Origin of the sequence: Actinoplanes sp. NBRC 103695 (assembly GCF_030269485.1) — a bacterium.
Taxonomy (GTDB): domain Bacteria; phylum Actinomycetota; class Actinomycetes; order Mycobacteriales; family Micromonosporaceae; genus Actinoplanes.
This window is the reverse complement of record NZ_BSTL01000009.1, coordinates 1-56533: the sequence shown is the minus strand read 5'-3', so window position 1 is coordinate 56533 and position 56533 is coordinate 1. Positions and strand designations below refer to the sequence as shown.

The 56533-nt window shown below is 70.8% G+C and carries 51 protein-coding genes and 5 tRNA genes (1 of these 56 cut by a window edge); 25 read left to right on the top strand and 31 right to left on the bottom strand.

All coding sequences use genetic code 11. From position 1 onward, the window contains the following. From QSK31_RS17215 to QSK31_RS17180, 8 genes are all read right to left on the bottom strand, one after another. On the bottom strand, positions 1-600 hold the 5' portion of the coding sequence (locus QSK31_RS17215) for a fused MFS/spermidine synthase (RefSeq protein ID WP_285685039.1). Its footprint begins 918 nt before the window's first position; only the first 600 of its 1518 coding nucleotides appear in the window; it begins with the start codon at positions 598-600; its stop codon lies off the left edge, out of view. Positions 601-627: 27 nt separating this feature from the next. Beyond that, positions 628-1641, bottom strand: coding sequence for a coiled-coil domain-containing protein (locus QSK31_RS17210; RefSeq protein WP_285685038.1), 1014 nt, complete (start codon positions 1639-1641; stop codon positions 628-630). Between the two features lie 66 nt (positions 1642-1707). Further along, a complete protein-coding gene (locus tag QSK31_RS17205; RefSeq protein WP_285685037.1) occupies positions 1708-2469 on the bottom strand; it encodes an SDR family NAD(P)-dependent oxidoreductase in 762 nt (253 codons plus the stop codon). Continuing rightward, entirely contained in the window at positions 2469-3275 is an 807-nt protein-coding gene (locus QSK31_RS17200; protein ID WP_285685035.1) for an inositol monophosphatase family protein, read from the bottom strand. The genes QSK31_RS17205 and QSK31_RS17200 overlap by 1 nt, the downstream gene beginning before the upstream one ends. Next, on the bottom strand, positions 3268-3714 hold the full coding sequence (locus QSK31_RS17195) for a response regulator (protein ID WP_502872973.1): 447 nt from the start codon (positions 3712-3714) through the stop codon (positions 3268-3270). Before QSK31_RS17195 ends, QSK31_RS17200 begins: the two co-directional genes overlap by 8 nt. Before the next feature lie 97 nt (positions 3715-3811). Further along, on the bottom strand, positions 3812-5407 hold the full coding sequence (locus QSK31_RS17190; RefSeq protein WP_285685031.1) for a sensor histidine kinase: 1596 nt from the start codon (positions 5405-5407) through the stop codon (positions 3812-3814). Then, a complete protein-coding gene (locus QSK31_RS17185) occupies positions 5404-6612 on the bottom strand; it encodes a PP2C family protein-serine/threonine phosphatase (protein ID WP_285685029.1) in 1209 nt (402 codons plus the stop codon). Before QSK31_RS17185 ends, QSK31_RS17190 begins: the two co-directional genes overlap by 4 nt. Positions 6613-6688: 76 nt before the next feature. Then, positions 6689-7036, bottom strand: coding sequence for a hypothetical protein (locus QSK31_RS17180; protein WP_285685027.1), 348 nt, complete (start codon positions 7034-7036; stop codon positions 6689-6691). A gap of 75 nt (positions 7037-7111) precedes the next feature. Here QSK31_RS17180 and QSK31_RS17175 point away from each other — a divergent pair, with 75 nt between their 5' ends. Then, positions 7112-9481 carry a M28 family peptidase gene (locus QSK31_RS17175; RefSeq protein ID WP_352244446.1) on the top strand — a complete coding sequence of 790 codons (2370 nt, stop codon included), beginning with the start codon at positions 7112-7114 and terminating at the stop codon, positions 9479-9481. Here the strand turns inward: QSK31_RS17175 and QSK31_RS17170 are convergent. Both QSK31_RS17170 and QSK31_RS17165 read right to left on the bottom strand, forming a co-directional pair. Continuing rightward, on the bottom strand, positions 9478-9768 hold the full coding sequence (locus QSK31_RS17170) for a Smr/MutS family protein (protein ID WP_285685023.1): 291 nt from the start codon (positions 9766-9768) through the stop codon (positions 9478-9480). The two genes, QSK31_RS17175 and QSK31_RS17170, sit on opposite strands and share 4 nt — an antisense overlap. Positions 9769-9777: 9 nt before the next feature. Continuing rightward, positions 9778-10152, bottom strand: a complete 375-nt coding sequence (locus QSK31_RS17165) for a tetratricopeptide repeat protein (protein ID WP_285685021.1) — start codon at positions 10150-10152, stop codon at positions 9778-9780. A gap of 131 nt (positions 10153-10283) precedes the next feature. On the opposite strand from QSK31_RS17165, the gene QSK31_RS17160 reads away from it, so the two are divergent. Further along, complete coding sequence (locus QSK31_RS17160; RefSeq protein WP_285685019.1) at positions 10284-12461, top strand: hypothetical protein; 2178 nt, start codon at positions 10284-10286, stop codon at positions 12459-12461. Here the strand turns inward: QSK31_RS17160 and QSK31_RS17155 are convergent. Next, positions 12445-14097 (bottom strand): RCC1 domain-containing protein, encoded by a 1653-nt coding sequence (locus QSK31_RS17155; protein ID WP_285685017.1) that lies wholly within the window; start codon positions 14095-14097, stop codon positions 12445-12447. The two genes, QSK31_RS17160 and QSK31_RS17155, sit on opposite strands and share 17 nt — an antisense overlap. A 230-nt stretch (positions 14098-14327) precedes the next feature. Here QSK31_RS17155 and QSK31_RS17150 point away from each other — a divergent pair, with 230 nt between their 5' ends. After that, on the top strand, positions 14328-15065 hold the full coding sequence (locus QSK31_RS17150) for a response regulator transcription factor (protein ID WP_285685015.1): 738 nt from the start codon (positions 14328-14330) through the stop codon (positions 15063-15065). Position 15066: 1 nt separating this feature from the next. Then, positions 15067-16647, top strand: a complete 1581-nt coding sequence (locus tag QSK31_RS17145) for a HAMP domain-containing sensor histidine kinase (RefSeq protein ID WP_285685012.1) — start codon at positions 15067-15069, stop codon at positions 16645-16647. Here QSK31_RS17145 and QSK31_RS17140 read toward each other — a convergent pair. The 3 genes from QSK31_RS17140 to QSK31_RS17130 all read right to left on the bottom strand — a co-directional run bounded on the left by QSK31_RS17140 (position 16594) and on the right by QSK31_RS17130 (position 21107). Further along, a complete protein-coding gene (locus QSK31_RS17140; RefSeq protein WP_285685010.1) occupies positions 16594-16998 on the bottom strand; it encodes a hypothetical protein in 405 nt (134 codons plus the stop codon). The genes QSK31_RS17145 and QSK31_RS17140 overlap by 54 nt on opposite strands. Before the next feature lie 141 nt (positions 16999-17139). Next, positions 17140-19908 carry a putative bifunctional diguanylate cyclase/phosphodiesterase gene (locus tag QSK31_RS17135; RefSeq protein ID WP_285685008.1) on the bottom strand — a complete coding sequence of 923 codons (2769 nt, stop codon included), beginning with the start codon at positions 19906-19908 and terminating at the stop codon, positions 17140-17142. 23 nt (positions 19909-19931) lie between these two features. Further along, positions 19932-21107: an FIST signal transduction protein gene (locus tag QSK31_RS17130; RefSeq protein WP_285685006.1), complete on the bottom strand. Its 1176-nt coding sequence runs from the start codon at positions 21105-21107 to the stop codon at positions 19932-19934. Between the two features lie 323 nt (positions 21108-21430). Between QSK31_RS17130 and QSK31_RS17125 the strand changes: the two genes are divergently transcribed. The 4 genes from QSK31_RS17125 to QSK31_RS17110 all read left to right on the top strand — a co-directional run bounded on the left by QSK31_RS17125 (position 21431) and on the right by QSK31_RS17110 (position 26874). Further along, the gene (locus QSK31_RS17125) at positions 21431-22495 is read left to right on the top strand and encodes a 3-deoxy-7-phosphoheptulonate synthase (RefSeq protein WP_285685004.1); all 1065 of its coding nucleotides are present in this window, start codon (positions 21431-21433) and stop codon (positions 22493-22495) included. Positions 22496-22767: 272 nt separating this feature from the next. Then, on the top strand, positions 22768-24999 hold the full coding sequence (locus tag QSK31_RS17120; RefSeq protein WP_285685002.1) for an ArnT family glycosyltransferase: 2232 nt from the start codon (positions 22768-22770) through the stop codon (positions 24997-24999). A gap of 145 nt (positions 25000-25144) precedes the next feature. Next, a complete protein-coding gene (locus tag QSK31_RS17115; RefSeq protein ID WP_285685001.1) occupies positions 25145-26362 on the top strand; it encodes a bifunctional glycosyltransferase family 2/GtrA family protein in 1218 nt (405 codons plus the stop codon). A gap of 203 nt (positions 26363-26565) precedes the next feature. Next, the gene (locus QSK31_RS17110) at positions 26566-26874 is read left to right on the top strand and encodes a DUF3040 domain-containing protein (protein WP_285684999.1); all 309 of its coding nucleotides are present in this window, start codon (positions 26566-26568) and stop codon (positions 26872-26874) included. A gap of 70 nt (positions 26875-26944) precedes the next feature. Here QSK31_RS17110 and QSK31_RS17105 read toward each other — a convergent pair whose 3' ends face one another. The 4 genes from QSK31_RS17105 to QSK31_RS17090 all read right to left on the bottom strand — a co-directional run bounded on the left by QSK31_RS17105 (position 26945) and on the right by QSK31_RS17090 (position 31293). After that, a complete protein-coding gene (locus QSK31_RS17105) occupies positions 26945-28045 on the bottom strand; it encodes a winged helix DNA-binding domain-containing protein (RefSeq protein WP_285684997.1) in 1101 nt (366 codons plus the stop codon). Between the two features lie 294 nt (positions 28046-28339). Then, entirely contained in the window at positions 28340-28951 is a 612-nt protein-coding gene (locus QSK31_RS17100) for a GNAT family N-acetyltransferase (RefSeq protein WP_285684996.1), read from the bottom strand. A 69-nt stretch (positions 28952-29020) separates the two neighbouring features. Further along, entirely contained in the window at positions 29021-29836 is an 816-nt protein-coding gene (locus QSK31_RS17095; protein WP_285684995.1) for an IclR family transcriptional regulator domain-containing protein, read from the bottom strand. Between the two features lie 26 nt (positions 29837-29862). Continuing rightward, on the bottom strand, positions 29863-31293 hold the full coding sequence (locus QSK31_RS17090) for an amidohydrolase family protein (RefSeq protein ID WP_285684994.1): 1431 nt from the start codon (positions 31291-31293) through the stop codon (positions 29863-29865). Positions 31294-31499: 206 nt separating this feature from the next. Between QSK31_RS17090 and QSK31_RS17085 the strand changes: the two genes are divergently transcribed. The 5 genes from QSK31_RS17085 (at position 31500) to QSK31_RS17065 (ending at position 35656) form a co-directional block, all read left to right on the top strand. Beyond that, the gene (locus tag QSK31_RS17085; protein WP_285684993.1) at positions 31500-32624 is read left to right on the top strand and encodes a CaiB/BaiF CoA transferase family protein; all 1125 of its coding nucleotides are present in this window, start codon (positions 31500-31502) and stop codon (positions 32622-32624) included. Further along, positions 32606-33397, top strand: coding sequence for a citryl-CoA lyase (locus QSK31_RS17080; protein WP_285684992.1), 792 nt, complete (start codon positions 32606-32608; stop codon positions 33395-33397). Before QSK31_RS17085 ends, QSK31_RS17080 begins: the two co-directional genes overlap by 19 nt. Positions 33398-33495: 98 nt before the next feature. Continuing rightward, the gene (locus QSK31_RS17075) at positions 33496-34359 is read left to right on the top strand and encodes a DODA-type extradiol aromatic ring-opening family dioxygenase (protein ID WP_285684991.1); all 864 of its coding nucleotides are present in this window, start codon (positions 33496-33498) and stop codon (positions 34357-34359) included. Then, a complete protein-coding gene (locus tag QSK31_RS17070; protein ID WP_285684990.1) occupies positions 34356-34715 on the top strand; it encodes a hypothetical protein in 360 nt (119 codons plus the stop codon). The genes QSK31_RS17075 and QSK31_RS17070 overlap by 4 nt, the downstream gene beginning before the upstream one ends. After that, positions 34712-35656: a quinone oxidoreductase family protein gene (locus QSK31_RS17065; protein WP_285684989.1), complete on the top strand. Its 945-nt coding sequence runs from the start codon at positions 34712-34714 to the stop codon at positions 35654-35656. Before QSK31_RS17070 ends, QSK31_RS17065 begins: the two co-directional genes overlap by 4 nt. A gap of 85 nt (positions 35657-35741) precedes the next feature. Here QSK31_RS17065 and QSK31_RS17060 read toward each other — a convergent pair whose 3' ends face one another. Further along, a complete protein-coding gene (locus QSK31_RS17060) occupies positions 35742-36113 on the bottom strand; it encodes a YybH family protein (protein WP_285684988.1) in 372 nt (123 codons plus the stop codon). A gap of 70 nt (positions 36114-36183) precedes the next feature. On the opposite strand from QSK31_RS17060, the gene QSK31_RS17055 reads away from it, so the two are divergent. The 3 genes from QSK31_RS17055 to QSK31_RS17045 all read left to right on the top strand — a co-directional run bounded on the left by QSK31_RS17055 (position 36184) and on the right by QSK31_RS17045 (position 38834). Continuing rightward, positions 36184-37059 (top strand): LysR family transcriptional regulator, encoded by an 876-nt coding sequence (locus QSK31_RS17055; protein ID WP_285684987.1) that lies wholly within the window; start codon positions 36184-36186, stop codon positions 37057-37059. A gap of 108 nt (positions 37060-37167) precedes the next feature. Then, entirely contained in the window at positions 37168-38289 is a 1122-nt protein-coding gene (locus QSK31_RS17050) for an NAD(P)/FAD-dependent oxidoreductase (protein ID WP_285684986.1), read from the top strand. After that, positions 38286-38834 (top strand): OsmC family protein, encoded by a 549-nt coding sequence (locus QSK31_RS17045; protein ID WP_285684985.1) that lies wholly within the window; start codon positions 38286-38288, stop codon positions 38832-38834. The genes QSK31_RS17050 and QSK31_RS17045 overlap by 4 nt, the downstream gene beginning before the upstream one ends. On the opposite strand, the gene QSK31_RS17040 is transcribed toward QSK31_RS17045, so the two are convergent. The 8 genes from QSK31_RS17040 to QSK31_RS17005 form a co-directional block, all read right to left on the bottom strand. Further along, positions 38821-40329: an alpha/beta hydrolase gene (locus QSK31_RS17040; protein WP_285684984.1), complete on the bottom strand. Its 1509-nt coding sequence runs from the start codon at positions 40327-40329 to the stop codon at positions 38821-38823. The two genes, QSK31_RS17045 and QSK31_RS17040, sit on opposite strands and share 14 nt — an antisense overlap. A gap of 23 nt (positions 40330-40352) precedes the next feature. Continuing rightward, positions 40353-40904, bottom strand: a complete 552-nt coding sequence (locus tag QSK31_RS17035; protein WP_285684983.1) for a UCP032817 domain-containing protein — start codon at positions 40902-40904, stop codon at positions 40353-40355. A gap of 3 nt (positions 40905-40907) precedes the next feature. After that, positions 40908-41573 (bottom strand): NUDIX domain-containing protein, encoded by a 666-nt coding sequence (locus QSK31_RS17030; RefSeq protein WP_285684982.1) that lies wholly within the window; start codon positions 41571-41573, stop codon positions 40908-40910. 1037 nt (positions 41574-42610) lie between these two features. Next, complete coding sequence (locus tag QSK31_RS17025) at positions 42611-44161, bottom strand: tripartite tricarboxylate transporter permease (protein WP_285684981.1); 1551 nt, start codon at positions 44159-44161, stop codon at positions 42611-42613. Continuing rightward, entirely contained in the window at positions 44158-44643 is a 486-nt protein-coding gene (locus QSK31_RS17020; protein ID WP_285684980.1) for a tripartite tricarboxylate transporter TctB family protein, read from the bottom strand. The genes QSK31_RS17025 and QSK31_RS17020 overlap by 4 nt, the downstream gene beginning before the upstream one ends. Continuing rightward, positions 44640-45653: a Bug family tripartite tricarboxylate transporter substrate binding protein gene (locus QSK31_RS17015; RefSeq protein WP_285684979.1), complete on the bottom strand. Its 1014-nt coding sequence runs from the start codon at positions 45651-45653 to the stop codon at positions 44640-44642. Before QSK31_RS17015 ends, QSK31_RS17020 begins: the two co-directional genes overlap by 4 nt. Positions 45654-45898: 245 nt before the next feature. Beyond that, positions 45899-46771 (bottom strand): response regulator, encoded by an 873-nt coding sequence (locus QSK31_RS17010; RefSeq protein ID WP_285684978.1) that lies wholly within the window; start codon positions 46769-46771, stop codon positions 45899-45901. After that, positions 46768-48327, bottom strand: coding sequence for a sensor histidine kinase (locus QSK31_RS17005; RefSeq protein WP_285684977.1), 1560 nt, complete (start codon positions 48325-48327; stop codon positions 46768-46770). The genes QSK31_RS17010 and QSK31_RS17005 overlap by 4 nt, the downstream gene beginning before the upstream one ends. Positions 48328-48404: 77 nt before the next feature. Here QSK31_RS17005 and QSK31_RS17000 point away from each other — a divergent pair, with 77 nt between their 5' ends. Continuing rightward, the gene (locus tag QSK31_RS17000; protein WP_285684976.1) at positions 48405-49364 is read left to right on the top strand and encodes a Bug family tripartite tricarboxylate transporter substrate binding protein; all 960 of its coding nucleotides are present in this window, start codon (positions 48405-48407) and stop codon (positions 49362-49364) included. Here QSK31_RS17000 and QSK31_RS16995 read toward each other — a convergent pair. Further along, positions 49323-49571, bottom strand: coding sequence for a hypothetical protein (locus QSK31_RS16995; protein WP_285684975.1), 249 nt, complete (start codon positions 49569-49571; stop codon positions 49323-49325). The genes QSK31_RS17000 and QSK31_RS16995 overlap by 42 nt on opposite strands. Before the next feature lie 308 nt (positions 49572-49879). Then, on the bottom strand, positions 49880-50677 hold the full coding sequence (locus tag QSK31_RS16990; protein WP_285684974.1) for an SAM-dependent methyltransferase: 798 nt from the start codon (positions 50675-50677) through the stop codon (positions 49880-49882). Between the two features lie 171 nt (positions 50678-50848). On the opposite strand from QSK31_RS16990, the gene QSK31_RS16985 reads away from it, so the two are divergent. The 5 genes from QSK31_RS16985 to QSK31_RS16965 all read left to right on the top strand — a co-directional run bounded on the left by QSK31_RS16985 (position 50849) and on the right by QSK31_RS16965 (position 51997). Further along, the gene (locus QSK31_RS16985) at positions 50849-51535 is read left to right on the top strand and encodes a hypothetical protein (RefSeq protein ID WP_285684973.1); all 687 of its coding nucleotides are present in this window, start codon (positions 50849-50851) and stop codon (positions 51533-51535) included. A gap of 156 nt (positions 51536-51691) precedes the next feature. Next, positions 51692-51764: transfer RNA gene (locus QSK31_RS16980), tRNA-Trp, on the top strand. Positions 51765-51773: 9 nt separating this feature from the next. Further along, a tRNA-Lys gene (locus QSK31_RS16975) sits at positions 51774-51846 on the top strand. Position 51847: 1 nt separating this feature from the next. After that, positions 51848-51922 (top strand) — tRNA-Met (locus QSK31_RS16970). Between the two features lie 2 nt (positions 51923-51924). Further along, positions 51925-51997: transfer RNA gene (locus QSK31_RS16965), tRNA-Val, on the top strand. Positions 51998-52120: 123 nt separating this feature from the next. Here the strand turns inward: QSK31_RS16965 and QSK31_RS16960 are convergent. After that, positions 52121-52504 carry a VOC family protein gene (locus QSK31_RS16960; RefSeq protein ID WP_285684972.1) on the bottom strand — a complete coding sequence of 128 codons (384 nt, stop codon included), beginning with the start codon at positions 52502-52504 and terminating at the stop codon, positions 52121-52123. An 80-nt stretch (positions 52505-52584) separates the two neighbouring features. Here QSK31_RS16960 and QSK31_RS16955 point away from each other — a divergent pair, with 80 nt between their 5' ends. From QSK31_RS16955 to QSK31_RS16945, 3 genes are all read left to right on the top strand, one after another. Further along, entirely contained in the window at positions 52585-54069 is a 1485-nt protein-coding gene (locus tag QSK31_RS16955; RefSeq protein ID WP_285684971.1) for a dienelactone hydrolase family protein, read from the top strand. Between the two features lie 54 nt (positions 54070-54123). Next, positions 54124-54975 (top strand): SCO6745 family protein, encoded by an 852-nt coding sequence (locus tag QSK31_RS16950; protein ID WP_285684970.1) that lies wholly within the window; start codon positions 54124-54126, stop codon positions 54973-54975. Positions 54976-55275: 300 nt separating this feature from the next. Next, a tRNA-Arg gene (locus QSK31_RS16945) sits at positions 55276-55351 on the top strand. Between the two features lie 362 nt (positions 55352-55713). Here QSK31_RS16945 and QSK31_RS16940 read toward each other — a convergent pair. Next, positions 55714-55944, bottom strand: a complete 231-nt coding sequence (locus QSK31_RS16940; protein ID WP_285684969.1) for a helix-turn-helix transcriptional regulator — start codon at positions 55942-55944, stop codon at positions 55714-55716. Positions 55945-56533: the final 589 nt, after the last annotated feature.

The window sequence follows — 56533 nt, the reverse complement described above, 5'->3', positions numbered from 1 at the left end:
CAGCCACCAGCCGAGCCCGAATCCGGCCACCGCGAGCAGCACCGCCAGGGTCAGGATGATCCAGCTGCTCGGCATCGCGGCGACGAAGATGAAGCCGGTCCCGAGCGTCGCGGTGATCGCCCCGAGCGTCCCGAAACTGGACAGCCGCCCGACCACCTCACCGGTCCGGCGCAGGTCGCCGAGCTGAAGCTTGACCACCAGCGGACTGATCGAGGACAGCAGAAAGGCGGGCAGAAAAACCGCAAGGGCGGCAAGCAGGAGTACGGCCGGAGCAGCGCCGCCGCGCAGCACCTCGCCACCCCACCGGACCAGCGGCAGGGTGATCGCCGTGCCGATCGCGCCGAGGATCAGTGCCGGGGCGAGCAGCACCCGCGGGTCGTACCGGTCGGCGAGCCGGCCGCCCAGCCAGGTCCCGTACGCGATCGCCGCCAGCGAGATGCCGATGACCGAACTGCTCACCTGCAGGGTGACGCCGACGTACGGCCCGACCAGCCGCAGCGCCACGATCTCCAGCACCAGCACCGCGCCACTGGCGAAGAACACCAGGGCCGTGGCCAATGCGTTGGGCAGGGGACGCGGGTGCTCCGGCGGCGTTTCCATCGGGCGAAGGGTACCGACCGAACCTGGTCAGAGCATGGACAGGTGCACGTGGTTGGTGTGCGTGGCGCTGGGCCCGCCGGAACCGCTGTACGCACGCCAGCCGGTGCTCGGCATCCAGATCTCGCGGAACCAGATCACGTACATGACGCCCAGCCGGTCGGCGTTCTTCACGAAGTAGCCGGCCAGGCTGTTGCCGTACGCCTTGTCGCCGCCACTGGCGTTGACGTTCTGGAAGCCGCTCGCGTTGGCGGAGAAGTCACAGGCCCGGCCCTTGGGATGCTCACCGGACGCCCGCTCGCTGAAGCAGGACGTGTAGCGCTTGAATCCGGCCGACTTGGCCTGCTGGTACGCGTTCAGCAGCCGCGGCGTGATGCAGCCGCCGGTGGTCGGGTCGTCGACGGTGCAGCGTTCCCTGGGCCAGGAGCCGTCCGAGTTGCGCGGGGCGGGCTTGGCGAGCGGCGAGTTGGCGCTGACGAATCCGCCGGCGACACTGCCACCGCCGACGCTGGCCAGCGCGATCTCGGCCTCCTTCTTCTTCTTGGCGAGGATCAGGACCTGCTTGCGCTGTTCCTTGATCTCCAGGTCGACGGCGGCTTTCGCCTTGGTGTAGGTGGCGATCGCCTCGCGGTAGCGGGTCATCGCCCGCCCGTCGAGCTGGGCCATCACGTCGAGTCGCTGCACCCGTTCCAGGAAGGAGTCCGGTGAGCTGGCGTTGAGCAGCAGCGTCATCGTGTTGAAGCGGCCGAGCCGGTAGGAGCGGGCGGCCACGGCACCGACCTGCTTCTCCAGCTGCTTGCTCTCCACCTGCGCCTGCAGCAGCGTGTTCTGCAGCCGTTTCTGACGTTTCTGCGAGGCCGCCAGGCGCTGCGTCGCCTCGACGTGTCCCTTGGCGGCCGACTCCAGCGCGGCGCGCAGCGTCTTGCTGCCGCCCTCCGGATCGGGCGCCGCACTCGCCGGGCTCGGGGCGGTCAGCACCGCGCCCAGCACGACAACCAGCAGGGCCACGACAGCGGCCAGCCGCCGGAGGAGATTCGCCGCCACGCTCTACCTCCCAAGGTCATGAAGCGACGCGACTCTACCCGGGCGGGCGGTATGCATGCACCTCGATCAGGTTGCGGAATATCCACCATCGACGAAGAGTGTCTGCCCGGTGACCGAAGCGCTCGCGTCACTCGCCAGATAAACGACACAACCGGCAAAATCCTCCGGTACGCCGTTACGACCAGTCATCGCCCGCGCGGCGTGCACGCGGACTTTGGACGGATCGGCGAACACTTCCTCGGTCAGCGGGGTGTGCACCACGCCGGGCGCGATCGCGTTGCAGCACACGCCCCGCCGCGACCAGGCCTCCGCCTGCGATCGGGTCAACGCGACCAGGCCCGCCTTGGACACGCCGTAGGCGCCGCTGTTCCCGTAGGCCCGGAACGCCTGCTGCGACGCGACGTTGATGATCCGCCCCCAGCCGCGCTCGGCCATCCGCCGCCCGAAGGCCTGGCCCAGCAGGAACGGCGCGGTCAGGTTGGCGGCCAGCGTGACGTCCCAGTCGTCCTCGGTCAGGTCGTCCAGCGGTGGCCGCCGGTTGACCGCCGCGGAGTTGACCAGGATGTCCGGCTCGCCGACCTCCTCGATCACCCGGCCGACCGCCGCCCGGGAGGACAGGTCGGCCGACACCGAGAAGGCGTCCACGCCGTAACCGCGCAGCTCGTCGACTGTCGAAGCCAGCCCGGAAGCGCCGCGCGCGACCACCGCGACCCGGGCGCCGGCGCGACCGAGCGCGACCGCCATGACGCGCCCGATGCCCGACGTCCCACCGGTGACCACGGCCAGTCTGCCGCCGAGCCCGAAGATCTCGTTCAGGTACTCCGACATCAGAAGACGTGGCCCGGGAACAGCGTCTCGCGTGCCGTGTGCCAGATGTCGTCGTTGGGGGCGACCAGCAGGCCGAGGTCCGAGTCGGCCGGGTGGTACGCGCTGCCGTCCAGGTGCAGGGCCGTGCCGCCGGCCTCGCGCAGGATCAGCGCGCCGGGCACGTGGTCCCACGGCAGAACCCGCCAGAACAGGGCGAACTGCTGCTCATCGGTCGCCACCGCGGGATATTCGTAACCCGCGCAGTGATGGCCGGCGGTCACCCGTCCGAAATGGTGCGCGTTCGCGTCGGCCAGCGCGCGCAGCTCGGCGGTCAGGTACTTGCGGGCCACCACGCCGGTCATCGCCGCGACACCGGGATCGTCGGTGCGGGTCTTCACCCGGACGCCGTCGATCGTGGCGCCGCTGCCCGCCTCGGCCATCGTCATCCGGTCGGCGACCACGTCGAGGATCCAGGACGCGGCCGGTTCACCGTCGTTGAGCAGCGCGACCATCACCGCGAACGGCGTCTTGCCGGCGGCGAAGTTGTTCGTGCCGTCGATCGGGTCGACGATCCAGACGGCGCCGGAGTTGTGCACCCGGCGCAGCACGCCGGGGTCGTCCGCCACCGCTTCCTCGCCGACCACGACGGACCCGGGCAGCAGGGCGGTGAGCCCGGCGGTCAGCGCCCGCTCGGCCTCCTGGTCGGCGATCGTGACCACGTCGCCGGGGGTCTTGACCTGCACATCCTCGGAGCTCAAGTGCTGGAAACGAGGCAGCACCACCGTCGCCGCGACCTCCTTGATGAGGTCGCTCACCTGATCAAGCACGCGGGGGCAGCTTCACGACGCTGACGAAGAACTCGTCGATCTGCCGGATCACCGAGATGAACCGCTCGAAGTCCACCGGCTTGGTGACGTAGGCGTTCGCGTGCAGCTGGTAGCTGCGCAGGATGTCCTCGTCGGCGGCCGAGGTGGTCAGCACGACGACCGGGATCCGGCCCAGGTCCTCGTCCTTCTTGATCTCGGCGAGGACCTCGCGCCCGTCGCGTCTCGGCAGGTTGAGGTCGAGCAGGATCAGGTCGGGCCGCACCGCGTCGGCGTACTGACCCTCGCGGCGCAGGTAGGCCAGCGCCTCGGCGCCGTCGGACACGACGGTCAGCCTGTTCTGAACCTTGTGTTCCTCGAACGCCTCCTGCGTCATGAGCACGTCGCCCGGATCGTCCTCGACGAGCAGCACCTCGATAGGGGTGCCGTCCTTCCGATTCATCGCACCGGTCATTCCGAGCCCACCTTTCGCATGCCCTTCTGGCCCTCGCCCGCGACGCCGTTGGCACGCGCCGGCTGGTGCCGCTCGGTGCAGTCGGTCATGCGGTGACCTCTTTCCGTGGTTCCTCTGCTGCAACGAGCACGGCGGGCACGGGAAGCGTGAAGTTGATCGAGGTGCCCTCGTCCACGTCCAGGTCCAGCCAGATCCGGCCGCCATGGTATTCGACGATCTTCTTGACGATCGCCAGTCCGATACCGGTGCCCTCGTACGCGTCCCGGGCATGCAACCGCTGGAAGATCACGAAGACCTTGTCGGCGAACTCCCGCTCGATGCCGATCCCGTTGTCGCGCACGGTGATCCGCCACTCGTCGCCGTCCCGCCCGGCCGACACCTCGATGCGCGGCGGCACGTCCGGCCGGCGGAACTTCAGCGAGTTGCCGATCAGGTTGACGAACAGCGTGGTGAGCAGCGGTTCCTCGCCCTCCACCACCGGCAGGTCCGTCCAGACGATCTCCGCGTCGTCACCGGCCGCGGTCTCCAGCTGTGATTTCACGTCGGCCAGCACCCTGTCCAGGTCGACGTCGGTGAAGCCGGAGGTGAGCCGGCCGATCCGGGAGAACGCGAGCAGGTCGTTGATCAGGCGCTGCATCCGCTGGGCGCCGTCGACGGCGAACCCGATGTACTGGTCGGCGCGCTCGTCCATCTGCCCGGCGTAGCGGCGCTGCAGCAGCTGGCAGAAGCTGGCCACCTTGCGTAGCGGCTCCTGCAGGTCGTGCGACGCCACGTAGGCGAACTGCTCGAGGTCACGGTTGGACCGGACCAACTCCTCGGCCTGCACCTTCAGCTGATCGTTGACCCACTCGATCTGGGAGCGCGCCTCGCGGACCTCGGCCAGCTCGGCCGCGATCTGTTTGCGCATCCCGTCGACGTCCTCGGCGAGCACCCTGAGCTCGGGTGAACCGGCGCTGTAGATGTGTTTGTCGTAGTCGCCCGCCGCCACCTCGCGAACCTGCTCGGCCAGCTCGACGACCGGCCGGGTGACCAGCCGGTCGAGCAGCAGCAGCAACGACGCACCGGCCAGGATGATGATGGCCGCCACCGCGATCTCCACCGCGACCAGCCTGCTGCCGGTCTGCCGGGCGGCGTCGGCGACGACGTTGCGCAGGATCAGGATGTCGGCCTGCAGCGTGCCGATGGAAGCCCGCAGGTCGTCGAAGAGCCGGGTGCCGGCCTGGTCGATCAGCACCTGTGAGGCCGCCACGCCCCGCGTCTGCACGGCGCTGATGACCGGGTCGGCGACCCCGGCCCGCCACGCGTCGGCCCGCTGGACCACCTCGGCGAGCGCGGCGCGGACGTCGTCGTCGTCCTCCTGCGGGCGCAACTGCCCGCGAATCGTCGCGATCAGCTGGTTGGCGTTCTTCACACCCTCGTTGTAGGGGTCGAGGTTCTCCGGTCTGCCGCTGATCGCGTAGCCGCGGACCGCGGTCTCCTGGTCGACGTACGCGGTGACCAGGTTCTCGCCGGCGACCCGCATCGGGCCGGTGCGGTTGAGCAGATCGTCCACGTACGTGTTGCTCTGGTTGGCGATCACCGCCGCGTAGATGCCGAGTGCCGAGAGGATCACACCGACCGTGAGGCACAGGGCGAGGACCCGGCGCCGCAACGCCCAGGTGCTGAGCCGGAAGAGGTTCACCGGCCACCGCCCCGGGAGATCAGCAGCATGGCCACGTCGTCGGCGAGCGGGCCGCCGTTGGCCTGCTCGGCGCGCCCGACCAGCCACGCGGGCAGGGCGGCCAGCGGCACGTCGCGCGCGGCCGGTTCGTCGAGCAGGGCGCAGAGCCCCTCGATGTCGAGACGTTCGTTGCCCACTCCGCTGTGCCCCTCGATGAGTCCGTCCGTGTAGAGCAGCAGCGACCAGTCCTCGCCCGCGAACGTGACCTCGGAGGCCGGCGTCGGCCTGGGGCGTACGCCCAGCACGATCCCGGTCCGGGCGGTCACCGGCGCCACTTTGCCGCCCACCAGTTGCACCGGGGGCGGATGGCCGGCCAGGCGTACCGTCGCGCGGTTGTTCGAAAGGTCGAGCACCACCGCCGCGACCGTCGCGAACACCTCGCGCGCCCGCCGTTCGGTCATCAGCACCTGCTCCAGCGCCTTGAGCACCTCGTCGTCGGCCACGCCGGCGAGCACCAGGGCCCGCCACGCGACCCGGAGCTCCACCCCGAGCGCCGCCTCGTCCACGCTGTGCCCGCAGACGTCGCCGACGATCAGGTGCAGCTTGTCCTCGCCGACCTGGATGACGTCGAAGAAGTCGCCGCCGAGCAGGCCCATCGCCCGGCCGGAGCGGTAGAACGTGTGCACCGCGACCTTGGTGGTGTCCATCAGCGGCTGAGGCAGCAGACCGCGTTCCAGCCGGGCCGACTCGGACTGCCGCAGCTCCACCTCGCGCAGCCGCCGGGCGTTCTCGTCGGACCGTTTCCGCTCGACCGCGTAGCGCAGCGCCCGGGTCAGCAGCACCCCGTCGACCTGACCCTTGACCAGGTAGTCCTGCGCGCCCTCGGCGACCGCGGCGACGCCCAGGTGCTCGTCGGAGCGGCCGGTCAGCACGCACACGGCGGCGCTGCCCGCGAACGTCAGGAAGCGGCGCAGCCCGTCGATGCCCTCGGCGTCCGGCAGGCCCAGGTCGAGCAGCACGCAGTGGATGCCGCGGGTCATGCCGCGCGCCTCGCGCAGGCTGCGCGCCACGACCAGTTCGAACGGGGCGCCGGCCTCGTCTAGCAGCTCACGCACCAGGAACGCGTCACCCTCGTCGTCCTCGACGAGCAGGATGCGCAGGCGTTCGGGGCTGAGCGCGGCGGGAACGGCCGTGTTGGTACGCGGCGCGACCGACCGTTCCGTCATGCCGATACCCCACTCGACTCGGCCGGGCGTGACATGCAGATCGTGTACCAACCCGAACGACCGCACAACAGTGGCGTCATCCGATCCCGCCCTCACCTGCGGCGGCCGCCGCCCGGCGGACGTGGTGGGCGATCACCTGACCGAGGATGCCGTGCAGCTGGCCGCAGTCGACGCAGTGCAGGTTCTCGTCGAGCCGGCGTCCGCCGCAGCCGATGCATTCGCCGCGGTCGTCGGGATCGCGGTACGCGTCCAGGGCCTTGCACAGGGCCCGGACCACATGATCGCCGACCGTGAATACCTGATCACCGAGCGCTGTACGCACGGCCAGCATTGCCACCGGTGAAGCATCCGGTGACGGATCGTAAGGTGCGACCCGGTCGATGAACTCCGCGAGAACGGAGGCGGGGTCGAGCGGCTCGGTCACCGCTCCAAGTTAAGGCACTCGCCGAAAAGATCACCCGGGTACCCGGCGTCGGGAGGACACGATTAGATGTCACCCATGCGTGACGCCCCCGACCGCGCCCTGACCCGTCCCCGGTTTCGCCCCCTGGCCGCCCTGGTCGCCTTGCTGGCGCTGGCCGCCGTCGGCGTTCTGTCGGTCTGGTCGGTGCTCCCACCGGCCGCGCGCGACGTGTCCGCGCCACCCGGCGAGTTCAGCGCCGGTCGCGCGTTTCAGCACGTCCAGGCCATGTCGACGGCGCCGCATCCGGCGGGGAGCGCGGCCGACGACAAGGTCCGCGACTACCTGATCGCCACGCTGAACGGCTTCGGCCTGACCCCGACGGTGCAGGACACGATCACCGAGCAGGGTGGGCAGTTGTCCGGCGCCGCGGGCGGGGTCGCGATGGCCCGGGTACGCAACGTGATCGCCACGATCCCGGGTTCCGCGTCCACCGGACGGGTGTTTCTGGTCGCGCACTACGACTCGGTACAGACCGGGCCGGGCGCCAACGACGATCTCGCCGGGGTGTCGACCATCCTCGAGACGGTCCGCGCACTGACCTCGTCCGGCCGGCAGCTGCGCAACGACCTGGTCGTCGTGCTGACCGACGGCGAGGAGGCGTGCCTCTGCGGCGCCGAGGCGTTCGTCAGGCAGCATCCGCTGGCCCGGCAGGGCGGCGTGGCGCTCAACCTGGAGGCCCGCGGCACCAGCGGACCGGCGATCACGTTCGAGACCTCGCCGGACGACGAGAAGCTGATCGACGTGCTCGCCGAGACGCCGAAGCCGGTCGGCTCGTCGTTCGCCGTCGAGGTGTACCGGCTGCTGCCGAACGACACCGACTTCACGCCCTTCCGCGACGCCGGGTTCCGCGGGCTGAACACCGCGTACATCGACGGCGCGGCGCACTATCACGCACCGACCGACACGGCGTCCCGAATGGACAGAGACAGCCTCGAGCATCACGGGGAGAACGCGCTGGTGCTGGCCGAGGAGTTCGGCGGGCGCGACCTGACCGGCCTGGAGGCGCGCAGCGACGCCACCTACTTCCCGGTGCCCGGCGGCCTCGCGCACTACCCGGGCTGGCTGGTCTGGCCGATCGCGGTGCTCGCCCTGATCGGGGTGCTCCGGCTCGGATCGCGGGCCCGCAAGCGCGGCCTGGTCACTCGCGGCAAGCTGTGGGGCGGATTCCTGCTGGGCCTGATCCCGCTGCTGGGTGCGCCGGTGCTCGCGCAGTCGCTGTGGCAGGTGGTGACGATCATCCGGCCGGCCTACACCGACATGCCGATCGACCCGTACCGTCCACTGTGGTTCCGGGTGGGTGTGCTCGCGGCCACCGCGTTCGTCGTGTTCGCCTGGTACGCCTTGCTCCGCCGCCGGATGACGCCCGCCGCGCTGACGATCGGCGGCCTCGGCTGGCTGGCCGTGCTGGGCCTGCTGCTGGCCTGGTTCGCGCCCGGCGGCTCCTACCTCTTCGCCGTGCCCGCGCTGGCCGGCGCCCTGATGGGCCTGCTCGCGATCGCGTTGCGCGGCGGCTGGGGCTCGACCCTCGCGCTGATCATCGGCGGCGGGGCAGCGGTCGTCGTACTGGCGCCGATGGTCCTGCTGTTCTTCCCGGCGCTGGGCATGGTCCTGGCGGCGTCCGGCGCGATGCTCGCCGTGGCGCTCGGGCTGGCCCTGCTGCCGCTGGTGGACCTGATCCACCCGGAGGCCGGTGGCCAGCGCGGCACGGTCGCCCTGCGCGCCCGCCGGCTCGGCCTGCTGCCGTCGCTGCTGGCCCTGCTCGCGATCGTCGGCTGCGGCGCCGCCGGCCTCTACACGAACAAGTTCGACGCGGACCACCCCGAGCCCACCCACCTGATGTACGCCGTGGACACCGACACCAGCCAGGCCTACTGGCTCAGCGACGAGTCCCGGCCGCGCCCGTGGACCGCGCAGTTCGTGGCCGGCTCGAAGCGCCCGGTGACCGATTTCCTGCCGGCGTTCGGCGACGAGAAGCTGCTCACCGGGCCCGCGACCGCCGCCGACAATCTCGTCGCACCGCAGGTCACAGTCGTCAGCGACACCCGCGAGGCGTCCGGCCGGGTGCTTCGCCTGCGGCTTCGGTCACAGCGTCCGGTACGCCTCACCGCCCTGCACGTGGCCTCCGACGTGACCGTCACCGCGGCCTCGGTCGGCGGTCGCGCCATCCCGACCGAAGCGAAGGCCGGCGGCACGTGGGGCTTCGGCTTCGTCTTCTTCGCGGCCCCGCCGGAGGGCGTCGAGGTGATCCTCCGGCTGGCCGGCACGGGCCCGGTTCGCCTCCGCGCGATGGACGGCAGCGACGATCTGACCGCCCTCCCCGGTTTCCGCCCCCGACCCGCCGACGTCGGCGTGGTCGGCTCCCACTCGTCCGACATGGTGGCGGTGGCCAGGACCTACACGTTCTAGCGACCTCGGCCGCGGCGGCCCTTGCCCTGGGCGGACTCGAACTTGAAGTGGATGAAGAGGCGGCCCCAGTTGTCGCCGTCCTTCTCCACCCGGTGATAGAGCTGCTTGATCTCCCGCTGGTCCAGGAAGCGCAGCACCTTTTTCTTCAGGGCGCCGCTGCCCTTGCCGGGGATGATCTCGACCAGCGTGGCCTTCTTCTCGATGGCCTCGTCGATGACGCCGCGCAGCGCGCGGTCGATCTCGGTGCCCTTGTTGAAGATGTCGTGCAGGTCCAGCTTGATTTTCACGCGTCCAGCTTACGAGGCGGTGTTCTTGCCGAGCCATGTCTCGACGCGATGCAGGGCTTCCTGGTAATCGCCGTGGTCGGCCTTCATCGCCGCGGCGAGCCGCAGGTGCGGCAGCGCCTCACGAAAACGGCCGGCCCTCTCGAGGGTCCGGCCGAGCACGTGGTGTGCGTAGTGGTCCGACGGATCATGCTCGATCAGCGCCCGTAGCTGGGCTTCCGCCCGGGCCAGCTGCGCCGAGTTGAAGTAGGCCCGGGCCAGCAGCTGGCGAACAGCGCTGTTGTGCGGTTCCGCCTCGACGATCGGCTCGAGCATGCGAGCGGCGGCCACCGGGTCACCGGCCTCGAAGGTGAAGGTCGCCCTGCGGTACTCCTCAAGAAGATCCACGACCGCCTCCAAGGTAGTGAACGCGAGAACACCAACGCTGGCACAACATCGGGCCAACGGCGAGTACCCACTCGTCCCAGCTTCCCGACAAAACCCCGCATAACGCAACCCCCGCTGGACAGAATGCCTGCGTGGGGGACTTTCCGATCAATCTGGTCCAGGCACCGGAGCGTCCACGGTTCGGGCGGCTCAAGGCGGCGGCGATCGTCCTCGCCACGCTGGCCATGTGCCTGCCGCTGACAGGTGCGGTGGCCGCTCCCCCGGTCACCTCGCCGGCCTTCGCGATCCAGGGCATGGACCGCGTCCCGTCCCCGCCGAGCGGTCGCAGCTGGGCGCCGGCGCCGCGTACCCGGAAGGGCTTGAATCTGGTCTCGGCCGCGGTGGAAAGAACGTTCGTTCTGCACACGGCCGGTGGCGACGTCACGTTCCTGCCGGGCGTGAACCTGGGCAGCACCACGCCCGGCCACCAGCCCGGCGAGCTGTCCATCAGCCGGGAGCAGTACCGCACGTGGCTGGCCGCGATGGGCTGGCTCGGGCTGCGCGTGGTCCGCGTCTACACGATCCACCCGCCCGCCTTCTACCAGGAGCTCGCGCGCTACAACCGGGCCAACCCGGACCGGCCGCTCTACCTGATGCAGGGCGCCTACTTCCCGGACGAGTCCTACGTCGCCAAGAAGAACCTCTACGACAAGGCCGTGACCAGCAGCTTCCAGCGGGAGATCCGGGATGTCTCGGACGCCGTCGCGGGGGCGCTGACCCGGCAGCCGATGCGCGGACGGGCCGGCGGCACCTGGGACACCGACGTCACGCCGTGGCTCGCCGGCTGGATCGTCGGCGTCGAGCTCGATCCCATCGCCGGCGCCGCCTCGGACCGGCGCAACGCCTCCGCGCCGCAGGTCAAGGGGAAGTTCTTCGGGGGTACGCCGGACGCGACGCCAACCGAGCGCTGGCTCGCCGCCCGGATGGACGAACTGGCCACCTACCAGGCGCAACGGGGTGCGAGCCAGCCGATCGCCTTCACCAACTGGCCGACCACCGACCCGCTGCGGCACCCCGAGGAGCCCCTGCCCCAGGAGGACCTGCTGCAGCTGGACGCCAACCACGTCCGGGCGACCGCGGCGTGGCCGGCCGGCACGTTCGCCAGCTATCACGCCTACCCGTACTACCCGGACTTCCAGCGGCACGAACCGGGCATGCAGACCTACCGGCACAACGGGCGCTCCGACCCGTACGCGGGATATCTGGATCTTCTGCGCAAGCACCACGCGACGATGCCGGTGCTGGTGACCGAGTTCGGCGTGCCGTCGTCGATCGGGTCGGCCCACAACTCGCCGCTCGGCCGCAGCCAGGGTGACCACAGCGAGCAGGAGGCGATGCGGATCGACGCCGACCTGCTGCGGCTCATCCACGACGTGGGTCTCGGCGGCGGCTTCCTGTTCGGCTGGGCGGACGAGTGGTTCAAGTTCACCTGGAACACCATCGAGCACCAGGACGGCGAGCGCCGGCAGCTGTGGCACGACCCGTACACCAACGAGCAGAACTTCGGCCTGATCGCGATGGATTCGGCCGGTCAGCCGGACACTCCGCCGAAGTACCTCGTCGACACCGAGGACGGCTGGCCGGCCCGCCGCGTCTCGGCCCGGGTCGACGAGTCGTACCTGCGGCTCCGGATCGGGCTCGGTGACCCGGCGCCGAGCGCGTTGACGCTCTCGTTCGACGTCCTCCCGGCGGTGAGCGGGCCGCCGCCGCCCGGGTCGGCGGACCGGACCGGGGACGCCGCGCTCACCTTCGACCTGGTCAGCCGCACCGGGCAGGCGTACCTCCGCGAGCTCCTGGATCCGCTGCCGCTGGACTACCGGGCGCTCGAATCGGCGCGCGGCCCGGCGCCGGAGGGCTGGCGCCGGTTCGAGCTCGTGGTCAACCGCGACCTGACCGTGCCCAGCACCGGCCGGAAGCTGCCCGCCGAGATCATCGACGCCGGCCAGTTGCGCTACGGCGAGTGGGACGGTGACGGCTCGGACAGCCGATCAGTGTGGCGGCGGGACGGCGACGACCTGGCCATCCGGGTGCCGTGGGCGCTGCTGGGCTACGCCGACCCGTCCGCGCACATGGTCGGCGTCCCGCGCGGCAGCGAGCTGGCGCTGGTGGTCAGCCCGGGCGCCGGCGTGACCGTCTCCGCCTCCGGCACCGACCAGTTCGCCGGCGACGTAACCTGGGTGAACTGGAACCGGCCGTACTGGACCGAGCGCCTCAAGCTGGGCGCTTCGCAGTTTCGCGACGCGGTCCTGGAGGTCACTCGCCCTTTTTGACCAGCAGGGCGGCCAGGCCCAGGCCGATCAGGAGGAAGCCCAGCGCGACCGCCGGTGGCACCAGCGACGCGGACGTCGTGATGGCCAGGGTGTTCTTGTCCGGCACGGCCGGTGATGGCGTCGGGGTGCTGGGCGTCCTGCCCACCCCCGGCGTGGCGGTCGCGAACTCGCTCAGCTCGGTGCCGTCGGTGGCGTAGGTGAACACGGTCACGTCGTACTGCCTGCCGTTGGCCAGACCAGTCAGGTCGCAGCCCGTCCCGGTCGCCGTCCCGACCGTGCAGAACGCCTCGTACCCCGAGCTCACGGCCAGGTAGGCGAGGAAGTCGCCGGACCCGAATCCGGTCGCCGGCCGCCAAGAGATCCGCAGGCCGCGGTCGATGGGTACGGCACGCACGCCGGACACGGCCGCGGGTGCTCGCGGCAGACCTTGGACCTGCACGGGTACGCCGGAAGCACCGCTCGCGCCGGCCCCCAGACGTCCGGCGCCGGCGTTCCCCCAGCAGAAGGCGACGTTGCGCTCGTCCAGCGCGCACGAGTGCTCGTCGCCGCTGTCCAGATCACGTAGGTCAATATCCGGATCCCGATCAATCCGCCCGGGGGCCGCTCGGTCGGCGGTGCCGCCGTCGCCCAGCTGGCCCTCGCCGCCCTCGCCCCAGCACCAGCCCGCCTCCTGCCGGTCCACGCCGCACACGTGTTCGCCGCCGACCGCCACCTGCCGGAACACCGGCCCGCCCGCGGCCACCGGCGCGTTCTCGACACCGCTCGCGGTACGCCCCCAGCACGCCGCCCGGCCGTCCTCGTCGACCGCGCAGGACTGCTGCTTGCCGACCGCGATCTGGCGCACGGTCACGTTCGTGCTCACCCGCACCGGCCGGACGACGTCCGTGCCGGTGCCGTCGCCCAGCTGACCGCGATCCCCCGCGCCCCAGCACCAGGCCACGCCGTCCGCGGTCGCCGCGCACGTGGCGTCGCCACCGGCCGCGATGTCCACCACCGGATCGGTCAGCCCGGTCGCGTCGGTCACCCGGACCGGCTCATCCTGGTCCGTCGACGCGCCGTTGCCCAGCTGACCGCGGTTGCCCGCGCCCCAGCACCAGGCGTCGCCCTGCTCGTCGATCGCGCAGCTGTGGTTCTCGCCGGTGGTCACCTCGACCAGCACGGACCCCTGCGGGAAGTCGGCCTGGGCCGGTGTGTCCTGGTCGCCGGTCGCGCTGGTGCCGAGCTGCCCCAGCGAGTTGTCGCCCCAGCAGAAGACCGCGCCGTTGTGCTCCAGGGCGCAGGTGTGCTTCTCGCCGGCGTCGACCTGGACCACGACCCGCATCCCGGGCGGCGCCGTCACGGGGACGGCCCGGGTCACGTTCGACAGCGGCGGGCCGTCGCCGAGCTGGCCGTCGGTGTCGCTGCCCCAGCAGTAGACCGTGCCGGCGCTGGTCGTCGCGCAGGAGTGCGCCCGGCCGGCGGTGATCGAGGCGGCCCCGACGGTGGCGGCCCGGAGCGAGTCCGGGTTCACGCCGTCCGGCCAGGCGTCGCCGCTGCCCGCAGCCCCTTTGTCCGCAGCGCCTTTGTCCGCAGCGAGCGCGGGTGCCGGCAGGACCATCAGGAGTGCGGCCGCCAGCAGGGCGATGACGCGTGCCAACCCGATCTCCCCAAGCGCTCGGTTACAGGACCGGCGCCATCCTGCCGGTTTCAGACAGTTTCGTCCCGCTTCGACACGCTGGCGCTGCCTCGGCCGACATTCCGACGCCGCGGACGGTGTCGGCCGCGCTCACCGTTGCGAAACCCCAGCTCTTCGCATGTCCCGGTCCTCACAGGTGCTACACAGGGAACCGAAAGGGTCGGCATAGCCGCGCCCGCGACAGTGGGAGCATGACGATGGCGAACACCGACACGAGCACCGAACTCCGCCGCCCCGATGGCGGGCCGGTCCGGGTGCTCGTCGTCGACGACGAACCCACCCTGGCCGAGCTGCTCTCGATGGCCCTGCGCTACGAGGGATGGGACGTGCGCAGCGCCGGCGACGGCATGGGCGCCGTGCGGACCGCCCGCGACTTCCGGCCGGACGCCGTCGTGCTCGACATGATGCTGCCCGACATCGACGGCCTCGAAGTGCTGCGCCGGCTGCGCGGCGAGACCCCCGACGTGCCGGTGCTGTTCCTCACCGCCAAGGACTCCGTCGAGGACCGGATCACCGGGCTCACCGCCGGCGGCGACGACTACGTGACGAAGCCGTTCAGCCTGGAGGAGGTCGTCGCCCGGCTGCGCGGACTGATGCGCCGGATGGGCCGCTCCCCGATGCGCGCCGAGTCGCAGCTGCACGTCGGCGACCTGTCGCTGGACGAGGACAGCCACGAGGTGCGCCGCGACGGCACCCTGATCACGCTCACCGCGACCGAGTTCGAGCTGCTGCGTTACCTGATGCGCAACCCGCGCCGGGTGCTCAGCAAGAGCCAGATCCTGGACCGGGTGTGGAACTACGACTTCGGCGGCCAGGCCAACGTGGTCGAGCTGTACATCTCGTACCTGCGCAAGAAGATCGACGCCGGCCGCTCGCCGATGATCCACACCATGCGCGGCGCCGGCTACGTGCTGAAGCCGGCCGACTGACGTGACCGCGATCGTGCACCCGTCCCGCTGGCGCAGCCCGCGAGGCTGGTCCCTGCGTACGCGACTGGTCGCGATCCTGATCGTCCTGCTCGCGGCGCTCGGCCTCCTGGTCGGCGCGACCGCCCAGATCTTCCTGCACAAAACCCTTTACGACCGCGTCGACGACCGCCTGACCGACGCGACCTCCCGGACCCTGGGCCGGCCACCGGGCAGCAACAGGTCCTTCTTCCGGTCTCTCAACCCGATCAAGGAAAGCCCGCCGGGCGGCTCGCAAACCGGCTCCATCATCGTGATCTGGGGATCGAATCCCGAGACCGGCGCCCCCGGGGTCTTCGGCGGCGAGGTGCAGTACACGCAGCCCACCACCGACGAGACGTTCGACCCGCGCGACGCCGGCGGATACGCGGAGCTGCCGACCTCGGCCGTCAGCACACTCGCTGCCCTGGCGCCCAACGGCGAGCACGTCGAGGTCGACCTCGGCGGTGACCGCGGCGACTACCTGGTGAGCTCCAACTTCGTCGAGAACGAGGTGGTCGTCACCGGCCTCCCGCTGGGCGAGACGCAGAGCACGTTGCTGCAGGTCGGCCTGGTCATCGGGGGCGGGATCCTGCTGTCGCTGGTCGCCGCCGGCCTTGCCGGGGCGTACATCGTGCGGCGTACCCTCAAGCCCCTCGACCGGGTGGCGGCCACCGCGACCCGCGTGTCCGAGCTGCGGCTCGACCGCGGCGAGGTCGAGCTCGCGCAACGCGTGCCGGCCGCCGACACCGACTCCCGCACCGAGGTCGGCCAGGTCGGCGCCGCCCTCAACCAGCTGCTCGACCACGTCGGCAGCGCGCTCGAGGCGCGCCACAACAGCGAGATGCAGGTACGCCAGTTCGTCGCCGACGCCAGCCACGAGCTGCGCACGCCGCTCGCTGCGATCCGCGGGTACGCCGAGCTCAGCCGCCGCAGCCGCCAGCCGATCCCGGAGGAGGTCGGCCATGTGCTGCGCCGGGTCGAGTCCGAGGCGCTGCGGATGACGGCGCTGGTCGAGGACCTGCTGCTGCTCGCCCGCCTGGACGCCGGGCGGCCGCTCGAACACGAACCGGTCGACCTGACCATGCTGGTGGTGGACGCGGTCAGCGACGCGCACGCGGCCGGCCCGCGGCACGACTGGCAGCTCGCCCTGCCCGAGGAGCCGGTCGCCGTGATCGGGGACGGCGCGCGGCTGCATCAGGTGCTGGCCAATCTGCTGGCGAACGCGCGTACGCACACTCCTGAAGGCACCACCGTGACCGTCGGAGTCCGCGCAACCGACCACGAAGCCCTGCTCACCGTGACCGACCGCGGCCCGGGCATTCCCGCCGAGCTGCAACCGCACATCTTCAAGCGTTTCGCGCGCGGCGACAGCTCCCGGTCCCGTGCGGCCGGGAGCACCGGCCTGGGACTGTCCATCGTGTACGCCGTGGTCACCGCGCACGGCGGCACTGTCGCGGTCGAGTCGGCGCCGGGGCGCACCGAGTTCACCGTGCGGCTGCCGCTGTCGGTCTCACCAGGCGCGGCGTATCCCGTCCATCAGGACGTCGCGCAGGTCGTCCAGTAACGCCTGGGCCGCGTCGCCGTCGCTGACGTGCAGCTCCAGCGGCACCGACTCCCGGTCGCGGCCGACGATCACGTCCAGCGCGCACAGGGCACGCCCGGCCAGTTCACCGCTCACGCCGGGCAGCGCGGCGCGGGCCAGGCGGTGGTCCAGCCAGCTTTTCCCGTACGCGCCGGGCAGGCCGGCCGCGATCACCGCGACCGCCGTGATCGCCTGGGTGGGCGGAATCTCGCCGAGCAGCACGGTCGGCGTCTCCCAGACCCGGGCGACGACCGTGGCGACGGCGTGGAACCGCTCGCGGGGCGACAGCTCGAGCAGTTCGTCGAGCAGGTCCGGCGCTGAGACCTCGTTCATGTTTCCCATCGGACCACAGGTGGGGGCGGTTGCCCATAACCCGGGCGACGGACATTGGGCCGGCTCGGGTCGCCGGCTCCGCCACGGCCATCCGCCGCGCCCTGCCCCGCCCGCGGACTTCCGGCCGGCTTGCTCCGCCGGTCAGGCCGGCAGCAGGGATCTCGCCCGCAGCAGCTCGGTCGCCTCCGCCGGCGCGACCGGGCGGGAGAACAGGTAGCCCTGCCCCTGCCCGCAGTTCAGCGCCAGCAGTTCCGCGTGCTGCTCCTCGGTCTCGATGCCCTCGGCCACCACGGTCAGGCCGAGCGAGTCGGCGATCGCGAGCACCGCGCGCACGATGCCGCGGTCCGTGTCCTTGGCCGGCAGCCCGGCCACGAACGACTTGTCGATCTTGAGGATCTCCACCGGGAGACGCTTGAGGTGACTCAGGTTCGAGTACGCCATGCCGAAATCGTCGAGCGCGAAGTGCACCCCGGCGCCCCGCAGCGCGGTGACGAAGTCGGTGACGTCCTGCCGGATCGAACTGTGCTCGGTGATCTCCAGCCACACGTCCCGCGGATCCGCGCCGGCCGAGGTGATCACGTCGAGTGTCCGGGCGGCCGCCTCCGGCTGCTGGAGCTGCACCGGCGACAGGTTGACGCTGATCCGCAGGTGCCCGTTGCCCGGCAGCCGCTGCCATTCGGCGAGCCGGTGGCAGGCCTGGCCGAGCACCCACTCGCCGATACCCACGATCGCGCCGGTCTCCTCGGCGAGCGGGATGAACTCGTCCGGCGGGATCGGGCCACGGCGCGGGTGGGTCCAGCGGCAGAGCGCCTCGAAGCCGAGGATCCGCCGGGTCGCGAGCTCCACGATCGGCTGGTAGTGGATCGTCAGCTCGTCGCGGGCGAGCGCCTGGGCCAGATCGGAGCGCAGTTCGAGCCGGCCGAGACTGTGCTGCGAGGCGTCCTCGTCGAACACCCGCACCCGGCCACGGCCGGCGTTCTTGGCGGCGTACATCGCCGCGTCGGCGTCGCGCAGCATCGCGCTCGCCTGGGACTCACCGCAGGCGCCCAGCACGCCACCCACACTCACCGAGATCTCCACCAGCTCGCCGCTCAGCCAGAACGGCGCGTCGAGGGCGCGGACCACCCGGTCGCCGATCTCGGTGACGGCGTCCAGGTCGTCGACCGCGTCGAGGAGGATCACGAACTCGTCGCCGCCGAACCGCGCGAGCAGGTCGGCGGGGCGTACGCAGGTCCGCAGCCGGTCGGCCACCTGGATCAGCAGATCGTCGCCGGCTTCGTGCCCGAGCCGGTCGTTGACCTCCTTGAACTTGTCGAGGTCGCAGAAGAGCAACCCGATCTGCCCGTCGCCGCCCCGGGCCAGCGCCAGGTCGAGCCGCTCGGCGGTGAGCGCCCGGTTGGCCAGCTCGGTCAGCGGGTCGTGGGTGGCGCGCCGGCGCAACTCGTCCTCGAGCCGGCGGCGCTCGTCGATCACCCGCGACGACAGCACCAGCGTGCCGTCCTCCGGCGCCAGGCGCAGCGCGCTCTCCACCCACACCCAGACGTTGCGGCCGGACCGCATCCGGTACTCCACCTTCGCCGTGCCGGACGGGCGGACCAGCGCCGCGGTCACGGCCGGCCGGTCCGCGGGGTGCACCAGGTCGGTCACCGCGGTGCCCAGCAGCCCGTCGGGCGGGATCGCCAGCTCACGGTCGTGCGACGGTGAGGCGTACACGAATCGGCCGCCGGCGTCGACGACGGCGATCAGGTCGCTGATCGAGTCGGTGATCAGCCGCAGCTTGCTCTCGCTGCCGCCGAGGGCCAGGTAGAGCTCCGCGTTGGTGATGGCGGCGCCGACGTAGTTCCCGAAGATCGACGCCGACTCGACGGCGTCCCGCCGGAACGGCCGGTGATCGCGGCGCAGCGCGTAGAGAACGGCGTTCGGCGAACCGTCCCGCATGATCGGGACGCCCAGGACCGAGCCGTGCAGGACCGAGCCGTGCAGATCCGAGCCGTGCAGATCCGAGCCGTGCAGATCCGAGCCGTGCAGATCCGAGCCGTGCAGATCCGAGCCGTCGGGCTGGCCGGCCTGGCCCAACTGCTGGTACTGGCCGGCGTGGATGTCGCCCGAGCGGAGAGCCGCCCAGCCGACCAGGTCCGCGACGGCGATCGGCTGGTCCGGTGACGGCAGCCCGGCCGTCCCGGTGGACGCGCACAGGTACGCGACCTCGCCGTCGATCCGGACGATGCCGGCCTCGTCCGCGTCGACGAGCAGGGGCAGCAGCTTGACGGCCTCGTCGAAGATCGACGGCAGGTCGAGCCGGCTGGAGAGCCGGTGGCCGAAGGTGGCCAGGTTCTCCACCGCCGCGCTGCGCTGGCGGGCCTCCACCGCGAGGCCGAGCCGGGCCGCCACCGAGCCGAGCACGGGCAGGTCGCCCGGCGGGAACCCGCCGGCGCTGACCCGGTACATGACCAGCAGTTCGTCCCCGGCGCCCGCCTCGCCGACCGGCACCCAGACCGCCGAGCCCGGCGCCAGCGGCACCATCGAGGGCGGCAGGTCGACCGCGAGGTCCAGGCCCGCGCCGGTGCGGGCGACGGCGCGAGCACTGGTCAGTGCCTCCGCCGCGCCGCCGGCCAGCGGCCAGCCCTCGGTGTACGCCGGGTCGTCCTCGGGAATCCCGCAGGCGCTGGTCACCTGGAGCCGGCCACCGATCGCCCGGACCGTGGCGGCGACGTCGGCCGCATAGATCTGGGACAGCACGACCAGCGTCTGGTCCACCAGTTCGGCCGGCGACGACGGCCGGCCGAGCACGGTGAGCACCCGGATCAGACGCGAGGTCTGCCGGTACGCGTCGCTGGTCGCCGCGATGGCGGCGACCAGTTCCTCCCGGAGCCGGGCCGCCTCGTCCGGGGGATGCGCGGTCGTGGACATGCTGATCCTCGGGTTTCGCGGCTCTAGAGGGCGATCGCCGTGAGGGTGGCGTTGTGATAGCCGGCCACGCCGGTGCTGCGGGCGAACTCGCCGTACGTGTAGAACCCGAAGGTGGCGACCTGACCGGCGGCCTTGTGCAACCGCGCGGCCTCCTCACCGGCACGCACGGCGAGCAGGTCGATGCGGGCGATGCAGCTGAACATCAGCATCACCGCCGGCGCGCTCACGTCCCGCAAGGCGTCGTCCACCACCTCCTCGCTGGCGTTCAGCAGGTCGTCCTGGTCCGCCGAGACGAACTGCACGGCGCAGTACTCGGGCAGCGGCACGAAGGTCCGCAACGCACCGTCCTCGCCGACGAAGGCGCCGCGGATCAGCTGGGTGCCGTCCGGCTCGATGAGACCGAAGGAATGTCCGGTGTCCCAGCCGTCGTAGGCGCCCTCGAAGTTCCTCGCCTCGCCGCTCGTCCGCTGGGAGATCACCTCGGTGAAGACGGCGGCAGCCGGACGGCCGTCGATCTCCTCGACCTCCATCCCGTTCACCCGGGTGACCAGCATCGGCAGCGTCTTCGGCTTCCAGCCGTGGCCCGACACCACGCGCAGCGGCCGCTCCGAGCCGATCCACACGGCCACGGCGGCGTCCCGCATCGCCTGATCGCCGAAGAACACGTACGAGCCGGAGAAGGTGCGGTCGTCGCCGGCCGCACCGCCGACCACCGGGACACGGGCGCCGGTGACCCGGTAAATGCCGGTGAGCAGGCTCTGCATGTCGCCCGCCATGCCGTCGGCCAGCACCATCAGCGCGCTGTGCGGGGTCGTGTCACCGCCCGCCGCGTCCATGGCCCCGCGGGCGAGCTCACGGCCGGCCGCCAACGCGTCCGCACCGACGCCGGTGACCACGGAGGCCCCGAAGCGGTAGACGCCCGCACCGAGCACCATGACGCTCACCGCGGTGCCCGCCGGCACGTAGGTGCCGTCGGCGAACTGGCCGCTGGTACTCGCGCCGACCAGCGGGGTGGCGCCGGTGACGCCACGCACGGCGGCGAGAAGCGCGGTGAGGTCGTACCGGATCGAGCCGTAGACGATGACCAGCCCCGGCTCGGCACCGCCGAGTGCGCCCAGGGCGGCCCGGGCGGCCTCGGCGCCGGCCGCGGTGGCGTCGTCCAGGCTGCTGAACCCTGATCCGACGGGCAGTCGTTGCATGACATCAACCATCAGCCGGACGCTCCCTCGAGTTGTACTGGGCCCCATCAATAACCCTCATCGGCGGGCGAGCCCCGGAAATGAGGAAGAGAGGCTCACCGCTGTGGCCCGGCGTCCCCCATCCGGTAGGCTGTCGGCGTGTCCCGTTGGTATGCGTGGTTTACGAGGCCGGCTCAGCCCGGTGCCTCGGTTATGACCGCATGACCTGAGGCACCACCGAGCCGGCCGAGGCAGCGACAATCATGTCGCTGCCTTTTCGTTTGCGACGACAAGCCGGCTCACGCGCGAGGCACCGGCCCTCACGCGCCCGGCGGAGGGAAATCATGACCATCCCCGAGGTGCAGCGGGTCCGGGACCAGCGCATCGAGACCATCGTCCCGTTGATGAGCCCCGCCCTGCTCCACCACGAGCTGCCGCTCACCGAGGACCTGCACGACGCGGTGCTCGCCGGGCGCGGTCAGGTCGAAGCGGTGCTGCAGGGCCGAGATCCACGGCTGCTGGTCGTCGTCGGCCCGTGCTCGGTGCACGACCCGGTGGCCGCTCTCGAATACGCCGGCCGCTTGCGGACCGAGGCCGCACGGCTCGCGGACGACCTGCTCATCGTGATGCGGGTGTACTTCGAGAAGCCGCGATCCACGGTCGGCTGGAAGGGCCTGATCAACGATCCCGCGCTGGACGGCACCGGTGACGTGTCCACCGGCCTGCGGATGGCGCGCCGCCTTCTGCTCGAAGTGGTCGGCCAGGGCCTGCCGGTGGCGGTGGAGTTCCTCGACCCGATCACCCCGCAGTACATCGCCGACACGGTCGCCTGGGGCGCGATCGGCGCCCGCACCGTCGAGTCGCAGGTGCACCGCCAGCTGGCCAGCGGCCTGTCCATGCCGATCGGCATGAAGAACCGCCCCGACGGGAGCATCGCCACGGCCATCGACGCGATCAACGCCGCGGCCGCCCAGCACGTCTTCCCCGGCATCGACTTCTCCGGCACGCCGGCGATCCTGCACACCGCCGGCAACCCCGACTGTCACCTGGTGCTGCGCGGCGGAGGCGGCAAGCCCAACTACTCGGCCGCGGACGTGGCCCACTCCCTGGACCTGCTGGCCCAGGCTTCGTTGCCGGAACGGCTGGTCATCGACTGCTCGCACGGCAACAGCAACAAGGACCACCTCCGCCAGCCGCTGGTGGTCGACGACGTGGCGGCACAGCTGGAGTCCGGCCAGAAGGGCATCGCCGGCGTGATGCTGGAGAGCTTCCTGGTGCCGGGCCGGCAGAACCTCGGGGACGAGCTGGTCTACGGCCAGTCGGTAACGGACGCGTGCATGGGCTGGGACGCCACCGTCCAGGTCCTCGACCGGCTGGCCGCGGCCTCCGCCAAGCGCCGAGCCGCCTGACGGCACCTCTGAAGCGGCCGCCCGACGCGGGCGGCCGCTCAGCGCTCGTTCGGCGGCCGCTCAGCACTCGTTCGGCGGGCCGCTCAGCACTCGTTCGGCGGCGGCGAGAAGCGGCCCGGACCACCGACTGGCCGGCGCGTCGAAGGCGGGACCGTGCTGCGCCCGTACCCATAAAGGTCTTCATAGATCGCGCACAGGTCGGGCACAAGCCGTGGACAGAGCCGCGGCCGAGAGTGATCGGGTCAGCTACGAAACCTGCCCGAAGGACTCCGATGACCACGACGATGCCGGCTCCGCCGCTCGCGCCGCCGAACCCGCCGGCGCCGGGCCGAAAGCGCAACTCCCCCCTTGGCAAGCTCCTCCTCGGCAAGCCCGGCGATCCGCGCTGGGTGCGGCCCTCGTTGCTCGCGTTGCTGCTGGTGACGGCCGTGCTCTACCTGTGGGGGCTGGGCGCGTCGGGCTGGGGGAACGCGTTCTACTCGGCGGCCGTGCAGGCCGGGTCGGAGAGCTGGAAGGCGTTCTTCTACGGCTCGTCGGACGCGGCCAACTCGATCACCGTGGACAAGACCCCGGCGTCGCTGTGGGTGATGGCGCTGTCGGTACGGATCTTCGGGCTGAGCTCGTGGAGCATCCTGGTGCCACAGGCGCTGATGGGCGTGGCCACCACCGGGCTGCTGTTCGCCGCGGTGCGCCGCTGGTACGGGCCGGCCGCCGGCCTGATCGCCGGGGCGGTGTCGGCGCTGACCCCGGTGGCGGTGCTGATGTTCCGCTTCAACAACCCGGACGCGCTGCTGGTGCTGCTGATGGTGGCCGCGGCGTGGGCGACGACCCGGGCGCTGGCGGACGGGCGCACGAAGTGGCTGGTCTGGGCCGGTGTGTTCCTCGGCTTCGGCTTCCTCACCAAGATGCTGCAGGTGCTGCTGGTGGTGCCGGCGTTCGGCCTGGCGTACCTGCTGTTCGGTCCTCCTCGTCTCGGTAGGCGGCTCGTGCAGCTGCTGCTCGCGGGGCTGGCGATCGTGGTGTCGGCCGGCTGGTGGATCGCGATCGTGGAGCTGGTGCCGGCGTCGATGCGGCCGTACATCGGCGGCTCGCAGGACAACAGCATCCTCGAGCTGACCCTCGGCTACAACGGCCTCGGCCGGCTCAACGGCGAGGAGACCGGCAGCGTCGGCGGCGGGCGTGGTGGCGGTGGTGGCGCCTGGGGCGAGTCCGGGTTGCTGCGGATGTTCGACTCGTCGCAGGGCGGTCAGATCTCGTGGCTGCTGCCGGCCGCGCTGATCCTGCTGGTGGCGGGGCTGGTGCTGACGGCACGGGCGGCCCGGACCGATCGGCTGCGGGCCGGGCTGGTGCTGTGGGGCGGCTGGCTGGTGATCACCGGGCTGGTGTTCAGCTTCATGCAGGGGATCTTCCACGCCTACTACACGGTCGCTTTGGCCCCGGCGGTGGGCGCGGTCGTCGGCATCGGTGCGGCTCTGGTGTGGGGCGCGATCCGCAATTCCCGGGTACGACCGGAGCCCGTTCCGCCGTCCGCGACTTCCGCACCCGCCTCGCCTGACTTCGCCTCGCCCCCGCACACCTCGCACCACGTCGGCGATATCCACCCGGCTCCCTCGTCTTCGGTTCGTGGGAACGGATGGCGGGCGCCGTTCGCGGCCGTGATGCTGGCGCTCGCGGTCGGGGTGAGCGCCTGGTGGTCCTGGACGCTTCTCGGGCGCAGCGCGGACTTCCTGCCCTGGCTGCGGTGGGTGGTCCTGGCCGGCGGTCTGGTCGCGGCGGTCGGTGCGCTCGGCCTGATGCGGCTGCCGATGCGGGTGGCCGCGGTGATCGCCGGGCTCGCGCTGGGTGCGACTCTGGCCGGCCCCGCCGCGTACGCGGTACAGACCGCTTCCGAGCCGCACACCGGTTCGATCCCGACCGCCGGGCCGGAGGTTCAGGGCGGCTTCGGTGGACCGGGCGGCCGTGGCGGCATGCGGGGTGGCTTCCCGGGCGGCGGCGCTCCGGGCGGCACCGGTCAGCAGGGTGGCGCGTTCCCGGGCGGCGGTTTCCCCGGCGGCGGTTTCCCCGGCGGCGGCTTCCCCGGCGGCGGATTCCCCGGCGGCGGCCAGCAAGGTGGCCGTCCCGGTGGTGGCGGCATGGGTGGCCTGCTCAACGCCGCGACCGTCTCCGACGAGATGAAGGCGCTGCTCGACGCGAACGCCGGCGACTACACCTGGGTGGCCGCGGCCGTCGGATCGCAGAACGCGTCCGGATACCAGCTCGCCACTGAGGACCCGGTGATGGCGATCGGCGGCTTCAACGGCAGCGACCCGTCGCCCACATTGGAGCAGTTCCAGCAGTACGTCACCGATGGCAAGATCCATTACTTCATCGGCGGCGGCGGTTTCGGCGGCCGGGGCGGTTCGAACGGCAGCAGCCCCGGCTCGCAGATCGCCGAGTGGGTGGCGGCGAACTACACCGCACAGACCGTCGACGGCGTGACCGTCTACGACCTGACCCAGCAGTGACCAGTTCGGCCACGACCCAGCAGTGACCAGTTCGGCCACGACCGCCGAGGCGGCTCTCCCGATGGAGGGCCGTCTCGGCGGCATTCATAGTCCAGGCACAGGGTCACCACATTCCTCGCAAAGCGCCGCGGCCGACCTTGGTGGCATGAGCCTTTCCACGCTGCCTGAGCACGCCGCCGAGTCGCTGCGCCTGGACACCCCGGTCCTCGACGTGGTCGTCCCCGTCCACAACGAGGAGATCGACCTCGAGCCGTGTGTACGCCGGCTGCACGACTACCTGTCGGCGCGGTTCCCGTACCGCTTCCGGATCACCATCGCGGACAACGCCAGCACCGACGCGACCGCCACGGTGGCGGCGACCCTGGTCGAGGCACTGCCCGAGGTAACCGCCGTGCATCTGGCGCAGAAGGGCCGGGGACGGGCGCTCAAGCACGCGTGGACCCACTCCGACGCCGCCGTCCTGGCGTACATGGATGTGGATCTGTCGACCGACCTCGCCGCCGTCCTGCCGCTGGTCGCGCCGCTCATCTCGGGCCACTCGGACCTGGCGATCGGGTCGCGGCTCAGCCGCGGATCCCGCGTCGTGCGCGGAGCCAAGCGCGAGTTCATCTCCCGCGGCTACAACCTGCTGCTGCGCGGCACCCTGGCGGCACGGTTCTCCGACGCGCAGTGCGGCTTCAAGGCGATCCGCCGGGACGTGGCGGCCCGCCTGCTGCCGATGGTCGAGGACACCGGCTGGTTCTTCGACACCGAGATGCTGGTGCTGGCGGAACGGGCCGGCCTGCGCATCCACGAGGTGCCGGTGGACTGGGTGGACGATCCGGACAGCCGGGTGGACATCGTCTCCACCGCGGTGGCCGACCTGAAGGGCATCGCGCGTCTGACCCGCGGGCTGGGCACCGGTCGTCTGCCACTGGCCGCGCTCCGCGAGCAGCTGGGCCGCAACCCGCTGCCGGTGGCCGGGGTGCCGGCCGGGCTGACCGGCCAGTTGGTCCGCTTCGCCGGCGTCGGGGTGGCGAGCACGCTGGCCTACCTGGCCCTCTATGCCCTGCTCAGGGCCGGTCTCGGCGCCCAGTGGGCCAATCTGCTGGCCCTGTTGCTCACGGCGGTGGCCAACACGGCGGCCAACCGCCGGCTGACTTTCCGGGTACGCGGTAACGACCGCGCCTGGCGCCACCAGGCCCAGGGTCTGGTCGTCTTCGGCGTCGGGCTGGCGCTGACCAGTGGCTCGCTGGCGCTGCTGCACGCGGCGAACCCGGCCCCCGCGACGTGGCTGGAACTGGCCGTCCTGGTGACCGCCAACGCGATCGCCACCGGGGTGCGCTTCCTGATGATGCGCATCTGGGTCTTCAAAGCGGCCTGACCTGGGCGGTGCCGCACCCGTGGTGCGAGTGGCGGCCGTCCACCTTCGGTAGACAGGGGTTCGCGGGCATGGATCGGGCATCATCTCGACATGCCCGGAGGTATCGAGCTTGCGACCGCCGGGTAACAATGTCATCACCGGGGTTGCGACTAACCCGGTCGATACGTCTTGGCACCCGGAGGGCCCGGACCGGAGGTGGCACCATGCTCAGCAAGGAAGACAGCCGCAGGCTCGCACAGTTGGAACGCCAGCTGCGCCGCGACGACCCCGAGTTCTGCGACCGCATGTCCGCCGGAGGCCGCACGGCCCGCCGCCGGTTGCCGGTGTCGTTGATCCTGGTGGCGGTCGCGGTGTGGGTGGCCGCGCTGATCCTCGCCGTCAGCGGCTGGTGGATCGCGGCGGGCATCGCCGCCGCTTGCGCGACCATGATCGTGGCGACGCTCGCATACCGCGGTCGTCGCCCGGTGCGCACCCGTCCCCCAGAGCCGGAGCCGCTCCCGCCGGCGTGGTGACCGCCGGCGCCGGCTCGGTGACCGCCGGCTTGGCGACCTTCGGCTCGGCGACCCTCGGCTTGCGGCCGGCTCAGGCGTAGGTGACTGTCGCGTCCGGGACGGCGCGTGCGCGCGCAACCTCCGCCGACTCGGTCTCCATCGCCTTGCGGGTCTTGGCGTTCAGCGTCCCGAACGGCGTCACCGTCAGGTCGACCCGCTTCCGACCGGACATCTTCGCCCGCCACACCCCGGCGACCTCCCCGTCGACCAGCAGCGCGCCCGGATTGCCGAGCGTGCGCCACACCTCCTTCTGCTGGGCCTTGTCCGGCACGAGCAGATCCCGGTCGCGGCCCTGCAGCAGCGCGTCCATCGGCGGCACGAATCGCACCCCGCCGACCGGCTCGGCCTCGGCCAGATCGCCCACCGCGTCGGCCGGCAACCACGCCTTCCGCCCGTCGACGCTGACCTCGGCGAGATCGTCCGGCCACACCTTCTTCATCTCGCCGGTCGAACTGCCGAAGTACTTCCCCACCTCCAGCGGCCCGGCCGGCCCGAGCATCCGCAGGTAGAGCCGGATCAGCCGATCGATGCCCTCGTTCCGCTCCGGGACACCCGGCCAGTCCTTGATCGGCCCGAGCGTCGCATCCTTGCCCCGCGACTCGACCTGAATGCCACCGGCGAGCCCCGCATGCTGCCACACGTTCCCGGCGATGTGCTGCGCGTCGCACGTCTTGCAGAAGTACGTGAGTTCCTTGGGCACCAGCTTGCTGACCTGGGTGCTGGCCTCGCCCCGCGGCATCGAGGAGGTGACGACCTCGCGGTTCGCCTCGGCCGCGGCCGTGAAGGCCCGAAGCCCCAGCTTCATCCCCTCACGGATCTGCCCGCTCTGGATCCGGGCGGTGGCGTCCGCGTCGCTGACCGGCCACAGGGCTCGCGCCAGATCCCACAGCTCCCGCCGCCGGTGCAGATGGGGCGCTCCCCGCGCGGCCCACACCATCACGAGCCGACGATCATCAAGATCCGCTGAGGTACGGGCAGCGAGCGCGACCCGCACCGACCCCGGCGTGTACTCCTGCACGCCGAGCTCGAGCAGCGGCAGATCGCCGGGCCGCTCCGTGCTCCGCTCGGCGAGACCGAGAGCCGCCACCCGGTACGCCATCACCTGCTCACGATTCACCTTCTGACCAGCCATGATCCGACCCTAGACCGCCTTACCTGACACCGCCTGTCAGCTTCCGATCCTCTTCCCCCTGCCCCGCCGCACTGCCTCGCCAGGCCGGACACCCTGATCGCACTGCTCGCCTTGCCGCCCCGCTACCGCATCCTGCCCAGCCAGACGATGGCCGCTCTGTTCGAGCGCGCCGTCCCCGCCCTGGTCCGCCCCGACGCCCCGCCCGCGGTCACCTTGACCCGCACCGAAAGGCCGCAGCCACACCCTCAGCTCGCCCGCGGCCGCCGCCTCCAGGTCAGCAACCGTGCCGGATCGTCAGGGGCGGCGGCCGTAACGTCGGGTCGCCACGTTGCGGAGCCGGTCCCGGCGGATGTCGGCGTGCGCCTCGACCAGTTCCCAGGTGTCCAGGCTGCTCGGCCCGTACGGACCCTCCTGCAGAATCGGCGGCTCGCCGGTGAGCCGAAACCCACAGCGCCGCGCCACAGCCGTGCTCGCCGTATTGGCGGGGTCGATGCGCAGCAGCAGCCGGCTCAGCCCGAGAGCGCCGTGCGCGAACCCGGAAAGCAGCCCCAGCGCACCCGACGCCAGCCCACGCCGCCGGAAGGGAGCACCCACCAGATAGCCCAGCTCGGCCTCCTTCAGGCCGAGGTCCATGCCGAAGAGCAGGACCTCACCGAGCGGCTTACCCCCGTCGGCGGTGATCGCCAGCTGGATGCGCTGCCCGGTGACCCGCCCCTGCTGTGCCCGTTTCAGGTAGGCGATCCCCGCCGCCACGTCGAACGGCGACGGCATCGGCGTCCACCGCGCGATGTCCGGCTCGTCCAGCAGGTCGACCAGGTCGTCGAGGTCCTCCGAGGTCCACTCGCGCAGCGCGACGCCCTCGCCTGTCAGCGAGATCGGAAAGGGCAGGCGCCCGAAGGTCGTCACCTGTCGATCGTGCCGTCAAGGTGCCACTTCCGGCCAGTGGCGATCGGCAGGAAAGCCATGAATGATTACTCATCCCCCACCGCTTGGGGTGATCATCTTGACTGGAAGGCTGCCGAGCATCGCCCAGTCATGGCTGATGTCTGATGCAGCACGCAGCAGCAGGGGGAGATATTCGCCGGTGAGTGTCTCGACCGAGGTCTCGGCGGCGTGCACGGTCACGTTGACCGCCGCGACGACCTCGCCCTCGGCGTCGCGGATGCCGGTGGCGATCGACCTGATGCCCGGCGCCAGGTCCTGGTCGGCGAGCGCCCAGCCTTTCGCCCGGACCTCGCGCAGCTCGCGGAACAGTTCGTTCGGCGTCGGCTGCCGCCGCGGCGTGATGCCGGACCGGCTCGGCTCCTCCCAGAGGAAGTCGAGCGTGTTGAAATCCTGTGCCGCGAGCAGCACCTTGCCCATCGACGTGGCGATCGCGGGGAAGCGGGTGCCGATCGTGACGGCGAGCGTCACGATCTTCGGCACCGCGACCCGCGCGACGTAGACGATGTCGCCCTCGTCCAGCCGCGCCATCGAGCTCGACTCGTTGGTCTGCGCGACCAGCTTTTCCAGGTGGGGCCGGGCGACGTCCCACATGTCCAGCGAGTTGATGTAGGTCATGCCGAGCTCGAGCACCCGTGGCGCGAGAACGTAGCCACGGTCGTGGTTGCGCACATAGCCCAGCGCGATGAGCGTCATCAGGATCCGCCGCACGGTCGGCCGGGCGAGGCCGGTGTCCGCGGCGATCTCGCTGAGCGTCGACACCCGGCGTTCCGGCCGGAAACTGCGCAGCACCTCGAGCCCCCGGGCCAGTGCCTCGATGAAGTCAGGGCCGGCGTCGTCGCGCGCCATCCTGCCTCCCTCGAGTCCCATGGGGCTCAATGCTTCCACTGAGCCGATCCCGCGTCCCATTGGGTGTAGGTGTACGGGTTGTCCATCACCTTGGTCTCCGGGATGTCCGGGTTCATGCCTTTCTCCCAGGACTCCTTGCCCATCTGCCCGACCAGGTGCTCGATGGTGGCCTCGACCTTGCTGCGCGCCGCCGCGAGGTCGACATCCACCAGGCGATGGTCACGCTTCACCAGGCGCCCGTTGATCATCACGGTGTGCACGTCGCCGCGCTGCGCCTGGAACGCGACGTGGCCGTACGGGTTCAGGATCGGGAACATCACCGGCGAAGCATCGTTCTTGATCAGCACGATGTCGGCCTTCTTACCCGACTCCAGGCTGCCCACCTTGTCGTCCAGGCCGAGCGCCCGGCTGCCGCCGCGGGTCGCCCAGTCGACCACCTGCTCGGCGCGCAGGTGCAGATGGGTGACGGTCTCCGAGCGGCCGTGCGCCTCCATGTGCTCGCGGGACCGGTCGGCGCCGAGGGTGGTCCGCATCGCGGAGAACAGGTCGCCGCTCCACCACACGCTGGTGTCCATCGACAACGAGACCGGGATGTGGTGGTCGCGCAGCGCCCAGGTGGGCGGGTAGCCCTGGCCGGCGCTCTGCTCGCTCTCGGTGGAGACCGAGACCGAGCCGCCGGTGGCGGCGATGCGGTGGTAGGAGTCCTGGTTGAGCGTGGCCGAGTGGACGTAGATGTTCTGTGGCGTCATGAAGCCGTTCTCGTGCATCAGCCGGATGCCGTCGTCGTTGGTCGCGCCCCAGACACCGGCGTGGGTGGTCACCGGCACGCCGAGCTCGCGCGCCACCTCGAACGCCGCCTTCTCCGGGAAAGCCGGGTCGCCGGTGACGTCGAACGCCATCTGGAAGCCGAGCATGTCGTTGCCGCTGGAGATGCGCCGGTTGACGAAGTCGCGGAAGCCGTCGCTGGTCGCCCACTCCCACGGGCCCTGCTGAATGTTGCCGTAGGCGAGCACGAACCGGCCGGGCACCGCCTCGAGGGCGTCGACCGCGGCATCGGCGTGCTGGGGTGTCTGCAGGCCGTGCGACCAGTCGACGGTCGTGGTGACACCGGCGTCGATGGCCTCGATCGCGGCCAGCAGGTTGCCGGCATGGATGTCCTCGGGCCGGAACAGCTTGCCGGACTCCAGGTAGTACCAGACGAAGTACTGCGTGAGGGTCCAGTCGGCGCCGTACCCCCGCATCGCGGTCTGCCACATGTGCCGATGGGTGTCGATCATGCCGGGCATCAGGATGCCGCCGGCCGCGTCGATCTCCACGGCGCCCTCGGGAGCGGTGAGGCCGACGCCGATCTCGGCGATCCTGTCGCCGACGACCAGCACGTCCGCGTCGGTCAGGATCGTGTGCGCGTCATCCATCGTGAGCACTAAGCCATTGCGAAAGACCACGGTCTCGCTCATCGCCGGTCACTCCCCTTCGAGCCTCGGCGGACAGTCGTCCGTCTGGCGGTCGCTGTGAGGCCAATAGCTTCTTCCTCGCCGGATCCGCGTGTCAAGACCGAAGTTTCGCGTACGTAAAGTTGCTGTTGACACTGCCACCGCGACCGGAGAAGACTCTTCGCCAGCGGACAATCGTCCGCACAGCGAACGGCGAGCGAAGGGTGGACATGGGACCTCTGAGCGGCCTGGTGGTGGCCGACTTCTCCCGGATCCTCGCGGGTCCGTACGCGACGATGCTGCTCGCCGACCTCGGCGCCCAGGTCGTCAAGGTGGAGAGTCCGGGCGGTGACGACACACGGACCTGGATGCCACCGGTCCGGGACGGCATCGCGACCTACTACCTGGGCATCAACCGCAACAAGCGTTCCATCGCCCTCGACCTGAAGGCCCCGGACGATCTGGATGTGGCGCAGCGGCTCGCGCGTCGCGCCGACGTCCTGATCGAGAACTTCCGCCCGGGCGGCCTGCGCCGGTTCGGCCTCGACCACGAGACCGTCGCCGCGGACAACCCCGGCATCGTGTATGCGTCGATCACCGGCTTCGGCAGCGGCAAGGGCGCGGCCTATCCCGGGTACGACCTGATGGTCCAGGCGATCTCCGGTCTGATGAGCCTGACCGGCGACCCGGACGGCCCGCCCTACCGCGCCGGCATCTCGGTGTTCGACGTGATGGCCGGCATGCACGCCACGATCGGCATCCTGGCCGCCCTGCGGCACCGCGATGAGCACGGCACCGGCCAGCACATCGAGGTCAACCTGCTGTCGTCCGCTCTGTCCGGGCTGGTCAACCACAGCAGCGGTTACGTCGCCGGTGGCACCGTGCCGTTCCGCATGGGCAACGCGCACCCGAGCCTGTTCCCGTACGAGCCGCTGCCCACCGCCGACGGCGAGCTCATCGTGATCACCGGCAACGACGGCCAGTTCCGCAAGCTCTGCCAGGTGCTCGACCTGCCCGATCTACCCGAGGACCCGCGCTTCGCGCACAACCAGGACCGCACGGCCCACCGCGCCGAGCTCCGGCCGATCCTGGTCGAGCGGCTGGCCAAGCGCACCAAGGACGAGTGGTTCCGCGACCTGATGGCGGCCGGCGTGCCCTGCGCGCCGATCAACACCATCGACGGCGGGTTCGCGCTGGCCGAGGAGCTCGGCCTGGGGCCGGTCGTGACCGTCGGCGACGTGCCGGGCGTCCGCAACCCGATCAGGTTCTCGGCGACCCCGGCGGAGTACGAGTTGCCGCCGCCCGACCTCGACGAGCACGGTGAGGAGATCCGCGCGTGGCTGAGCGAGAGTTGAGCTTCCCGACGTCGATCGGCACGTCCGACGCCGACCAGATCAGCCTGCTCGGCCAGGACCTCGCGGCCGATCTGATGGGCAAGGTGGGCTTCGGCGAGCTGGCCTACTGGCTGGTGGCCGGGCGCCGGCCGACCGCCGGTGAGACGCGCGTCTTCGAGGCCGTGCTGGTCGCGCTCGCCGACCATGGCTTCACACCGACCGCGATCGCGGCCCGGCTGACCTATCTGAGCGCACCCGAGTCGCTGCAGGGCGCTCTCGCGGCCGGCCTGCTCGGCGGCGGTTCCCGGTTCCTGGGCGTCACCGAGGACTGTGGACGGTTCCTGCACGAGACGCTGGAAGGCCTCGAGGCGCATCCATCCGACGACGCCGGGTGGGACTCGGTCGCGCTGGAGGCGGTCCGGGCGGCACGCGCGGCGAAACGGCTCGTTCCCGGCCTCGGGCATCCGGTCCACAAGGTGCGTGATCCGCGGACCCCGGTGCTGATCGGCATCGCCGAGGAAGAGGGCCTCCGCGGGCCACACCTGCGCCTGTTCGAGGCCATCGGCCGCGTGCACCCCGAGGTGCTCGGCCGGACGCTTCCGCTGAACGGCGCCGGTGTGTGCGGGGCGGCCCTTGCCGACCTGGGCCTGCCGGTCGACCTGTTGCGCGGCTTCGCTCTGCTCGCTCGCGCGGCCGGCCTGCTCGGCCACCTCGCCGAGGAGCGGCGCCGCCCGCTCGGCATGGACATCTACCTGACCGTCGACCGCAACGCGGTCTACACCCCCGACGACTAGCCACCGACCGCAACGCGTTCCACGCCCCGACAACCGGCCGCGGACGCAACGCGGTCCACTCGCCCGACAACCAGCCGCAGACCGAGAGAGGAGCCGCCGTGGCCACCGTCGTAGCGGTGATCGCCTCCACCCATCATCCGTTCTACTACCGCGCCAGCACTGCCACCGGCGAGGACCGTCCGCCCTTCGCCGACGAGTGGGTACGCAAGATCACCGCGTTCCGCGAGACGCTCACCCGGGCCAATCCGGACGTGCTGGTGATGGTCGGGTCCGACCACTTCCACCAGCTCTGGCTCGACAACATGCCGCAGTTCCTCATCGGCAAGGCGCCGTTCTACGACGCGAACTGGTACAACGAGGAACGCGAGTTCGGGCTGCCGCGGATGCTGCTCAAGGGCGACGAGGATCTGTCCGCCCACTTGCTGCGCGAGGGTCTCGACCGCGACTTCGACCTGGCGTTCAGCAACGAGCTGCGGATCGACCACAGCATCACCTGCCCGATCATCACGCTGCGGCCGGAGGCCGACCTGCCGATCGTGCCGATCTACACCAACATCTTCGCGCCGCCGCTGCCCCGGCCGAAACGCTTCGTGCAGCTGGGCGAGGCGATCCGCGAGATCGTCGAGTCGTGGCCGTCGCACCTGCGGGTGGCGATCATCGGCACCGGCCACCTCTCGCTGGAGCTGGGCGGTCCCCGGCAGTTCGGCCCGCACGGGCCCGACCCCGAGTTCGACCGGCGGGCCGTGGAGTGGATCGCCACCGGCGACCTGGACGGCTGTCTCTCCGAGGTCACGCTGGACAGCCTGCACGCACCGGGAAACGCCACGCACGGCTTCATGGACTTCATGCTCATGATGGGCGTGGCCGGCGCCGGGGCGAAAGCGGACTACGTCGACAGCCTCGACCTGTTCCACACCATGGAGGCGTACTTCACCTGGTATCCGAACGGGGCGCCGAAATGAGCAAGTACCTGCTGAACAAGTTTCTGTACACCGTGGACCGGGATCCCGAGCTGGTGGAGCGCTACCGCGAGGACCCGGCCGGGACGGTGAGCTGGTGGGAGGCGGAACGCGCCAACGCGGTGCTCAACTGCTACACCGGCGAGGCCAGCACCTGGCTCCGGTTCACCGACGAGGAACGCGATGCGCTGACCACGCACGACCACGTGAAGCTCTTCGAGCTGGGCTCGCACCCGTTCCTGACGCTGACGCTGTTCATCGCGATGTTCGAGCGCGACCACGGCCCGCTGGAATACCAGATCGCGTACGGTCGGCGGCTTCAGCACTTCGACTTGCCCTACCCCGACATCGCGACATGATGCGCGCCGCCGTCATCGACACCTGCGGCCTGCCACCGCTGGTCAGCGAGCGCCCGGAGCCCGCGACCGGTCCCGGCGAGGTCCGGGTGCACGTGACCGCCGCCTCGATCACGCCGCTCGACCTGTTGTGCGCGTCCGGCACGTCGTATTTCGGGGCGCCCGCGACGCCCTATGTTCCCGGCGTTCAGGGCGTCGGCGTGCTGGATGACGGGACGCCGGTGTGGTTCGCGACGTCGGCCGGCATGCGTCCGGGCGACGGCAGCATGGCCGAGTGGGCGGTGGCCGCGCACGGCGACATCGTGCCGCTGCCGGAGGGTGTGGACCATCGTCTGGTCGCCGCCCTCGGGTTGTCGGCGGTCGCCGCGCTGATGGCGTTGACGTGGCGCGGCGACCTGCGCGCCGGCGAGCAGGTGCTGGTGCTCGGCGGCGGCGGGGTTGTCGGGCAGGCGGCGATCCAGCTCGCCAGGTTGCACGGCGCGAGCCGGGTCGTGGCCGAGTGCCGGTCGGACGCCGCGCAGCGCCGGGCCGAGCGGGCCGGGGCATCGGCAGTGGTCCGGCTGGACGAGCCCTGCTTCGACGAGCGACTGGCCGAGCAGGGGCCGATCGACCTGGTGGTGGACCCGGTCTTCGGGGCGCCGGCGGTGTCGGCGATGCACGTGCTGCGGCCCGGTGGACGGCTGGTCAACCTGGGCAGCTCGGCCGGCGAGAGCGCACCCTTCGACTCGGCGACGCTGCGCGGCAAGCACTTGAGCCTGCTCGGCTACACGAACACCGAGTTGACCAAGGAGCAGCGGGCCGACGCGGTCGCCGTGATCGCGGAGCACGTGCGCGGCGGCCGGCTGACACTCGACTACGAGACGGTCGCCTTCGCGGACATCGCCGACGCCTGGACCCGCCAGGCCACCGGCAAGGCCGACCGCCGCCTGGTGGTGGTGCTCTGACGACCCGCCCCTGCCGGATGCGTCCGCCGGGGCAACACGGCCCGGCGGACCCGGGGCACGACCCGGCATCGGGAAACGCGACCGATCAGCCGGGCCGGCCGGGGCTGGTGAACTCGGGCTGGTCGAGGACGCGCAGCCAGGAGCCGTCGGGCTGGCGGCGGACCACCTGGGCGCGGGCGCCCGATCCGTCCTTGGGCGGCGTCGACGTCAACGCCAGGTCGCCGCTGATCAGGGTGGGCAGGGGCTCCTCCGGCTCGAAGGCCGGCATGTGCGGCAGGGCGTTCTCCCACAGCTTCTGGATGGCGGCGCGGCCCACGGTCTGTTCGCCGGGCGGGTAGGCCATCACGGCGTTCTCCTCGTAGAGCAGCGCCAGGCCTTCGGCGTCCTTGGCGTTGGCGCGCTCGACGAACAGGCGGGTGAGGTCTTCGGGCTTGGTGGCCTTCTCTCGTTCGCTCATGACTCCACCGTCACCCCGGAGCATCCACAAGTCCAACTCATAGTTCTTGTCGTCGCTAGAATCATTGGTTATGGAACTGCGGCAGCTCGAGTACTTCGTGGCGGTGGCGGAGGAGGCCAACTTCACCCGGGCCGCCGAGCGGGTGCACATCAGCCAGTCGGGGGTCAGCGCGCAGATCCGTGCGCTGGAGTCCGAGTTGGGCGCGGAGTTGTTCGACCGCTCCACGCGCAGCGCACGACTGACCGGGGCGGGGGCCGCCGCGCTGCCTCACGCACGCGACGCCCTCGCGGCGGCCGAGCGGCTGAGCGGCGCGGTCGACGACGTGAACGGGCTGGTTCGCGGGCGCCTCGTCGCGGGCATGGTGCTGGGCTGCGAGATCAAACCGTGGTTCGGGGCGCTGGCCGCCTTCCACGACGAGCATCCGGGCGTCGAGCTGGAGCTTCGGGAGAGCAACTCGGACGTGCTGATCGCCGACGTGCGGGCCGGCACCTCCGACGTGGCACTGGTCGGGATCGCGGGCGAGCCGCCGGACGGGCTTTCCGCCGAGGTGATCATCAGCGAGGGGCTGGCGGCCATCGTGCCGCGGGGGCATCCGCTCGACGGCCGGTCGGATGTGCCATTGGCGACGCTTTGTACGTACCCCATCGTGTCTTTGCCTTTGGGGACCGGGATCCGCAGCGTCTTCGATCAAGCCTGCGCCGCGGCGGGGTTGCGGCCGGTCATCGCGCTCGAGGCGTCGGCACCCACCGCGGTCGCGGATCTCGGCGCGCGCGGGCTGGGTGTCGCGGTGCTCAGCCGGTCGATGGCCGCCGGCTTCCCGGAGCTGGTCGCGCGCCCGATCGCGGACGTCGACGTGCCCGCGCTGCTGGCCGTCGTCTGGCGGCCGAGACCGAGCCCGGCCGCAACAGCCTTCCTGCGGCATTGCCGAGACGCCTTCGCTGCCTGAGGCAGACGAAGCTGAGCAAGGGCGAAAGCCAAGACGACGAGATGTGGAGATCTGGTTCTCCATGTGAGGTCCAAGGTTCGCGGCGCGCTGATCAGCATCGTGAGATGCATGAGCGAGCGTGCGAACGACGTCGTAGTGGTCGGCAGCCGATGTGCCGGCGCCGCGACCGCGATGCTCCTGGCCCGGCGCGGTCTGCGGGTCACCGTGGTCGAGCGGACCCGGACGCCGGCCGACACCCTGTCCACGCACGGCATCGCGAGGGGCGGCGTGGTGCAACTCGCCCGCTGGGGCCTGCTCGACGCGGTCCTGGCGAGCGGCGCACCCCCGATCCGGCAGGTCGTTTTCAACGTGGACGGCGACGAGACCGTGCGCACGATCCGGGACCATGCGGGCGTCGACCATCTGATCGCGCCGCGACGCTACCTGCTCGACGAGATTCTGGCCGGCGCCGCGCGGGAGGCCGGCGCGACGATCCGCACCGGCGTGACGGCGACCGAGGCGCTGCGCGGCGGCGACGGCCGGGTCGCGGGTGTCCGGACCAGCGGGGGTGACATCCCGGCGCGGCTGACCGTCGGTGCCGACGGCGTGCGGTCCCGGATCGCGAACCTGGTCGGCTCCGAGATCGTCGAGAGCTTTCCGGCGGACGCCGCCACCTTCTACGTCTACGTCGCCGCGCTGGAGAACCGTGGCTTCGAGTATCACGTCGGCCGTGGCGCCTTCGCCGGTGTCTTCCCGACGCACGACGGCGAATCCTGCGTCTGGGTGTGCGGCCCGACGTCGATCGCGCCGCAGGCCACGACCGGCTTCGCCGACCTGCTGGCCCAGGTTTCCCCGTCGCTTGCGGCCCGCGTCAGGCAGGGTCACGTCACTTCCCGGGTACGCGGCGCCGCCCGCCTGCCGAACCATCGCCGCCGCGCCACCGGGCCGGGCTGGGCGCTGGTCGGCGACGCCGGCTACCACCGCGACCCGATCACCGGCCACGGCATGACGGACGCGTTCCGGGACGCTGAGCTGCTGGCCCGCAACCTCGACAACCTTCCGGAGTACGAGCGGCTGCGTGATGCCGCCGCCGCGGAGGTTTTCGCGATCACCCGTGACATGACCCGGTTCCCGGAGCCGGCGCGCTTCACCGAACTGCAGCGGCGACTCGGCCGCGTCCTCGACGAGGAGGCCACGATGCTGGCCGCCCTACCCCAAAAAGAAGCCCTACCCCAAGGAGAATTGGTATGACCGTCAACGGAGTCGACACGAGCACCCTGTTCGCCACGATCGGCGCGGTGCAGGCGCAGCCTGAGCTGGCCCAATTCCAGTTCCGGGCCCGCAACCGCTGGGTCAGCGGCACGCACAACCGGTCCACGATCAACGGCTACTCCGGCGCCGGCCAGGAGCATGTCCGGGCCGTCGACCACGAGTACGACGCCGACCACCCGCCCGTCCTGACCGGCTCCGACCAGGGGCCCACCCCGGTCGAGTTCCTGTTGCACGCGCTGGCCGCCTGCCTGACCAGCGGCCTGGCGAACATCGCCGCGGCGCGGGGCATCCCGCTGTCCGAGGTGACGTCCACCGTGGAGGGCGACATCGACCTGCAGGGCATCCTGGGCCTGAACAGCGAGGTCCGCAACGGCTACCAGGGCATCCGGGTGACCTTCGAGGTCCGTGGTGACGCCTCGCCGGAGCAGCTCGCCGCGCTGGTCACCCAGTCGGGCAAGCGGTCGGCGGTGCTTGACGTGCTCACCAACGGCGTCCCGGTGGAGATCCAGGTCAAGGCCGGCTGAACACGCCGTCGCCGGCGGCCACCAGGGCGATCCCGGAGGCCGCCACCAGGTCACGGACGGTCACCGAGGCGAGGAAGTGACCGGGCGCCGCGAGCGAGGCCAGGCGTACCGCCTCGTCGACCCCGGGACCGGAGACCACTGCGCCATCCCTGGCGATCTCCGCGATGTGCAGGCCGAGCCGGGCGTCTCCGAGTGGCTTGGTCAGCATGTCGCGGATCGCGGTGGCCGGCCCGTCGTAGATCGCGACGGGCACGCCCGCCGGGGTGCGCGTCACCGGCACGGCCAGCGGCGGGACGGTGCCGCGGATCGCGAGCACCGCCCGTAATGCCAGGTCGGGTGGCCGCGTCGGGCCGAGGGACGTCAGGAACGCGGCGATCGGGTCGAGGATCTGGTGGGAGTCGATCGCCACGAAGTGGTCGGCGCCGGGCAGCTCGACGAAACGCGCACCGGGAATATGTTCGGCCAGGTAGCGGCCCTCCTCGGGGCGGCTGTCCCGATCGCCGCGGCGGTGCAGGACCAGCGTCGGCACGCGAACCGACGGCAGCGCGTCCCGGACGTCGACCAGGGTGTTCATGGCGATCAGCGCCCGTACCGTCGACGGGGTGGCCGCGGCCCGCGCCCGCTGGCCCCACCACCGCGCCATCGCGTCGTCGGCGGACGGCGCCATCACCCGCATGTCCGCCTCCCAACTCCATTCGACGGCGAGCCGTTCGACGTAGCGTTGCCGTTCCTCCCGGGTCGGCGCCCACGGGTAGTCGTCGGACCGCTCACGTTTCGCATAGGAGCCGTAGAGGACGAGCGCCTCGACCCGCTCCGGGTACATCGCCGCCAGCAGCGCGGCCATCGGCCCGCCTTCGGAGTAGCCGAACAGCACCGCCCGCCCCGAGCCGGACGCGTCCATCACGGCCAGCAGGTCGTGCATGCGGGTCTCCAGGTCGGGGACGTCCCGCGGCCGGTCGGAGAGCCCGGTGCCACGCTTGTCGAAGCGGATCAGCCGGCCGAGCCCGCCCAGCCGGTCGAGGAAGGCGGCGTGGCGCGGGTCCGCCCAGTCCAGTTCGAGGTGGGACACGAAGCCGGCGACCAGCACGATGTCCCGTGGCCCGCCGCCGGTGACCTGGTAGGCGATCTGCAGCCCGTCACTCTCCGCGTAGCCGACCGGCTCATGTCGCGGCGCGGGTGACGCCGCACCGTCACGAACCGTGCCGACGAACCGGTAGCCTTTGCCGTGCACGGTCCGGATCAGCCGCTGCGCCTGCCCGTTGTCGCCGATCGCCTGGCGGCCCTGCTTGATCCGGCTGGTCACGGCCGACTCGCTGACGAACCGGCCGCCCCAGACCTGGTCCATCAGCTCTTCCTTGGACACCACCCGGTCCCGGTGCGCGACGAGGTAGGCCAGCACCTCGAAGACCTGAGGCTCGACGGGCACCCGCACGCCCGCGCGGCGCAGCTCGACAGCGTCCGGATCAATCTCCAGATCCTCAAAAGCCCAGGTCACACAGGCAACCTAACGCCCCGGTGTCAGAGTCCGCCACCAATGTCACTACCTAGGTCGACAGCTCCGGGCGGTCCTTTGAAGTCTCCTCGGGTGGCGCGACCCGGTCCGCCGAGGTGCTGGAGGCAGACCGCGCCCGGAACGTCGAAGCACTGGCCGCGCCCGCCACAGTCGGCAAGGTATCGCCGCGCATCCGGCACCCCGGCCTCCTGGTCCACCCGGAAGATCAGCGGCAGGTCGGCCTTCTCGTCCCGCCGGGCCTCCCGGTACGTGGCCGCGACAGTCCCGGCCACGTCGGAGTAGGGCAGGGCCCGGCCGACCGCGGCTTCGACGAACGCCGCGTACTCCCGCTCGTGCCGGACGAACTCCCGCCACCAGTCGCCGACCAGCACCGACGGCACCGCCAGGGAGGACGAGGGGCGTCGCGCGAAGAGCCGGAACCACTGCCTGGCCGCGGTCTCCACAGTGGCCAGTTGCGCCTCGGTCAAGGCCGGGCGGGCCGCGGAGACGCGCTGCCGCACACCGGCCGGGAACACGTACAGATCAACGGCGGCCACCCGCCGGGACGCGAAAACCATGCCTCAGTGTGCGCCGGAGAACGGTCCCCCGACAGCCGCCCATTGGAGCAACATGATGGTCTTGGCGTCGGCGATCCGCCCGTCGTGGCACATGGCGAGCGCCTCCTTGAACGGCAGCTCGACGACCGCGATGTCCTCACCGTCGTCGGCCAGCCCACCGCCGGCGGTCGTCCGGCTGCCCGGTTCGTACGGCGCCGCGTAGAAGTGCAGCCGCTCGGTCACCGATCCCGGACTCATGTAGACGTCGAACACGTGCTCGAGCTCGCCGACCTCGACGCCGAGTTCCTCGGCCGCCTCGCGCCGGATCGCCGTCTCCGGGTCGTCGTCGTCGAGCAGCCCGGCGGCCGTCTCGAGCAGCATCCCGTCCGGGTGGTCGTTGACATAGGCCGGATAGCGGAACTGCCGCGCCAGCAGCACGGTCTCCCGCGTCAGGTCGTAGAGCAGGATCGTCGCGCCGTTCCCCCGGTCGTACGTCTCCCGGCTCTCCGAACTCCACGACCCGTCACCGTGCCGATAGTCGTAGGTCGTCCGGCGCAGCACATGCCACCCACTGGCGAGCAGCTCGACCCGCTTGACCACGACATCCGCGTTCCGATCGAGCTCCAGCCCGGCCCGATCGAGCCCCAGCCGCCCCCGATGATCCGGGACATCAACCCCTGGCACCCCCATGCCGCCACCCTACGTTGATCTTTCCAACCCATGCTGAGGTACGCGCACAGCAGAGTCCCGCCCCTCAGCCGGCCGCCGTCGCCGGTCCCGCTCCGCGCGCCGCCGCCGGGTTGTTCCCGGCGGCGCACGCCAGGGCCCCAGCCCCGCCGATGGCACCCGTGATGCGTATAGGTAAGCAGAGCGGCGACCGTGACTAGAGCTGAACACCGTTCGGGGTTGAGGTCTGGCCAGGCCGTGTGCACTTGGCGCTTTCGCCGGGTGTGCCAGGCGCCGGGGTGCCCGCTCGCGCTCGCTGCCGCCGCTCACGCCCGGCGCGGGGTCCGGTCGGCTTTCCAGGCGCCCGGGTGCCCACTCACCGTCGCTGCCGCCGCTCACGCCCGGCGCGGGGTCCGGTCGGCATTCCAGACGCCCGGGTGCCCACTCACCGTCGCTGCCGCCGCTCGCGGCCGTGGCCGGGCGCGGTCGGGTCCGCCAGGCCCCCGGGCTGCCCACTCACCGTCGCTGCCGCCGCTCGCGGCCGTGGCCGGGCGCGGTCGGTGGTAGGAGCAGGCGCGAGTGGTAGGACCAGGCACGCAGTGGTTGGCCAGCACGGTATTTCGGCCGAAATACCGTGCTGAGCTACCACCGTCCGCGCGCGTGGTAGCCAGGAGCGCTCAGCCGGGCGGGACAGCGCCTTCGGCTACCACCGTCGTCTCCGGCTACCACCGCGAGTGGCGGCTACCACCGTCGTCTCCGGCTACCACCGCGAGTGGCGGCTACCACCGTGAGTGGGCACCCCGGCCGCCTGGCAACCCGGCCCGACCCCGCGCCCGGCAACCCGGCCCGACCCGCGCCCGGCAACCCAGCCCGACCCCGCCCCTCGCGCAAGCGCCGGCAGCAGGGGCAGACGCCGGAAAGACCCGGCAACGCGAACCCTTGCCAGACCTCCACCGCGAAAAGTCTCTAGTCACGTGACCAGCGATGCGTCCAGGTAAGCAGAGCCAATGAGGGGCGCGTGCGGGCGGCGGGGGGACCGCCCGCACGCATCGAGGAAAGAGTCAGTCGTCCTCGGCGAAGACGAGCTTCTTCGGCTCGCCCGCGTCGTCGCCGCTGCGGCCTCGGAGCCGCGCGATGATCCGCGGCAGGTAGGGCACGAGCAGCGCCACCACGGCCAGGGCCAGCAGGATCACGGTGAGCGGGCGGGTCACGAAGACCGTCATGTCGCCGTTGGACACCAGCAACGCGCGGCGGAACTGCATCTCCATCATCGGGCCGAGGATCAGCCCGAGGATCACCGGCGCGATCGGGAAGTCGAAGTGCCGCATGCCGAAGCCGATCACCCCCACGGCGTACGCGATGAAGACCTGGTTGATGCTGCCCGTCGCCGCGTAGACGCCGAGTGTGGCGAAGACCAGAATCCCCGCGTACAGAATCGGTCTGGGAATTTGAAGGACCTTGACCCACACCCGGATCAGCGGGAGGTTGAGCGCCAGGAGCAGCACGTTGCCGACGTAGAGCGAGGCGATCAACGCCCAGACCAGCTCCGCGTTCTGGTCGAAGAGCTGCGGGCCGGGCTGCAGGTTGAAGATCTGGAACGCGGCCAGCATGACCGCCGCGGTCGCCGACGTCGGGATGCCCAGCGTGAGCAGCGGCACCAGCACGCCGGAGAAGGCCGCGTTGTTGGCCGCCTCGGGACCGGCGACACCCTCGATCGCGCCCTTGCCGAACTCGGCCTTGTTCTTCGAGCGGTGCTTCTCGTACGTGTACGACAGGAACGTCGGCACGTCCGCCCCGCCGGACGGCAGCGCGCCGAACGGGAATCCGAGCGCTGTGCCGCGCAGCCACGGACCCCACGAGCGCCGCCAGTCGTCCCGGCTCAACGTGGGCGTCCCCGGCTGGATCGGCTCCACGGTCGTCGGCAGCCATCGCAGACGCGACGCCACGTACAGGGTCTCGCCGATCGCGAACAGGCCGACGATCACCACCACCACGTCGATGCCTTCGAGCAGTTCGGTCGTACCGAAGGTGAAGCGTGCCTGACCGGTGAGCCCGTCGATGCCGACCAGCCCGAAGAACAACCCGAGCATCAGCGAGAGCAGGCCGCGGAGCAGTGACCGGCCGACGAGCGCGGTGACCGCGACCATGGCGAGCAGCGCGAGCGCGAAGTAGTCGGAGGCCCGGAACGTGGTGGCCAGCTTGGCGACCGGCTCGGCGAACAGGCTGAGCAGCAGCGTCGAGATGGTGCCGGCGACGAACGAGCCGATCGCCGCGGTGGCCAGCGCCGCCTTCGCCCGGCCACGGCGGGCCATCTGGTAGCCCTCGATCGCGGTGGCCACCGACGCCGACTCGCCGGGCGTGTTGAGCAGGATGGACGTGGTCGAGCCGCCGTACATCGCGCCGTAGTAGATGCCGGCGAACATGATGAACGTGCCGATCGGGTCGTCCAGGCTGAACGTGACGGGCAGCAGCAGCGCGATGGTCAGCGCCGGCCCGATGCCCGGCAGCACCCCGACGAACGTGCCCAGCGTGACGCCGATGATCGCGTACAGCAGGTATTCGGGCTGGAGGACCGTCGCGAAGCCGGACAGCAGGTCACCGAAGACGTTCACAGCGGGAACACTCCCGCCGGCAGGAAGATCTCGAGGAGGCGGGTGAAGGCGAAGTAGACGGCGAGCGGCAGCACCACCGCGACGATCACGTCACGCACCAGGCTGCGGCTACCCAGCACCCGGGACACCGCGATGATGAACAGGAACGCGGAGACCACGAAGCCGGCGTACTCGAGAATGATCGCGAAGCCGACCAGACAGCCGACGACACCGAGCGGGGCCTTCCAGCCGGCCGGCTCCTCGTCGTCCTTCTCGGAGTTCTGGTGGCGGTACCGCACCAGGTAGAGCGCGGCGATCACCACCCACCCGCCGGTGACCAGCACCGGCGCGAGCCGAGGGCCCTGCGGGCTGAAGTCACCGCCGGCCGCGTTGACCGCCGCGATCAGCAAGCCGATCCCGACGAGTAGCAACGCGGCCGGCAGGACCCAGCCGGAGCGGCGGCCGGCGACAGGCCCCCGCTCCGGTTCGGACTCGGCGGTCATCCGCCGAGCCCGATTTCGGTGAGCACCCCGGTGATCCGCTGGTTCTCACTGGTGAAGTAGGCCTTCGCGTCCGCACCGCTCTTGTAGAAGTCCTCCCAGCCCTGATCGGCCAGGGTCGCCTTCCACTGCTCGGACGTGTGCAGCTTGTCGATCATGGCGGTGATCGCCTGCTGGGTGGGTTCGTCGACCCCCGGCGGAGCTACGATGCCGCGCCAGTTCATCAGCTCGACGTCGTACCCCTCGTCCTTGATCGTCTTGGCCGGCGAGCCACCGCCGACGTCCACACCCTTGGCGCCGGACACCGCGAGCGCCCGCACCTTGCCCGACGAGACCAGGTCCTTGAACTCGCTCTGCCCCGACACGGCAGCGGTCAGGTCGCCCGCGAGCAGCGCGGCCTTCGACTCGCCGCCACCCGAGTAGGCCACGTACTTCATCGCTTTGGGGTCGGCGCCGGCCGCCTTGGCGAGCAGCCCGATCAGAATCTGGTCGGTGCCACCGGCCGAGCCGCCACCCCAGTTGATCGACGCGGGGCTGGCCTTGGCGTCATCCATCAGCTGCTTGAGCGTCTGATACTTGGAGTTCGCCGGCACCACGATCACTTCCTGCTCGGCGGTGAGCGTCGCGATCGGCGTGACCTGGTCCAGTTTGACCGGCGACTTGTTGGAGACGACACCGCCGACCATGACCAGGCCCATCACCATCAGGTGGTGCGGGTCGCCGTTGTTCTTGGACACGAGCTGCGCCAGCCCGATGGTCCCCGCCGCGCCGGTGACGTTGTAGACCTCGACGGACTGGTCGATGAGCTTCCCGTCGGTGAACGCCTTCTGCATGGTGCGCCCGGTCAGATCCCAGCCCCCACCGGGAGCCGCGGGCACCATGAGCTGCACCGTCTTGGTCGGGTATTTGACCGGCCCGCTGCCGTTCGCGGCCCCCGGCGAATCCCGCTCACACCCGGCCAGCGCACCGGAAACCAGCATCGCGGACACAGCCACCGCCACCGCACGCTTCACGACCGCTCCTCAGGTTACGAGTTCGTTTCGCAGATGCTGCACGCCCGCAGTGACACCGGTCACCCTTCCGAAGGCGATGGTTCTTTTGGTCATTTAGAAACCAAAGACCGACCCCTTCTTTTGACCGGCTCGGGCTGTGAAGTTTGATCGCAAGAGCGGCCCGCCTGATCACGAGAGGGGCCCGCCTCGCGAGAGGGGTCATGGCGTTTGATCGCGAGCTGACTGGCGATGGCTCGCGCGACGGGTCAGGTGATCCAGCGGTAGCGGCGCTGGGGGCGACCGGCTGAGCCGTAGCGGAGGCGGACCTCGGCCTTTCCGGTTTCGACGAAGTGCTCGAGGTAGCGGCGGGTGCTCACGCGGGAGAGGCCGATCCGCTCGGCGCACTCGCCTGCCGACAGGTCGCCGTCATAGGAGCGCATGGCCGCCGCGATCAGCGCCGAGGTGTCTTCCGTCAGGCCTTTGGGCAACGACTTCGGGGTGGTGCGCAACGCCACGAAGAGGTCGTCCACATCGGACTGCGCCACGTCGCGCGCGGAGGAGAGCCGGCCGTAGGCGTCGGCGTAACGCTCCAGCCGGTCGCGCAGGACGTCGAAGGTGAAGGGCTTCAGGACGTAGTGGACCACGCCGCCGTGCAGGGCCGACCGGACCGTGCCGACATCCCGGGCCGCCGTGACCGCAAGAACGTCAGGCCCGCCGCCGTCAGGCCCACCACGGTCAGACCCGCCACGGTCAGACCCGCCACCGAAGCCGCCTCGGCCGGAGAGGCCACCCGGGCCGTCGCCGCCGGAGCCGCCAACGCCGCCGGAGCCGCCGGAGCCGCCCGGGCCGCCCGGGCCATCGCCGCCGGGACCGGGACCGCCCGGGCCGTCGCCGCCGGAGCCGGAGTCGGTGGCTCGGGTGGGCTTTTCGCGGAGGCGGCGCAGGACCTCGAGGCCGGAGATGTCGGGCAGGTAGATGTCCAGGAGGACCAGGTCGGGGCGTTGTGCCTCGGCCATGGCCAAGGCGTCGGCGCCGGTGTGGGCGACGCCGATCGTGGTGAAGCCGGGCACGCGGTCGACGAAGCCGCGATGCACCTTGGCCACCATGAAGTCGTCGTCGACGACCAGGACCCGGATCACGGGACCGCCTCCAGCGCGTGGCCCAGCCGTGCCGTGAACGTCGAGCCCTCCACCGAGACCGTGCCGCCGCGGTGCACGCAGATCAGGCGGATCATCGCCAGGCCCAGGCCGTGGTGGCCGTCCTCCTCGCCCTTCGTGCTGTAGCCCTGTTGGAAGACCCGCTCGGCCAGCTCGGGGGCGACGCCGGAGCCGGTGTCGGTCACCGTCACCACAACCTCATCGCCCTCGGCGCGCACCGTGACCGTGATCTCGCCGCCGGTGCGCACCGCGTCGAAGGCGTTGTCCACCAGGTTGCCGACCACGGTGACCAGGTCGGTGGAGAGCCGCTCGTCGACGGCCGGCAGGTCGGTGGCGTCGCCGATGGTCAGGGTGACGTGCTGTTCGGCGGCCAGGCTCGCCTTGGCGATCAGCAGCGCGGCCAGGGCGGGGTCGCGGATCACCCGGGTGACCTCGCGGTCCAGGCTCTCGTGCAGCTCGCTGGTCCGCGTGATGTAGCGGACCACCTCCTCGTGCTCGCCCAGCTCGACCAGCCCGGCGATGGTGTGCAGCCGGTTGACGAACTCGTGCGCCTGCGCCCGCAGCGTGTCGGTGGTGTGCCGGCTGACGTCGAGCTCGCGGCGCAGCGCGGTCATCTCGGTACGGTCGCGCAGCGTGGTCACCGAGCCGACGTCGCGCCCGCGCATCACCACCGGCTGCCGGTTGAGCACGACCACCCGGTCGTCGCTGAGCACCACCTGGTCGACGCCGGCCGACTTGCCGGTCAGCACGTCCAGCAGGGCCGGCTCCAGCCCCAGGTCGGGCAGGGCCCGGCCGACCGCGTCGGCGCGCAGGCCGAGCAGCCGGATCGCCTCGTCGTTGACCAGGGTCACCCGGTGCGCCGAGTCGGTGCCGATCACGCCCTCCTTGATGCCGTGCAGCATCGCCTCGCGGTGCTCGACCAGCCCGGAGATCTCCCGCGGCTCCATGCCGAGCGTCTGCCGTTTCACCCGGCGGGCCAGCAGCAGCGAGCCGCCGACCCCGACCACAGCGCCCAGCACCAGGTAGATCAGGAGGTTGGGCACGGCGCTGCCGAGCTGGCCGACCAGCGTGGGATAGGCCCGCCCGACGATGATCATGCCGATGAACCGGCCGTCCTTCTCGGCCAGCACCGGGACGTGCGCGACCAGCTGCTTGGGTTCGTCGAGCACGCCGACCCAGGACCGGCCGGACAGGCCGGTGCTCGCACCCATCGGCGCCCGCCGGCCGGCGTCGGGGCCGGTCACGATCGTGCCGGTCGCGTCGGTGACGGCCACATAGGACGCACCGGAGACGGCCCGCGCGCTCTCCGCCACGGTCTCCAGCACGTCCCGCCCGGCCCCCGGGTCGCCCAGGCCGAGCCGGACCGTGCTGTTGATCGCCGTGTTCTCCCCCACCGACCGCAGGCGCTCGCCCTCGACCCGCCGGAACGCGGCATCCGCCTCGGCGATCGACACCGCCGCCACGGCGACCACGACCAGCAGCACGATGGCCAGCTGCATCATCAGCAGCTGGCCGGCGAGCGACAGGCGTTGGCGCATGCGCCCATGGTGCTTGGTGATCCGGTTCGGGGAAAGGGCCTGTGGATAACCGGGCTGATTGTGCTTGGCTGTCTGCCATGCGACGGCGGAGTGTTCTGGGCGGCGCGCTGGCGCTCGCGCTCGCCGGGTGCGCCGGGGACGACGACGCCGATCTGCGGATCATGGTGCCCAACCCGCCGGGCAGCGGATATGACATCACCGCCCGGGTGCTGGCCGCGGCCCTCGACTCGGGCGGCATCGCGCGCGGCGTCGAGGTGTTCAACCTGCCCGGGGCGAGTGGGGTGGTCGGGTTGCGGCGGCTCGCCTACGAGCGTGGCAACGAGCGGCTGCTCATGCTGATGGGGCTGGGGCTGGTCGGCGCGCAGATCACGGCGGACGCGCGGGTCCGGCTGCGGGACACCACGCCGGTCGCGCGGCTGGTGCAGGAGCCGGCGGTGCTGGTGGTGCAGCGCGATTCACCGTACGGGTCGCTGGACGAACTGATCGCCGACTGGCGGGCCGATCCCGCCGGCACGGCGATCGGTGGCGGATCTCTCGCGGGCGGGCCGGATCACCTGGCCACGATGCTGCTCGCCGAGGCGGTCGGCCTGCCGCCGGCGCGGGTCCGATACCAGCGGCACGACGGCGGCGGTGACCTGCTCGCGGCGATTCTGCGGCGCGAGGTGGATTTCGCGATGTCCGGGTTGAGTGAGTACGCGGATCAGATCGAGTCGGGTCAGCTCCGGGCGCTGGCGGTGACCAGTGCGGAGCCGGTGCCCCAGTTGCCGGCTCCGACCGTACGCGATGCCGGTCTTGATGTGGTTTTCAACAACTGGCGCGGGCTGGTGGCGCCGCCGGGGCTGTCCGGAACCGGCCGGGCGGACCTGCACACCGTGATCGACAGATTGGACAAATCGCGCGCGTGGGCGGCGGCGCGCAAGAGGTTCGGGTGGACGGCGGCCTACCTGGGCGGCGACGAGTTCGGGGCGTTCCTGGCCGCAGAGGACGACCGGGTGTCACGGGTCCTGCAGCGGCTGGCGTTGCCGGCGCCCGGCTGAGTCGCCCGCGGACGGCTCGATGCGCTGCTCGTGCTGCTCGACCTCGGGACGCCAGCGGGCGGCACCCGGGTTGTAGATCAGGTCTATCGGGCCCATCACGTGAGCGGCGGAACCGCTGCGGCGCACGCGGCGCGCCAGCCACACCAGCGCCAGCAGGACCGCGCCGAACACGGCGGTGACGACCAGGATCGTCAACACGATGTCCATGCACCCATCATGCCCGACGTCCTTCGCCGTCGGGGTCACGACCCGAAACGGCGCCTCGCGTCGTCGGCCGCCCGGTTGACGCTCTCCACGATCGGCCCGAGGTCGGCCTGCGGCGATGGGTTGCTATCCACGTCTCGACCTCCTCGGCCGGCCACAGCCGGCCCTGGGCGAGCGTCGCCACCGCGGCCGGGAAGTCGCGGCGCCGGGCCAGCTTGTAGAAGCGTCGCCGCCCGATCGGGGCGAGCATGGAACGGATTTCCCGGGCACCGACCAGTCGTACCGTCACGGTGTGAATGCTAGTCGGGCGACTAGCCCTTGCGAGCCACCGCGCCGTACGCGTCGATGTATTCGTCCGGGTCGTCGCCGCGCCGCCACTGGGTGATCTGGGTCAGGCCCGGCTCGACGAGCTCCAGCCCGCCGAAGAAGGAGGCGATCTCGTCGGGGCTGCGCAGGATGTACGGCACGCCACCGCTCTCGGCCAGCTTGTCGGCGCCGTCCACCACCGACTTGCTGGTGTTGGTGCCGTCCCACAGGACCAGGTGGCTGCCCGGGGCGGCGGCACGCACCGTGGTGCCGACGATCGCCCGGATCACCTCAGGGTCGGGCTCGTAACCCAGCACGCCCATGTACATGATCGCCACCGGCTGCGTCAGGTCGAGCGACTCACCGGCCGCGGCCAGGATCTTCTCCGGGTCGTGGTAGTCGGCGTCGACATAGGTGGTCAGGCCCTCGGTGGTGGAGCCGGCCAGCAGCGCGCGGGCGTGCACCAGCACCATCGGGTCGTTGTCGACGTAGACGATCCGCGACTCGGGGGCGATGCCCTGCGCCACCTGGTGCGTGTTCTGCATGGTCGGCAGGCCGGTGCCGATGTCCAGGAACTGCCGGATGCCCACCTCGGCGGCGAGGTAGCGAACCGCCCGGATCAGGAAAGTCCGGGACGTACGCGCCATATCGGCGATCTCGGGGTAGACCGTCACCACGGCGTCGCCGGCGGCCCGGTCGGCGGCGAAGTTGTCCTTGCCACCCATCCAGTAGTTCCAGATCCGCGCGGCGTGCGGCACGTCCGCCTGCAGCGAGGCGGCGAGATCAGGGTCCGGTCCGGCCATGGAACGCAGGCTAGCAGTCATCGTGTCCACAGTGATCTTCCGTTCGGCCAGGTTCGGGCCGCCGAACAGGCCTCCCCGGTTCGTGCCACGGTTTGCCGGAGCAGGGGCGCGGGCACCGGGAGATCGACAGCATGGGTGAGGTCGGAAGCCCGCCGGTCTGGAGGAGATCTCGTGAAGGCTCGTCGCTCCACTGTTCTGTTCGGTGTCCTGGCCGCCGGCCTGGTGCTCACCCAGCAGGCCTGCACGAGTGCCGGCCAGCCCGTCGCCGGCCCGGCCCCCAGTGCCGACGCTCCCAGTGCCGACGCTCCCAGTGCGGACACCCCCAGCGACGACGCCACTCCGGTGCCGTCAAGCAAACCGACCACGAAGAAGGCCGACACGCCCCCCAAGAGGGGCGACATCCTGGCCGGCAAGCGTCAGGTCGTGATCAAGCCGAACCCGAGCTACGAGTCGATCGTCGTGGTCGACGCCAAGGGCCGGCTGAGCACCACCGACGGCGAGGCCGAGCACGGGCTGTTCGTGTTCACCCCGGTCGGCGACAAGTTCCAGATCAAGACCGCCAAGGCCGGCGCCGGCGGCGAGCCCTCCTGCCTGGGCGTCAAGAGCAACGGCAGCAACCCGCTGACCGTCGTCGCCGCGGCCTGCGACACGTCCCGGGGCGGCCAGTTGTTCACGATCACGGAACAGAAGAAGAAGGACTCCGAGGGCGACCCGACGTACGCGATCTCGAACGACGGCGCCTTCCTGCAGATCTTCAGCAAGTACGGCCTGATCGCCCAGGAACTCGGCGACTCGCCGCTGGAGACGACCTACTCCTTCGTCGACAACGGCCCGTCGAAACTGCCCGCGCTCGACTGACGGTAAATGAATGGCGGCCCGCCGGCGCGATCACGCACACTGTGATCCGACGCCGACGGGCCATCTGCCCGTCCTGACGGAGGAAAGGAGTACCGCCGTGTCGTGCATCGTTCGAAAGCCCTGGCACCGGTGGTGCGCCTAGCGCCTTCCCCTTCTACGGGCGTAGCTCAATTGGCAGAGCACCGGTCTCCAAAACCGAAGGTTGCAGGTTCGAGTCCTGCTGCCCGTGCGATTCTTCGCGCCGTTAGCTCAGTTGGTAGAGCAGCCGCCTCTTAAGCGGCTTGTCACAGGTTCAAGTCCTGTACGGCGCACTGCGGGATGGAGCAGTTCGGAGTGCTCGCGGGCCTCATAAGCCCGAGGTCGCCGGTTCGAATCCGGCTCCCGCTCCCGTTCCGGTGGCTCAGTCGGTAGAGCGCCGCCTCGACACGGCGGAGGTCCCTGGTTCAAGTCCAGGTCGGAACACATCAGTCCGGCGACCTGCCGGCGCGCGGATCCTCGGAATGGTCGCGCTCGGCCGCGAAGAGCCGGTACATCGACCGGAGGCTGCCGCTCACGTACGCCGGCTGGGAGTCTGGGAGTACTGAGTCAGTCGCCCAGGTAGAGGCAGAACGGGTGACCGGCCGGATCCAGCATCACCCGGACCGTCTCCTGGGGCTGAAACCCGGCCGGCTCGGCGCCCAGCCTGACCGCGAACGCGACGGCCTCCTCCAGGTCATCGACCTGCAGCTCGAGGTGCATCGACATCTGCGGCTCACCGGGCGTGGCCGGCCAGACCGGGCGTACGTAGTGCTTCTCGGTCTGGAACCCCAGGTTGTACCCGGCATCCGCGGACGGCGCGACCGAGGCGCCCCCGTCGTCCCCCGGGAAATATTCCCAGCCGAGCAGCGCCGCATAGAACCGCCCCAGAGCGGCCCCGTCCGGCGCATCCAAGGTCACACCCCACCAACTGCTTCGCGTACGCAACGGCATGTGCTCTTCATACCCGGTTCCCGGTATCTTGCTCAGCGTTCAGTAGGGAGTGCCGCGGAAGGGCTGGTCGGCAGACTGTCATGCATCTCGCCCGCCGGAGTCCGGCCCTCGTGCTGCTGCTGGTCGTGCTGGTCACGGCGGGCGCCGGGGTGTGGTTGACGGTCGGCGCGGGCGGGCGGGCGGAGCGCCGGCACGTGGTGGTCGACGGGGTGCCGCTCGATGAGGTGCACCCTCCGATCGTTGCTGGTCGGCACCGGCCGGCAGTCGTCATCGCGCACGGTTTTGCCGGTTCGGCGGTGCTGATGGCGCAGCTCGGTGACTCGCTGGCTGCCCGCGGCCATGTCGTGGTGCTGCTGGACTTCACCGGGCACGGGGCGAACCGGCGGCACCTCCCGGACAGGGCCGCGAGCACCGGAGCGTCCACCGAGGCGCTGCAGGGCGACCTCGGCACCGCGCTGAGGCACCTGCGGAGTCTGCCGGATGTCGACCCGGGCCGGGTGGCGCTGGTCGGCCACTCGATGGGAGCGACGGCGGTCACCCGGTACGCGGTGGCGCATCCGGAGATCACCGCGACCGTGGCGATGTCGCTGCCGGACGCGTCGACGGTGTCGCCGGACCGGCCGCGACGATTGCTGCTGCTCGTCGGAGGGCTCGAGTTCCCGGCGTTCCACGCCGAGGCCGACCGTGCGGCGCGCGGCGCGGACCGGTCAATGGTGGTGGTGCCCGGCGTCGAGCACATCTCCATCCTGTACGCGCCACGCGCCCATCGTGAGATCGCCGTCTGGCTGGGCGACAGTTCCACCGATCCGGCGATGCCGTCTCCGTTGCGCCGGGTCGGCGGCGCCGCGATCCTGCTGCTGTCGCTGCTGGCCGGGCTGTATCCGCTCGCACGACTGCTGTTCGGTCCGGCCCACGGTTCCTGGCCGCGCAGGCTGCCCCGGCAGGTCGGCTACATCGCCGTGCTGGCCGCCGCGGCCACGGCGATCGCCGCGCTCCTCGCGGCGGTGCTGCCGAGCCGGGATCTGCCGCTGGCCCTCGGCGGATACATCGTCGGCTTCACCGCCACCGCCGGGCTGGGGATCCTCGGCTATCTGCGGTGGCGCGGCCCGATCTTCCCGGTGGGCCCGCCGCGGACGGAGGCGGGACCGCTGCGCCTGGCGGTCGCCGCGATCGTTCTCATCGGGTACGCGGCGGCCGCGATCGCCGTACCCCTGCATCTGGGTCTCACCCACGCGCTTCCCGTGGGTGACCGATGGTGGCTGCTTCCCGTGGTCTGGGCCGGCTTCGCCCTGTTCGCCTACGCCACCGAACGGGTCGCCACCGGCGACAGCGTCGGCGTGCTCGCCGCCTCGGCGGTCGCGGTCATCGCCCTGACCTGGGCGGCAGTGGTCGGTCTGACGTCCAGCTTTCTGCTGCTGGTCGTACCACTGCTCGCGATCCTGTCGCTGTGGCAGGCAATCTGGAGTGCGATGCTGCACCGGTTCTCGGCGCCGCCGTGGCTCATCGCGCTCGTGGGTTCGCTGGTCGTCGCATGGCCGATCGCGACCGCGCTGCCCCTCGGGTGAACAAACTTCTTCCTGGACCTGTCGGATCCCGGGCTGCCCGATCGTGGAGGGGATATGGAATCCCACGTGCTCACCACCCGCCAAGCGCTCGCCCGTCGCATGTTCGAGCTGCTGGAGCCGATCTGCCTGGTCACCTACATGGCCGACGAGTGCAACGAGGAGATGGCCGCGCTCGGCCACCGCACCTACTGGGACGGCTACTTCGCCAGCCGTGCCGCGCCGCTGGGCCGGGTGCCCGCGCAGGTCGTGCACGCGGCCTTCTACAGCTTCGCCGAGGGCGAGGCCGCGCGGCACATCCCGAGCGCGTGGGAGAAGATCCCGCCCGAGGCGTCCCTCGCCGCACGGGAGCGGGGCAGCGCGGCCTCCGTGCGGCGGATCCTCGGCGACGAGCTGGCCGGCTCCCCCGGCCTCGCCCGCGCCGCCGATCTGATCACCAAGGCCGCGACGAGCGCGCCCACCGCGGGCCGGGTGATGTACGCCGGACTACGCACCGTCCCGGTTCCGAGCGACCCGGTCGCCCGGCTGTGGCACTCCGCGAACATGCTGCGCGAGCACCGCGGCGACGGCCACGTCGCCGCACTGGTCGGCGCGAACATCGGCGGCACGGAGGCTCACATGCTCAGCGCGCTGGCCATGGGCATCTACCCGGCGGAGTCGTTCGGGCGCGTCCATCACCTGCCGAAGGAGCGGCTGGCCGAGGCCATGGACGGGTTGCGCGAGCGCGGGATCGTCGACGCCGACGGCCGGTTCACCGACGCCGGCCGGGCGACCCGGCAACGCATCGAGGCCCTGACCGACGAGCTCGCCGCCCCGCCGTACGACGCCCTCACGCCCGCCGAGCTCGACGAGCTGATCGCCGAGCTCGAGCCCCTCACCGCGAAGCTGGCGGCCGCGGGGTCGCAGTAGGGCCGCCCGGGCAGCTTCGCGTTTGCGCTGGTAGATAACACATGGCCGGAACGCCCTCGTAGCTAGGGGATAGAGCATCGGTTTCCTAAACCGTGTGTCGTGCGCCACAGAACCCCTGGTCAGCGCGCAAAAGTCCGCTTTGAGCAGCATAGATAGCTATTCATCGATGCTCATCGTCGATCGTCCTCGGGCGGTATTTTCCGGTACTTGTGGCACGTTCCTGGCACGCCGACGGCATGGTCGAGTCGTGCCGGACGGCCTTGCGGTGGCGTCCGGGACGCACTGGTACCCTGCTGGCAGGGCCCAGTAGCTCAGGGGATAGAGCACCGCTCTCCTAAAGCGGGTGTCGCGCGTTCGATTCGCGCCTGGGCCACCACCTCGACCGAGCCCCGGCATCGGCCATCCAATGTTCGGAGCCGCGCTCTGTGGCGGGCATCCGGGAGAGTCAGTTTCAGCCGCCATCGACATTGCACAACCCGGTCGGCGACGTAGACGACAGCTAGGGCCACCGCGCAACAAGAATGCGCGTTGCCATGTGACGGCACTGCTGATGTCGATGCCCAGGCAACGGGCCAGCACGCCAGTCGGCAGTTCGGCGGCGAGCTGGAACAGCGCGGCAATGCGAGTGACCCGAGTCGAGAGGCCGACGGCGTTGAGACGCTTAAGTTCTCGCCCGGCAGAGCCCAGCCGCCGCTGGCGGGAGTAATGCGTTTCTTGAGAAACCGGACCGTCGACGGGTTAGAGACCGTCAGTCTCGCGCTGGCGCGCCTCCATGTCGGCAATGTACTTGTCGACCTGCGATCGCCTGAAGCGGACATATTTTCCTACACGGAAGCCAGGAGGCCCTTCACGGTTGGCCCGCCATTTTCGTATCGTGGCCGATGGAACCTTGAAGATTTCGGCAACCTCTTCGAGCGTCAGGAGCTCGTCGGCCGCCGTCTTACCGGGCTCTGTTCGCAAATCGATCACCGTTCACCCAGGTTGCAAGTAGCCGCTACTCAATCAGGGCAGAGTGAGGCTCGGGTCTTCTGATTATTCAATGATGATCATTGTTCCCCGAACTTTTCATTCGCGGGAGCTGTCTGCGGCTAACCCGGTCACTGACCTCGAATGGGGCCCGAACTCTCGTCTGAGTCCTGTACGGCAGCACCGACATAGGCCGGGACAGCCTCAGACAGCTAGTCAACCGAGACACGTGCCGACGAAGCTCAACAGTCGTTGCGTCAACTTCGACGCCGTTCGATGCTGAGCATCATCGCTGCATGTAGGAGCCAGTCGGCGTGAGAGTGTCGCGCATACGCTCTACCGCCGACCTCGCCGGTGAAGGCTCGGGTCGACATGGACGTCGACTGTCGTATGGGGACTGTGTGAGTTCATATCCGAGTACGCTTTCGGCGGCGCTAGCCTGGCATCACGCAGGGTGTTCGGTTATGAGTTCCCCCCGTTTCGACGGAGCGGTGGTTACCTGCTTCCGGTCGGGGCAGGGGTGAGGTTATCTGGCTCGGTCTGGGTGTGCCAGGCGGTCTCGTATTCGTCCGGGCTCAGGTAGCCGAGTTCC

Bases quoted from the DNA above. Each gene is read 5' to 3' on its own strand.
- QSK31_RS17115 (WP_285685001.1), top strand. From the start codon at position 25,145: ATGAGCCTTTCCACGCTGCCTGAGCACGCCGCCGAGTCGCTGCGCCTG.
- QSK31_RS17055 (WP_285684987.1), top strand. From the start codon at position 36,184: ATGGAACTGCGGCAGCTCGAGTACTTCGTGGCGGTGGCGGAGGAGGCC.
- QSK31_RS17030 (WP_285684982.1), bottom strand. From the start codon at position 41,573: ATGGGGGTGCCAGGGGTTGATGTCCCGGATCATCGGGGGCGGCTGGGG.
- QSK31_RS17150 (WP_285685015.1), top strand. From the start codon at position 14,328: ATGACGATGGCGAACACCGACACGAGCACCGAACTCCGCCGCCCCGAT.
- QSK31_RS17045 (WP_285684985.1), top strand. From the start codon at position 38,286: ATGACCGTCAACGGAGTCGACACGAGCACCCTGTTCGCCACGATCGGC.
- QSK31_RS16955 (WP_285684971.1), top strand. From the start codon at position 52,585: ATGCATCTCGCCCGCCGGAGTCCGGCCCTCGTGCTGCTGCTGGTCGTG.
- QSK31_RS17000 (WP_285684976.1), top strand. From the start codon at position 48,405: ATGCGACGGCGGAGTGTTCTGGGCGGCGCGCTGGCGCTCGCGCTCGCC.
- QSK31_RS17135 (WP_285685008.1), bottom strand. From the start codon at position 19,908: ATGTCCACGACCGCGCATCCCCCGGACGAGGCGGCCCGGCTCCGGGAG.
- QSK31_RS17090 (WP_285684994.1), bottom strand. From the start codon at position 31,293: ATGAGCGAGACCGTGGTCTTTCGCAATGGCTTAGTGCTCACGATGGAT.
- QSK31_RS17125 (WP_285685004.1), top strand. From the start codon at position 21,431: ATGACCATCCCCGAGGTGCAGCGGGTCCGGGACCAGCGCATCGAGACC.
- QSK31_RS16950 (WP_285684970.1), top strand. From the start codon at position 54,124: ATGGAATCCCACGTGCTCACCACCCGCCAAGCGCTCGCCCGTCGCATG.
- QSK31_RS17005 (WP_285684977.1), bottom strand. From the start codon at position 48,327: ATGCGCCAACGCCTGTCGCTCGCCGGCCAGCTGCTGATGATGCAGCTG.
- QSK31_RS17105 (WP_285684997.1), bottom strand. From the start codon at position 28,045: ATGGCTGGTCAGAAGGTGAATCGTGAGCAGGTGATGGCGTACCGGGTG.
- QSK31_RS17195 (WP_502872973.1), bottom strand. From the start codon at position 3,714: ATGAATCGGAAGGACGGCACCCCTATCGAGGTGCTGCTCGTCGAGGAC.
- QSK31_RS17110 (WP_285684999.1), top strand. From the start codon at position 26,566: ATGCTCAGCAAGGAAGACAGCCGCAGGCTCGCACAGTTGGAACGCCAG.
- QSK31_RS17095 (WP_285684995.1), bottom strand. From the start codon at position 29,836: ATGGCGCGCGACGACGCCGGCCCTGACTTCATCGAGGCACTGGCCCGG.
- QSK31_RS17205 (WP_285685037.1), bottom strand. From the start codon at position 2,469: ATGTCGGAGTACCTGAACGAGATCTTCGGGCTCGGCGGCAGACTGGCC.
- QSK31_RS17185 (WP_285685029.1), bottom strand. From the start codon at position 6,612: ATGACGGAACGGTCGGTCGCGCCGCGTACCAACACGGCCGTTCCCGCC.
- QSK31_RS17085 (WP_285684993.1), top strand. From the start codon at position 31,500: ATGGGACCTCTGAGCGGCCTGGTGGTGGCCGACTTCTCCCGGATCCTC.
- QSK31_RS17175 (WP_352244446.1), top strand. From the start codon at position 7,112: ATGCGTGACGCCCCCGACCGCGCCCTGACCCGTCCCCGGTTTCGCCCC.
- QSK31_RS16960 (WP_285684972.1), bottom strand. From the start codon at position 52,504: ATGCCGTTGCGTACGCGAAGCAGTTGGTGGGGTGTGACCTTGGATGCG.
- QSK31_RS17020 (WP_285684980.1), bottom strand. From the start codon at position 44,643: ATGACCGCCGAGTCCGAACCGGAGCGGGGGCCTGTCGCCGGCCGCCGC.
- QSK31_RS17060 (WP_285684988.1), bottom strand. From the start codon at position 36,113: ATGAGCGAACGAGAGAAGGCCACCAAGCCCGAAGACCTCACCCGCCTG.
- QSK31_RS17120 (WP_285685002.1), top strand. From the start codon at position 22,768: ATGACCACGACGATGCCGGCTCCGCCGCTCGCGCCGCCGAACCCGCCG.
- QSK31_RS17050 (WP_285684986.1), top strand. From the start codon at position 37,168: ATGAGCGAGCGTGCGAACGACGTCGTAGTGGTCGGCAGCCGATGTGCC.
- QSK31_RS17130 (WP_285685006.1), bottom strand. From the start codon at position 21,107: ATGCAACGACTGCCCGTCGGATCAGGGTTCAGCAGCCTGGACGACGCC.
- QSK31_RS17035 (WP_285684983.1), bottom strand. From the start codon at position 40,904: ATGGTTTTCGCGTCCCGGCGGGTGGCCGCCGTTGATCTGTACGTGTTC.
- QSK31_RS16990 (WP_285684974.1), bottom strand. From the start codon at position 50,677: ATGGCCGGACCGGACCCTGATCTCGCCGCCTCGCTGCAGGCGGACGTG.
- QSK31_RS17065 (WP_285684989.1), top strand. From the start codon at position 34,712: ATGATGCGCGCCGCCGTCATCGACACCTGCGGCCTGCCACCGCTGGTC.
- QSK31_RS17070 (WP_285684990.1), top strand. From the start codon at position 34,356: ATGAGCAAGTACCTGCTGAACAAGTTTCTGTACACCGTGGACCGGGAT.
- QSK31_RS16995 (WP_285684975.1), bottom strand. From the start codon at position 49,571: ATGGACATCGTGTTGACGATCCTGGTCGTCACCGCCGTGTTCGGCGCG.
- QSK31_RS17140 (WP_285685010.1), bottom strand. From the start codon at position 16,998: ATGAACGAGGTCTCAGCGCCGGACCTGCTCGACGAACTGCTCGAGCTG.